Source organism: Paenibacillus xinjiangensis (assembly GCF_059686975.1).
Map to the genome: position 1 here is coordinate 1 of NZ_JCAALS010000024.1, position 57,671 is coordinate 57,671.

Consider the following 57,671-nt stretch of genomic DNA (forward strand, 5'->3'; position numbering starts at 1 on the left):
TGCGTAAGAGGTGATTTTCCGGAACAAGTGTATATAACTCCGCATGAAATGATGCGGTTAATTGTCTACCTACATGCAACAAAGTCGTTCAACTCGCTTTTCCTTTTTTTTTATTATACAACAAACCCAATGCCTACGCGGCATTGGGCTGTATTTTACAGAAACTGTATTCGTTTTGCAGGGCTCTCAATCTCATGCCTTTTTTTATCTGAAACCTCAATCATATTTCTCAAATCATCTTCGGTTGCTGACTCCCATTGTTTAGCAAGGTGTAACGCCATTAATAGTTGTTCTATGCTTACCCAGCCCTCATTATCCAGCTCTAGCTCATATTCCCAAGGGGCATGTCTTAAAGCACAAGAAACCTCTTTACTTAATTTTGATAGATCCAGTTCCAACGCCTCCTCCATACAAAGCAATAAAATACCAATTAATTAATGATTAATTCAGAGTTTTCATTATCCAGCTTCTTATGTATAAATTTTAGACATTAGGTTTATCCTGATCGAATAGGAGATGCGCTCATGGATTTAATCAAGGACCTGCTAATCAAAAAAGCCTTTGCGAGCCCTAGCCTAAGGCAAAATATCGTGAATAAAGGAACGATGTTCCTTTACTGCGATTATGCCGGCTTCACTTCGCGCCATGCTTACGGAGCTGCTTGTTGCACGATATATAATCGGACGGTAAACGTAACAGCCAAGAAGCTGCCACTCGAACGGGATCAAGGCTCGAACTACGGCGAAATGATGGCAATCATACTTAGTCTGGAAACTCTTACAGCAGCATTATTGGAGAATCAACCGAAAATCGCCGTCGTATATACTGATTGCAGCCGTATTTCGCGTATAATGGCTCAAGAACGCTTTCCGTATCCGCATAGTGAGCAAGGAAGAAATGAACTATTAGCGGCTCTAGTTAATCTCAATCGTCAGTTTCCCGATGTTGACGTTCAAATCAAGTATATTAGCAAACATAAGAACAACAACTACTTGCATAGACTGGCTCACAATGCAGCTAGGGAAGCTGCCTTTACATAAGGCGGTGACAATGCGGGACATGGGATGACTTCGTTCCAAGGCGAAATAATTCTGTATACAATAACCTCGTATTGAATTACATTGAAGGTAAATATTTTTGACAATTGAATGTTAAACCGGAGGCAAAGCTGCTTCCGGTCTTTTTTCGCGGTTTCTGGAATTAAGGACCGGGCTGACCGATTTATTCTATACTTTTTAACGATTCAATCCTATTGATTCGGGACACCTTGGCACGGACAAGGAAGACAACGAAATTACGCTTATCGATATTCTCGTACAGAGGTTCTTCAAAGTTAGGCTCTCTGATCATGCTAGACAAACAATGGGACACATGATCAACACTGCTCGTTCGCATGCTTTTTCCAATTGTTGAATACATATGTAAGTATTCGATGTACAGGAGGAAACAAGCTATGGCACAATACGGGCAATCGTTCATGAGAGGTACGCTAGTTTTGTCTGTCGCTGCCTTCATTAACCGCATTCTCGGATTTATCAGCGGCATGTATATTGCTCGCGTACTGGGTGCGGAGGGAATCGGCCTCTTGATGATGGCGCATCCGCTCGTCCCGCTCGTCATTACGATTACAGAGCTTGGATTGCCAGTGGCCATTTCAAAGCTCGTCGCAGAGGCTCACGCGCGCGGCGAACGAGTGAAAATAAGACGTATCCTGCACGTATCCCTAGCCGTCACCAGCGTCTTGAGCGTGGCGCTTACGACCATTTCACTCGTAGGTTCCGAATGGATCGCATCTATCTTGCTGAGCGATCAACGAGCCTATTATGCGATGCTCGCGATTACGCCAATCGCGCCGATTGTCGCCGTCTCCGCGGTGCTCAAAGGATACTTCCGCGGCATGCAGCAGATGAGGACTATCGCCGCCTCCGATGTACTCGAGCATACGGTGCAAATCGCCTGTGTCCTTGCGTTGGTACACCTATTGCTGCCTTACGGCCTCGCGTATGCGGCTGCAGGCGCAATGGCTGCATCAGTCGTCAGCGAAGCGATCAGCCTCTTATTTCTGATGGCAAGCTACAAGCTGTACGGCGAATCGAAGATACAGGGCGAGACATGGGCGAGTAACGTGAAGCAAGGAAGAAGCACGCTTGGAGAGCTGCTGCAGATTGGTCTGCCGACAACCGGGCACGGCGTTATTCATTCGTTATACAGTACCTTCCAACCGCTTCTCATTACATCCAGCCTAGCACTGGCCGGCATCGGCACGGTGTTAGCCACGAAGCAATTCGGCATGCTGGCCGGCTATGTGTTTCCACTGTTGTTCATGCCAAGCTTTATTACGCAGTCCTTATCCACCGCTCTCATTCCTGCGATTGGCGAGGCAGCGGCGAACAAGAACAGTCTGCTTATGCATGAGAGGATGAATCAGGCGCTGAGCTTGGGACTTCTGATCGGCGCGCCGGCGACCGTCATCCTGTTCGAGTGGGCAACTCCACTTACGACGCTTGTCTACAACGCACCGGAAGCAGGATTATTGCTGAAAATATTGGCGCCGATGTTTTTCTTGCATTATTTCGACGCACCGCTGCATGCAATCCTGCTCGGGCTCGGCCGTGCGAAGGCTACACTGTGGAACTACGTGGCGGCAACGATTTTCAAAGCTGTCTCTATCTTCGTGTTCGGCAGCCAATTCGGCATTATCGGCATCGCGTACGGCATCGGCATCGGAATTGTCGTACAAACACTGTTAAACTTCTTTTCAATCTCAGGCTCGATCGGGTTTTATTGGGGGATTCGTCCTTATATCAAGGTTGTGATCTGTATGATGCTGATGGCGATATGCGGGCGCTGGACCTATGACTATCTGATCGTCCAAGGCATACCGCTGATATGGAGCGTAATAACCTCAATCGTTTGTTCCTTGCTCCTCTATCTGGTTACAATCGTATTAACGGGTACGTTGAATTGGAAAGGTACGCTCCAGAGGTTTTCGATTCCATGGTAAATAACTTCCTGCAAAGCAATGAATTAGAGGACAACTCCGTTAGCCTGTCCCCTTTCAAGTACATTTTGTCGCCGTCTAATATGATTTTTCAATTGTTACTGTAAAATCAGCACTCAAACTTTCCAGTTTTTCCGCGAGTTTATCCACGTCGGATTCGATTTTACCTAATTGAATCAGTCCAGGGGAATATCTCCATTCTTCATAGAAAATAGTAATATCTTTCCAAGGTGCATAGTAAGCAAAATCCCCGGTGGCAGGAGTGCTGCCGTCCGGCGCATTTTCTACAGATAGCCCTTCTTCTAAAATGCTCATTTTTTCAAATCCGCCAAAATCTTTGAATGATATCGTCAGCGGAAGTCTTCCCAAAAAATCCCTGCTTGTCGGATTATCATACATCGCCACAGTGAATACTTCGTTGTCGATCGTCAACTGAATCTTCGCACCTTCTGCACTCTCGCTCTCAACTGCCGGATTGTTGTCCAGCATTTCTCTATTGGTTGCGGTTTTCTCTTTGTTGCCACCACAAGCACTGAGGGTGCAGGAAATCGCTACAGCAAGAGCTACTGATAACAATTTTTTCAATGGTTTCTCCTCTCCGCCGGAAATTAATCCATTATTTCGATCGTCATTTTAAAGTCTGGGTTTATACTTGGAGTTCCTCAGAAATATTGACATAACACTAAGTATCAGAAATAAAAATCCCCCAAACACAACGTATTTCATTCCAATTCCTGATATAAATAATCCACATATTATGGCGCCAATTGTTGTTCCTAAGTTTGCGGCAGTTAAAAATAAACCATTAGCAAACTCTGGAGCCTCGGAAGCTGCTGTCGTAATCAAATATTGATTTATGTTGGCTCCTATACCGGCTAATACTCCCCAAAGCAATATAATGATGGCCGTTGGTACGCTCAAATGTCCGATGAAAAACAACATGATGTACACTGCGCCCAGCGCGAAAGGAAAAGCTGCTACAGACTTAAGAGCATTTTTAGTAAGAAGCCTCCCTGCGAGAATATTCCCTATAATATTAGCACCACCATAAATCAGTAAAATTAGACTAATTGTGTTCCAAGTTATCTTCGTAATGGATTCAAGATACTCAGAAAGGTAACTATAAACACCGAATACAGCTCCGTTCATGAAAATGACAGCAGCTATAGAATGCCAGGTAATTGACTTTTTCAGTACACTTAATTGCGCTCCGTATGAGAATTTTTCCTGAACAGGCATTGACGGTACTAAGAGTAGTGTCGCAATGAATACTGCAGTATTCACAAGAGCAAAAAATAGCATTGCCGTTCCTAGAGAAGTTGAAGTAGCAATTACGCTAGTGACCGGCACACCAAGTACCATCCCCGCGGATACTCCAATAAATATTTTTGTGACAGCTTTAGGTGCTTCTTCCTTACTAACAGATGAAGCAGCTAATGTAAAAGCCAAGGACACATAAACCGGATGGAAAATAGCTGGGATGACACGCGCAATTAATAGTACTGTAAAGTTTGATGTGAATGCGGAGATAATGTTGCCCAGAATAAAAACACCCAGTACAAGTAACATTATCGTTTTACGATTTACACTCGACAACAATAAAGGCATAGTTGGACCGGATATTGCAACAGCAAGTGCAAAGAGGCTGACGACCAACCCAGCGCTGGATATGCTGACATTAAACTTATCAGCAATTAACGGCAATACCCCAATAACGCCCATTTCAGTATTTAATAACCCAAAAACGCCTATTGTCAAAATAAATGTCAGCCATTTATTTGGATTCGTTCTCATGTTACCAATCCACTCGTCGCTAACCAAAGAATTGACTCTGCCGCTTGCTTAGGTGTTCTTGGCGCAGACGGTCCGCCCATATCTGAACTTACCCATCCCGGATCGACCGCATTGCTGTTAATATCTCCTTTGATTTCTGCAGCTAGTTTAGACAACTTATATGCACCTGCGCCTTGATTTTCACTTGTCAAAATGACCTTAAAACCATTCAAAGCCAACTGTTTGACTAGCTCATATCCAATACCTCGATTCCTTCCGGTAACAAGCGCGACTTTCATATTCTTTGACATCTAAATCCTCCATTTCTCTGTTATTCATCTCAGATTAGGTATTATCTATAAATAATGAGGCACGCCGGAGTAGGCGTGCCCCTCATTAAAATAAATGTTATTCATTCACCATTGTGTCAATGTCGATCACAAAACGATACCGGACATCTGAAGCAAGTACGCGCTCCCAAGCTTTATCGATCTGATTGGCGGAAATAACCTCGATCTCAGGAGTAATGTTGTGCTCCGCGCAAAAATCAAGCATTTCCTGCGTTTCGCGAATTCCACCGATCATCGATCCAGCAAACGACCGACGATGAGGGATCAGAGAAAATACCTGAACTGGCAACGGTTCAGCTGGCGCACCGACGTTGACCAATGTACCGTCTAGCGCCAACAAGGAAAGGTAGGCGTTAATATCGATTTTTGCGCTCACGGTATTCACGATGAGATCGAACGAGCCAGCCAGCTTATTAAACGTCTCCGGATCACAAGTGGCATAATAATGATCCGCGCCAAGCCGCAAACCGTCTTCTTTCTTCTTCAATGATTGCGATAAAACCGTAACCTCGGCCCCCATTGCATTCGCGATCTTCACGGCCATGTGTCCAAGCCCGCCAAGCCCTACCACAGCTACCTTCTTGCCGGGCGCTGCCCCCCAATGACGCAGCGGCGAGTACGTTGTGATGCCAGCACACAAGAGCGGTGCGGCGGCGTCAAGCTCCATGCCATCAGGAATTCTAACCACGAAGTCTTCGGTTACGACGATGTGCGTGGAATAGCCACCCTGCGTATATTGCCCGTAACGGTCAATGGCTCCATAGGTGCCCGTATTTCCACTAAGGCAATATTGTTCCTCCCCCTTATGGCAGTTAACGCACTCCCCGCAGGAGTCAACCATGCAGCCTACCCCTACTCGGTCGCCGATGGCATACTTCGTGACTTCGGAACCAACCTTGGTGACAATTCCAGCGATTTCGTGACCTGGAACGAGAGGATAGTTTACCGGTCCCCAATCACCGCGAGCCGTATGGATGTCAGAGTGGCAAATACCAGCGTATTTAATCTCAATGAGGACATCATGCGGCTTTAGATCCCTGCGCTCTATGGTGGTCAGTTTGAACGGACCTTCTGGATTGAATACAGCACGTGCACTAGTAGTAATCATATACATCCTCCTGTATGAAGTGAATAGGTTGAAGTCATTAAACAAAACATATTGTTTAATCAACTTATGTCTATTATTATATTTTAAGATGCGTAGATTCAATGGTTAAAAAAACGTTAAACGTTGATAAATCAACATCGTTCTCAAAAATGTTAATTAACCGAGAGGCTAGGTGAATATTTTCAAATGCCAAGGATGGATCGGAGAATTCTCAAAACACAAGAATCCTTGAAAAAAGCTGTTATTGATCTGATGTCTGAAAAAAACTTCGACGACATTACCATTCAGGATATCGCAGACAGGGCAAACGTAAACCGCGGAACTATATATCTTCATTATCAGGACAAATACGATTTATTAGACAAACTCATAGAAACACACTTCGATGAATTAGAGAAAATGGATAAGTGGGCATGCGAGATGGATTGGATCGATGCTCTTGTACCTTATTTTGAATACTTTGAGGAAAATTATTTATTTTTTTCAACCATGTTAGCAAGCAAAGATGCTAAAGGGGCCCCCTCATCTTTTAGAACTCGGCTTCTTACTTCTTTTATGGAAGGATTCAAAGGTGAGATTGACAAAGAAAGCGGCAGAAATATGGATTTAAGTGAGGATATTATGCTGCAATATGCTGGCACGGCATACGTAGGGGTAATTGAGTGGTGGATCAGGAATGGGATTCCGTATCCGCCGCAAGTTATGGCCAAACAAGTCGGGACTCTGTTAGAGAGAAGCCTATAAGTCTATGTAATATTAAAATCTCAACTCGTTTTCAATAAAGTTAAACAACCGACATCAAATTCGCAGCCTTTCGTTAACAAAATAAACCAACCATTTAGAGAAATGGCTGGTTTATTCATTAATTGCCTGACGAATTTGCGGTTGAAGTTGCAGCAAGCAAATTAACGTGAATAGGAGATCGTATAGCAAGCATTGCCTAGCCATGACTTGGCTGCAAAGTCCCGCCCGCGAACAGTGACATGGTCAGCATATACTTCAACATAATAGCCTTGACTGCCTTCTTTATACTCATCCTCATCCGTCCACAAATAAGCTACTGATGCTGCATTGAACATCGCAGGCTGATGCCCGTGATACGTATGAGGCGAGCCAAGCTCCCAGTGTGTATGACCTGTAAATAGAATGACCTGCGGGTATTTCATCAATATCGCTTTGAGCTCTTCATCCTCAGTCACACCGAACCAATCCTGATGTAATAGCGAGCCAGCAACGGTGTCCTGTAAGGGCTGATGAAGAAAGACAAATATAGGATGGCTAGCGTCAGCATTTTCCTGCAGCTTGTGCTCGAGCCATTGCAGTTGATTGCTAGAAAGCGTGCAAAACTTGGCTAATCCATCCTCCGTACCCAAAAATATAAAATGAACGTTTTCGATCCAATGATCGTGATAAGGACCCTTCGTATTCGTCTGAGTTAAAAAGCGAGAAATTCTATCCTCCCAATTGCCAAGCCCAACATCGTGATTACCTGATGTCATATAAAGCGGAGGAAGCTTCTCTTTATGCTTTTCCCATATTAACTGGAATTGTTCATATTCCCCAGAAAAACCATGATCCGTCAAATCCCCAATATGCATAATCCCTTTACTCGCTGGTGCTTGTTCTGCAATATCAAGCAGCGCCTCTTCAAAATGAATATTATACAAGTGCACAGGATCATCCGTAATATGTGTGTCCGTTATAATGTGAAAGGTAAACAGCGGTTCTGTTGGTTGATTCATAGTGATATGCTCCTTTCAGTCCACTCGAGCTTCAAGCATTAATGCCCTTGATTGCTAATATTAAGACCAATTACTCCAACAATGATTACACCAATCCACAGCATGGAGGAGATGTTTAATTGATCTTTGAATACGATATAGCCGATCATTGTTATAAGAACAATGCCAACACCAGACCATATCGCATATACGGTACTGACATTCATATAATGAAGTGCAAAATTAAGACATGTAAAGCTCACTCCATAGAATAGAAACATGAAGATCGACGGTACAATAGATTGAAACCCATTCGAATATTTCATTGAGATCGTGCCCGATACTTCTAAAAGAATGGCAAGACTAAGCCATATCCAGCCCATGTTGTACAAACCTTTCATAGCTAACTTAGCGAAACAGAAAGCCCTTCATATTGATAAATAACGTGAGTAGCATTCGGAAAATGGGCAGCCGTTAGAGCTTCATCAGCAGCAATTGCAATCGAACAGGCTGTTCCAGCTGCTGCTGCCATCATCATATCTCCATCCGTATCTCCGATCACTACAACCTCTGATGGCTGCAGCTGTAATCGAGAGCAAGCTAATTCAATCATATCGGGGTGCGGTTTACCATTTGGAACACAATCATTCCCGATAATACTCTCAAAATATGGATCTAATTCGAGCCAGCTTAGCTGCTGCTGAGCAGCTGATCTTTCATCAGCGGTTACAACAGCCATTTTGATCTGATGCTTCCGACATTGCTCTAGAAAAGGGATAAGCTGCGGCATCGCCTTCACGCGCTTCTGCTGCTGAAGCTGCTCATTAGCAGCTTGCAAGCTTTGCTTGGAGAGCAGCAATGCCCTGCTCCATGAGAGACCTTGCTTATAGCCATGAAAGGCTATTATCGTCAACAAATCATGGATACTGCCTGCTGCAAGCGGTCCATGACGATCATAGCTCGTAATCCCTTCACCAGCTGCATGCGTCACACCAAGAGAGGAATAGATATCGCAATCTAACGGCTCCAATCTTTCTCGCTGCAAGCCCTTAGAGAAATGGTCGAGCAATAGCTCGACCCAATATCCCCAAGTGTACAGGAAATCAACTAGTGTGCCATCCTTGTCAAACAATATTCCTTTTACCGCGATTCGTGTTTCATTAACATGCAGAACTGCCATTTGCGGTCACCTATTTAGTGTTTATTTTATCAAGCTCACGTTGCGCTGTTTCTTTTGCTTCTTTGAGCGCTTCTGCAGCTGGAACATTAGAAATTTGCACTTTATCTGCAGCGATCTTAAGCGCATCTATAATTTTCCCACCCGTTGGATCAAGGAATGGTGCAGATGCATGTGAAGCCTGCTGCAATGGAACTGTACTTTGTGGGTTATTTTCTGCGTATGCCTTGAAGTCATCTGTTTCCAGCGCAGATTCTCTTACCGCGATGTAACCCGTGTTCATCGACCAAAATGCTGTATTGTCAGCGTTCATAAAATAGGAGAACCATTGGAAAGCTGCTTGCTGCTGCTCTTCACTTGCAGCTGCTGGAATACCTGCCATAATCGCTTCTGCAACCGGTGCACCAACACCAATACCTTCCCAGCCTGGCTGCTCCATTGCTGCTAGCTGTGTGAAGTCAAGGTCCCCTTGGTCACCGCTTGAACCTGTGTAGCCCGCTGCTTTGCCTTGCATGACATCATCAATTGTTTTATACCAATATTCCCAGCCTTGACCGCCAGAATGAATTCGCATAATGCCATCCTCATGGATCCAATTGCGGAACATATCCCATGTGCTAACCCATTCATCCGTATCAATCGTTACGGTTTGGCCATCTTCGCTTAAAATTGTTCCGCCTTTACTGAACACAGCATCCATCATATTATCATTGCCCCACATCGGCTCCCAGCCATAGAACACGGTGTTTGAACCATCCTTCTCTGTCATTGCTGCAGCAGCTTCACCAAGTGCTTCCCAGGTTGTAATCGTCGCAGGATCAATATTATGTTCTTTGAATGCATCCATTCGGTAGTACATAACTTGTGTTGTACCGTACATCGGCAAGAAATATTGTGAACCGTCTACTTGCCCTTGCTGTAGAAAGGTTCCAATAACATCCTCTTTATTGAATGAAGCATCCGCTGCGATTAATTCGTCCAGAGGCTCAAAATAACCTTTACGTGCCCAGTCTACATTTGAAGTCAATACAGCAGCGGGTACTTTTTTAGTCGCAATAGCAGCCTGCAGCTTGGTGCTTGTTTCAGAGTAATCTGCTTGTACAACAGGTTTTACAATAACTTCGTCTTGAGACTCATTAAATTTCGTAATTAAGGTTTGCATATTTTCTCCCAGCTTGCCGCCGAGACCATACCAGAATTCAATTTCTACTGGAGCTGTCGTCTGCTCATTCGCAGCCTGGTTAGCGTTACTGGTTTCATTAACGGCTTCATTCGTCGTAGATCCACATGCTGCCAAGAATACAATCGATAGTAGTAACAGGCTAGATGTTGTGTTTTTCCAATTAAACATATTTTCTCCTCCGATATACATTCATTTATGGTTTATTGTTATTAACCTTTTGTTGCTCCTGCTGATAAATTAACACTATGAATAATCGTTTTCTGTGTGCAAATAAATAGAACGAATAGAGGAGCAATCGTCATCGCACTTGCTGCCATAATTAACGGCCATTTTAGTCCGTAAGCACCTCCTTCCACAAAGAAGCTCCGTAGACCAGCTGATACTAATTGCAGATTTGGATTACTTGTAATCAACATGGGCCAAAAATAGTTGTTGTATTGTTCTATGAATGTAATGAGTGCTAGCACAGCAAATGATGAACGCGTAATCGGAACGATAATCGTCCATAAAATACGCAAATGAGACGCTCCATCAACTTGCCCTGCTTCAACTAGCTCATGTGATACCTGTAAAAATGCTTGCCTGATCAAAAAGATCGAAAAGACGCTGACACAATTGGAGAAAATAAGTCCGCCATAGCTATTAAGTAAATGAAGCTCATTAAGAATGAGATAGCTCGGCAAATACGTTGCTGTAGCAGGGATCATATAGCCGATCAAGATAGCTGTTGTAAATATGTTTTGTAATCGAAACTGCATGTGAGTGATTGCATATGCCATCATGCCTGAATTAATAATTTGGATAATCACAATGGCTAATGCGACAACAATGCTGTTGAATATGTACTGTGTAAAAGGCGCAGCAGCCCAGGCATCATAGAAGTTATGCCACAGTGGATCGCTGGGCCAAAGCGTTGGTGGAAACTTCCATATTTCGTCATTTGTTTTGAGTGCACTGCTGACCATCCAAAAGAACGGGAAAGCCGTAGCAATAGAGAGCAAAGCTAGCAGCAAGGTACGCGTAAACTGCGTTGCTTTTCGTGTAATGAGCATGGTGACAACCCCTTCCTTAGTTATAATGAACCATTTTGCGAGAAGTATAGAATGATAATCCAGAGAGCAGTATACAACCTACAATTAACGTAATAGCAACAGAGGATGCCTCTCCAATCTGATAGGAAGTAAAGGCAGATTGATAGTACATGTAAAGTAATGTTCGAGTCGATCCGGCAGGGCCACCCTGCGTAAGAACATTAATTTGATCATAAGCTTGCAAAGCTTGAATTAATTGAACCATAATAAGGAAGAAGGACGTTGGTGAAATAAGCGGCAAGGTAACATGCTTGAGCTTATTCCAATAGTTGGCTCCATCTAGTTCGGCTGCCTCTAAAAAATCAGAAGGCACATTTCGAATAGCAACCATGTAGAAAATCATGCTCCAACCAGCTGCTTTCCAAATCGTTACAATTAATACCGCTACGAGCGCCCAGTTCGGGTCCTCCAGCCAGCGAATGGAATCAATGCCAAGCCCATTCAAGACTAAGTTAGCTAGTCCAATATCCGGCTCATAGATCCAAGACCATACGATTGACACAGCCACCGTCGGGGTAACCCATGGCGAGAACATTAACGTTTGAAACAGCGATGCTCCTCTCTTCTGTCTTTGGAACAATAAAGCAAGTGCTAGTCCAATGACGACGATCGGGATAACGGATCCCAGACAGAAAATGATGGTCACTCGCAATGCCTCATAAAATTGTGGGTTTTGAAATAGATTTCGATAGTTATCGAATCCTACAAAGGTTTTGACAGGATTCATAAAGTCCCATTCGACAAAGCTCAAGTAGATAATATATCCAAGAGGTATGAACCAAAATAGCAATAAAGGGATGAGTGCGGGAAGCGTGAATAGAAAAGCTTTCCCGTTTTTTATTAAAGAAGTTCTTGTCATATTTCCTCCTATTTTTGTTCAATTATTTTTGTATGTTTGTTATAATCAACCTATAAAACGGTTAATTAAGGCGTCCGTTCAAAAATTATTGTACGTTATAATGAATGAATAAAGGTTATGAGACTGTAAAATTGTAATGAATTATTTGTAAATATCAGATAACCATACTCATGCATGCACATAAACGACAAGGTATATGGAGGAAGAAAAAGATGAGAAAAGCGACACTTGATAAGCTTGCAGAGCATCATTCGAAACGGGATCAATTACGTGCTACTGTAATCGATGCGATTGCCCAAACGATGGATTTGTACGGTGTAAATTATACGTTCGGCCAATTATATGGCGTAATGTTTTTTGAGGATCGTCCGATGACATTGGAAGAAATGCAGAGCAGCATGGGGATGAGTAAAAGTAATATGAGCTATGCTATTCGATCCCTGCAAGAATCGCGGATGGTGACGAAGCTGAAGGAGAAGGAAGAAAGAAAAGATTTATATGCAGCTGAAACAGACTTCTATCAAGTGTTTCAAACCTTTTTTGCGGATAAGCTGCAGCGTGAGATTGATGTTATGAAAGAAGCGATTGAACCCGTCATAACGCCGTATAAAGATATCATTGTCGATAAGGCAACAGAGGAAGAAGAACGAACGCAATGTATTGAAGATTTGCACAAAATGAAGCATGCCAGTCAATATTATGAGTGGCTGCAACAATTCGTCGATAATCTTCGGTCTGGTGAATATTTTCCAGAAGGTCAGCCCCGTCTGAAATAGCTTCGCAAGATATAAGACACCGAATTATTTCGCACAAAAAATCGCTTCCTTATAAGCAGGCCACTAGTGCCGCTTTAGGAAGCGATTTTTTATTATATTTCAATTGTCTATGAGATGAAATCAGACTAAATATATAAACTCCACTTCCCTACCGCTTTGCCTTTCATTCTCGATACAGCGAGCCGCGAATGTTGCGAACTCCGTGCCTTTGCTGGTTTGGAAGCTATCAATTGCCTTAATTAAGCCCGATTGTCCCTAAATCGCTATCGATTCTTCGCGCCAAGGCATCCGGGTCAATATTTATACTTACACCAAGTCGATCGATGATAAGATTACGGATTGTACTTTTTCCGCTGCCATTATTACCGGCGAAAACAAACATCGTTGCAATTGGGTCATTCATGTTTAGAGCCTTGTTCATGCATTCGCTCTATTTCACCATTACTGTACTCCTTCAAAAATTCGCCCTTACGTGTTTTGTATACAATGTAGGTACCATTTGCTTTGGCGTCCAATTTAGCTCTGTCTCCAGTTAATTTAATGAATTTACTTAGATCTTGTATTCGATTCATTCCGAATCACCTTCCATCCCTATCTTATATCGGAAGTATATCATATCTTGATTGTTAAAACAGAGCCGTATTCCTAAACATTCAAACAGGACGCACCTAAAATACAATACGCCTGTTTGCTCTCGAAGATCACATCAAAACAAAGTGATCTGTTTTCAATTCTAGCATCAATTCTATCTAGCGTTTCAGGTGCATTGCAGGAGAAGCCGCCTTCCATTATTGGAGGACGGCTTCTTGAACAGTTTTATATTAACCATTCTAGGCTGCTCTTGTCCTGACCTTGAATGAGAGCCTTCACAATACGCTTCACAGCATCATTGGCCGCTTCCTCGATCGAAGAGCTGTTCACAGCAACCTCGATTGGCAAAAAGGCTTGGCCGATTATTTCTTGCGCAATGGCTTGGTCGTTGTCGTTCGTAGATCCGGCTGGTACCAATGCAATAAGTCCCGCATCGTTTAGCAATGTCGCATAACCCGCGATTTGCCGCACAGATTCTCCTAAGCTGTTATCGATTAGCATCGTATGATAGCCTCTTGCTACCAACCGTTTCTCGATTTCCTTCGCAAGAGCCGAGTTATCCGAAACTGAGCCAGTAAGCCAAAGCGTTAATGGCTGCTGTCCTTTTTGCTGGGCACGAACATCTCTAGTGATTTCCGTATCGATCCGGTCGGCACTGTCAGAGCTTTGAAGAGCTTCGTCAATGACGCCGCAAGCGGATGTCATATTCGTTACACGATCGATGAGAATAAATCCACCGATGCTTTTATTTTTTTCAAACGAATCAAAAACAATACCATCCGACAATGAAAATTCACATTTAGCCACTTCATTCTTAACCACATGATCGGCTGTAACCGTATTGCCTGTATTAATATCAATTTTGTGATTAATTGCCGTCACAGTACCAGGAAGAACCTTCGTACCTACCTTCACCAGAACATTTTTGCCCGGCGTCAGGACTGAATCATCCATCCAAAGGATCGTGGCACTAAAGCTGTCGGCCTCTTGGAGCTGATTGTCCTTCGTAAACACACAACCTCGTGAAACGTCGACTTCCCGATCCAATTGAATAGTGACAGGTTGTCCGGCATGAGCCGAATTCCTGTCTTGGTCTGTTACTAAGATTCGTTTAACCTTCGCCTTCTCACGGCTAGGCAGAGTTGTCAGTTCATCGCCAACTGCGATGCTGCCGGCTTCAATCTGGCCTTGGAATCCGCGGAATGTGTGGTCCGGTCGGCATACCCGCTGAATGGGCATCATAAACGGCTTCACGTCGTCGCTTGCATGAACATCAACACTCTCCAAATACGGCAGCAAAGCAAGACCCTCGTACCAAGGCGTATTGGGCGATTTCTTCGTAATGTTATCCCCTTCTGTTGCAGAAACAGGGATCACCTGAATGCTTTCAAACCGGAATTCAGTGGTGGTGCGAGCGAATTCTTCTTTGATTTCATCAAATTTCTTCGTATCAAAATCCACCAAATCCATTTTATTTACCGCCAAGACCAGATGCTTAATCCCCATGAGGGCGCAAATCCGGGTATGGCGCTTCGTTTGAGTAATAATCCCTTTGGTTGCGTCCACCAGAATAACGGCAAGATCCGCAAAGGATGCACCTACGGCCATGTTGCGTGTATATTCTTCGTGCCCCGGCGTGTCCGCTACAATGAACGAACGGTGATCCGTCGTAAAATACCGATAAGCCACATCAATCGTAATCCCCTGCTCACGTTCGGCTATCAGCCCGTCAAGAAGCAAGGAGTAGTCAATTTTGCCGCCGCGGCTGCCCAGCCTGCTGTCCAGCTCGAGCGCTCTCTCCTGGTCAGCGAACAAAAGCTTAGCCTCATAAAGCATATGTCCAATTAAGGTGGATTTACCGTCATCCACACTTCCACAAGTAATAAATTTAAGCAGACTCTTCATCTTAGAAATAGCCCTCCCGTTTACGTCTTTCCATGCTTCCAGCCTCTTCCTGATCGATAACCCTTGTTGTCCGTTCGGATGATACCGCACCAAGTGTTTCTTCGATAATAGCATCCAGCGTGTCCGCCTCTGACAGGGCGCCGCCAGTCAGCGGATAGCAGCCTAATGTGCGGAACCTCATCTTCAGCATTTCAATCTTCTCACCCGGCTCGAGCTTCATCCGCTCATCATCCGCCATGATGATCTGTCCATCGCGATTGACGACAGGCCTTTCTTTCGCAAAATAGAGGGGCACAATATCAATGTTCTCTCTGCGAATGTATTGCCAGATATCTTTTTCCGTCCAGTTGGAAATCGGGAATACGCGGATGCTTTCACCTTTATTAATTCTTGTGTTGAAAAGCTTCCACATTTCTGGCCGCTGATTTTTCGGATCCCAGGCATGATTCTTATTACGGAATGAGAAAATCCGCTCCTTCGCACGTGACTTTTCCTCATCACGTCTTCCGCCGCCAAAAGCAGCTGTAAATCCGTACATGTCCAAGCCTTGCTTCAGGGCTTGGGTTTTCATAATATCCGTATATGCGGAACCATGATCGAATGGGTTGATCCCTTGCTCAATCCCTTCCTGATTGGAGTGAACAAGCATGTTGATTCCGAATTCTTTCGCTTTGCGGTCGCGGAATTCAATCATCTCTTTGAACTTCCAAGTTGTATCAATATGCATGAAAGGAAACGGCGGCTTCTCCGGATAAAATGCTTTCAGCGCCAAATGCAGCATCACGGAGCTATCCTTACCGATCGAGTACAGCATCACGGGATTTTCACATTCCGCCGCTACTTCTCTAATAATATAAATCGCTTCAGCCTCGAGTTGATCCAGATGTGTCGTTGCATCTATGGAATCAAGCATCAATTTGTCCATGAAAAAAGTGCCTCCCTTTAATCCTTACTAAATCTATAGACTATAACTTATATCCTATCAGATTTTCACTTTAATGCAAAGTGGAATAAAGTGATTTCTTTTATTTTTTTGCGGCGTTGGTTTTCATTAAAATGGATGACAAAACCGTATACAATTAGATTAGATAAGTCCATTTCAGGAAAAATGTTGGGATGACGTATATCAAGCTAAGATTCGCTGCGATCTATTTATAAGCCACAATTCACCAGCTAGAAGTTCGTGCCTCTGGCATGCTACGAAAAAAAGCAGTTCTCCGTTTCAGAAGAACTGCTCTCTCCTAGCCTTAATACTGCCCCGCTTAGGATTCGTCTTGCTGCTCGGAAGCAAATTGCTGAATGCTCGCCTCGCGGCGCTCGTTTTTCGCTTCAATGGATTGCTTCTCCGCTGGGCTGATTTCATCAGCATGCTCATCGAGATACTGGTGTGCCTCTTGCAAATTTTGCTCCGTATTCTCGATATGCGATTGCAAGTGAGCTACGTTATCCGCCCGGTTATCCGGTTTAACCATCGTTCATCCCTCCCGTCTTTTTTCATTCAAGCTTTAGAATGAACGAAATCAGCGGAAGTTATGTAATGAAAGGGCGTTTCGAGCCATTCTCTCGCCTTACTTCGCTGTCAGCTTAGGGCTTAAACGACAATGAGAAAACCCTTGATTCATCAGCATTTTTAACTTTACCAACTCTATTACTTAATTAACAATTTTACTTGATTGAATTATTAGTAGATCGTATGAGGCAGCAACTCCTCCCTCAATACTGAATTTTTCCTCGTATTCCTTATACATGTTGGTGAAGAGGCGTCGTAAGCTTTGCCCCTTCATGGTTACGGCTTCTGAAGTACTAGCTCCCATTGCTTTAACCGAATGAAGAAGATCCCTTGCGGAAGCATATTTTTCCATATGAATAGAACGTTTATAATTGAAATTTGAATATCCTGAATCCTCAAGCATGTACCGCCATTGGTGTGGCGAATGAAAAGACAATCCGTGACGTTGCGTCTCCATTCCGAATGCGCGATAAACTTCATGAAATGACCTATGCATCTCATTGAAGGTATCCGGACCGAATGTGGAAAATAGCAGTAATCCTCCAGGTCGCAGCATTTGCTGAAGATGTCCGAGTGTATCCTCCGGATTGCTCAGCCATTGAAAACAGGCGTTCGAGACGATGATATTGTAAGAGGAAGCTGGAGCATCAGCCGCCCAACTTTCTATATCTGCATTGATAAAACATATACGATCCGATGTACTATTTCTGGTGCCAAGATGATCATCTGCTGATAGGACACGTTCCACAGCTACTTTAATCATCTTGGGTGCAACATCTAGTGCAGTAATTTTCGCGCTAGGCCATTCCTTCACTATCATTTGGGTTAGAGACCCGGTGCCACAACCGATCTCAAGAATGTTAGGCTCAACTATGTTTTTCCATCCTATGAGAGATTTTACAAGCTGATCAGCCATTGTTCGTTGAACATGAGCATGAGTATCGTATGAATTGGAACTACGATTAAACTGACGTTGAATATCACTAATTCTGTTGTTGGTCATGCCACCATCCCCTCAATTCTTCAGCTATGTGTACTTCCCTTCCCAAAAAGGGCATATGCCCGCAAGCGTGTATTGTAACTAACTTTGCTTGAGGCAGCTGATCCTTTAGCTCCAAAACAGCATTATAAGAACAAATTTTATCCTCAGTCCCGTGGACAAGAAGCACAGGACTGGTAATACTCGGCAATCTAGACATGCATTCCAAGTTTCGTAAAATCTGAAGGCCTGAAATTAGTGCTGGGGCTGTCCAACTACCGATTGGGGGAAGGCTTGTAGCAAGACCGCTCTCCCATTCTATATCCGTAAACATGAACCGTCTGAATTTCGTTTCAACAGCAGGCTGATCCTTTGAGATTCCTCTGATCATCTGCCGAACGTAGGCATCTGATAAGCCGAGGAGACCTTCTTCTTTGGAACGAGTGAAACGAGCTGTTGCACCAAATAACACAAGACCATCAACGTAACTATTAGCCGCTAGTCTCAGCGCCAACAAACTCCCCAGTGACCAGCCTGCGATCAGTATCGGTCCTTTAAACCGTATAATGCTGCCACCTGCCTCATCTGCAAATCGGATCTTCTTAACTGCGATTTCCGTAATATGAAGCATATTCTCTGGATATTCCGCGTCCTTATATTCCGCGGAAACATGAGCGTATTCCGGCAGTAACTCGCGAAGCCGATCAAAAACAGTATCCGGCATGCTCCATCCAGTCAGCCACAAAATAACACCACTCGATGATGCACTCTCCATGTCCACTGGAATGTTTTCCATTGCATTCATGAACGAATCACTCCTAATTGATGTCCAATTGTACAGATTATCTCGAGCGCATTGACCAGTTCCTTATCATTATGAGCAGCTGTTAAAGAGAAGCGAATTCGTGCTGTACCATCAGGAACCGTAGGTGGCCGGATGGCTACCGCTTCTATCCCTTTCCATTCAAGTGCTTGACTGAAACGAAGGGCCTCTTCATTATCACTAACAATCACCGGTACAATAGGAGACTCGCCCCTACCGACATTAAAACCAGCATTAAGCAGCGAGGATCGAAACATTCTGCTTAACGAGAAGAGTCGTTCGCGGCGCCAATGATCAGCTTGGACTAAGGCGAGTGATGTTGATATCCCCGTTATCAAGGAAGGTGGTAACGCCGTCGAATACATGAGCGGTCTAGCCTTGTTAATTAGCCAGCGAATTAATGTACGACTACCGCACACATATGCACCATATACACCAAACGATTTACTGAATGTTCCCATATGTACATCCACCTCATGCTGCAGACCGAGTTCAAAGCACAGTCCCTGACCTTGTTTTCCGTAAATCCCCCCGCTGTGCGCTTCGTCCACCATCAGCATCGTTCCGTATTTACGTTTGAGCGTAGCCAGCTTAACTAAGGGAGCTACATCGCCATCCATTGAGAAGACGGCATCCGTAACAATCAGCTTGCGCCTTTTATCACGATGCTTATTGAGCAAAGCCTCCAAATGCTCCATATCATTATGTCGGTACCGAGCATGCTCTGCGCGGCTCAATACAATACCGTCAACAATACTCGCATGATTTAACTGGTCGCTGAAAACCACATCATTACGACCTACAAGCGCGCTAATAACACCAGAGTTAGCCATATATCCATTTGCAAAAACAAGAGCCGCTTCACTCGTCTGCCAATGTGACAGCTCTTCTTCAAGACCTCTATAAGGCAAGCGATTGCCTGTTACAAGACGTGACGCACCTGCTCCGCTTCCTTCTGTAAGAAGCGTTTCGCACATTGATTCAATAATAGCAGGATGTTGAGCTAGTCCAAGGTAGTCATTTGAGGCCAGATTGAGCAGCAAGCGTCCTCCTCTCACCGTATAACCAGGACATTGCGGAGCTGGGGCGCTATCACGTAAAAAGCGCTCTAGCGAAGCGTCATGTAATATCTCAAGTTCTTTTTCCATCCAGTTCATCATCCGTACCACCTTAAAGGGCGTTCATATACATTTTAAAGAGCATTTAACTCAATCTCGAAACCCAAATCCTCAATAATTTGATGATCAGATGATATATCTTGACCTGTAGTCGTTAAATAATCCCCTACAAAGAGTGAGTTGGCAGCATATAGCGACAATGGCTGTAATGTACGGAGACTAACTTCGCGCCCTCCTGCAACACGAATCTCTTTTGACGGACAGATAAACCTAAACAATGCCAGTACCTTAAGGCCTTTCAGAGCGGGGGTGCGTCCTGCTTTCTCCAAAGGGGTTCCAGGAATAGCATTCAAAAAATTAATCGGAATCGAATCCGCATCGAGCTCACGGAGCGCATAAGCCATCTCAACTATTTCCTGATTACTTTCACCCATACCGATAATTACACCAGAGCAGGGGGACATACCAAATGCTTTTACCTTTTTCACGGTTTCAACACGCTGTTCATAGGTATGCGTAGTCGTAATAGACGAGTAATTATCTTTACTTGTATTCAAGTTGTGGTTGTAACGGTGTACACCTGCTGCTGCTAAACGTTCGGCTTGACCGTCCTTTAAAATTCCGAGACATGCGCATATTTTCAGCGGCATCGTTGCACGTATTTCTTCAACCGCATTTATCACTTGTTCCAGCTCATTTTCTGTTGGGCCTTTCCCCGAGGCTACAATACAGTAGGTCCCTGCTTCGCGTGCCATAGCCTCACGTGCTCCTGCAAGAAGTGTTTCTTTGTCGAGCAGGGTGTATTTTTTAACGGACGCCGTTGATATGATGGACTGTGAGCAGTAACCACAATCTTCGGGGCAATGTCCACTTTTTGCATTAATGATCATGTTCAGTTTCACTTTTTTGCCGTAAAAGTGTTGTCTGACTTGAAAAGCAGCGTGCATCAAGGACAATATGTCATCGTTATCTGATTCAAGAACAGCTAACCCTTCTTCAACCGTTAAACATTGACCCATTAGCGCTTTCTCAGCAAGTAACGACCACTCTATTTTCGATTTAATTATTGTCATTTCGCTCATCCCTCAATTTGTTTGAATGGTTAGTGCGCACGCGATCGTTTCCAATTCAATCTGTTCTCGAACCACATGGATCAGTGATGCTGTATTTATTTCGTCCTTCAAGTAGGGGAAATGCCCGAGGAACTTGATGCCGCTATAACGTTCAATTAACGCAGCATTGGTTGCCACACTCGGGTCGTCAGACCTGTCAATTGATTGTCCATCGTTTAAAATAAAACCTTGAATCGGAACCCCATTTTCCCGTAAAAAGGACATCGTAAGTAGCGTGTGATTAATCGTTCCGAGACCCGAACGAGCTACAATCAAAGCCGGAATCCGAAGCTCTTTTATCAAATCCACCATTAGAAAATCATCGGTTAGTGGCACTGCTACGCCCCCAGCCCCTTCGATAAGCAGCGATTCGTAACGATGTAATAAGTCTTCGCCAGCAGCTGCTAGCCCCAATAATGTTAAGGTCACACCCGCTTGTTTGGCTGCGAGCATTGGCGTAAGCGGGGCTTCGAATGTGAATGTCGCTACCGCCTCCGGCTGCTCATTTAGTCCGCTGTATCGTAGTAGACGCTCAGCGTCGGTAGCTCCGCTACCTAGTAGCTCACCAGACTGCACAGGCTTCCAAATACCGACATTCCTATTATCGGCGCGAAGAGCCGCGGTAAGCGCCGCAGTTACAATGGTTTTGCCAACGCCAGTGTCTGTCCCGACCACAAATAATCCACGCATCGACCTCATAGGATGGATTCTCCTTCAGTGACGCTGAGAATGGCCTCCATCAAAATATCCGTCATAGTATCAAGCTCGGCCTCTGTACTAGCTAGTGGAGGGATGAATACGACAACATTGCCTAGCGGTCTCGTAAGCATTCCAAGCTCTCTGGCCTTTTGGGTTACCCGAACACCGATTCGTTCGGACCAATCATACGGTTCACGAGTAACCTTATCGCGTACAAGCTCAATTCCAATCATCAGTCCCTTTTGCCTTATGTCACCGACATGTAGGAAATTATGTAAAACTGCAAGCTTTTGTTCTACGAATGATGCCTTTGATCGTACTTCTTCAATGATGTTACGCTCTTCGAACAGCTTCAAGCTAGCCAAAGCAACGGCACAGCCAAGCGGATTACCTGTGAAGGAGTGACCATGGAAAAATGTTTTTTGCTCTTCGTAATCTGCATAAAATGCGTTGTACACCTCGTCTGTCGCAAGCGTCGCTGCCACGGGCAAATATCCGCCTGTAAGGCCTTTTCCGATAACAAGCAAATCAGGTGATACCTCTTCAAGATCGCAAGCAAACATAGCACCTGTCCGCCCAAAACCTGTTGCCACCTCATCCGCAATGAACAGTACACCATACTTACGGCAAAGTGCTGCCATCTCTTGTAAAAAGCCTTCTGGCATAATAATGATGCCACTAGCCCCTTGAACAATCGGCTCTACAATGAGAGCTGCTATTTCATCCGCGCTTGTCTCTAGCAATTGACGCAATGCCATTAGCGTAGCTTCCTTTGCTTCCTCTTCAACGCCATCATAGCGGTAGGCATAAGGATATGGAATGACATACGAAGGAAAGAGCATGGGGCGAAACGCGTTATGATACAGTGGAATCGCACCTACGCTAACCGCTCCAATTGTATCTCCATGATACGCTTGATTCATCGTAATAAACTTCGTTTTACTCTCCTGTCCTTGGTTTTTCCAGTATTGAAACGCCATTTTGATCGCAATTTCAACACCCGTTGCTCCAGAATCAGAGTAAAACACTTTATTTAACCCTTCGGGAGAAATCTCTACCAATTTCTCTGCAAGTTCAATGGCAGGCACATTAGCCATACCAAGAAGAGTAGAATGTGCAATTCGTCCTAATTGATCTATGATCGCTTGATTTAGCTCAGGGACGTTGTGACCATGGACGTTAAGCCACACCGAGGAAAAGCCATCATAATAATCACGCCCATTAACGTCATATAATTTGATACCTTCACCGCGTTCAATAATTAGAGGATCGGAGTTATTGTAGTCTTTCATTTGAGTAAAAGGATGCCATAAATATTGCTTATTGATGGCAGATAGCCGTTCATAAGTCAGCATTGTCACAAGATATTACCACCTTTAGTTTGATACGCTTAATTGTTAACCTTTTATATTTATTTTTGGTTAACAATAGGTGTGGTCAGTTTATCAGACATAAATCTTCCTGTAAAGATATCCTTCCAACGCGAAAGTGAATTTGCGTTCTTCGAGCGGTAGAATTAGAGGCAAAGTCTATAATAGGACTCTGCCAAAACAATAAAAAAACCACTCCCTAATGTGGTTTGAGTTCTATCAGTTAAATCTGAGAAAAATAGAAAAAGCTCAAGCACTATCTCTGCTTAAGCTTAATAATAAATCAGGTAAATGAGCTACTTATTTAAAGCATCCTCACAAGTGACACACAGCACTCCACATGTATGCTAAAAATTTGAACCCCACTCTTCCCTACCGCTTCGCCTTATAAAACTCATGATACAGCTTCATAAGCGCCCGCTTCTCGATCCGCGACACATAGCTCCGCGAGATCCCAAGCTCCTTCGCAATCTCCCGCTGCGTCCGCTCATCCCCGCCATGCTCCAGGCCGAACCTTCCAATAACAACTTCCTTCTCACTGTCATCCAATATATCAAGATTTTTATAAATCTAGCTCTTCTCGATTTTCAATTAAACTTGGGATCGATACGTTATACTCCCCACTTCCAACCTCGAACACAATTCGCCCATTTACATATCTTGCATCCGTAAATTCCTTACCTAGATGATCTAAATCTTCCTGTTTGCCAGGCAAAATGATCGTGGCTGTCGTGTTTGCCGGTACGATGAAATGGTAGTTGGTCCCTTCATCAATTAGTTCCCAACTGGATTCAATCGGACCGTATAGTGATTCATATTTGGCCGATGCATGAGTCAAAGTCCCGCCTTGTAGAGGCTTCAGCAGAAAATGCTTGTAACCCGGTTGCTCCATCACCGGACGGATACCTGCTACACCTGCGAATAAAAAGTCACATACCGCACCATAAGAATAGTGATTCAATGAAGCTGATAAATCACCATCAGGCGTGACACCATCCCAGCTTTCCCATATGGTCGTTGCCCCTTTGGTAACCGCATAGAGCCAAGATGGACATGAATCCTGTTCTAATAACCGGAAAGCAACATCCTTATGCCCGTAATCTGCTAGAACATGCAATATGAAAGGGGTAGAAAGGAATCCCGTATTTAAGTGGTAATCCTTTTCTTTTACCAGCTCGGCCAGCCGATCTGCTACAGCCTGCTTTTTATCCTCATGAGCTAGATCAAATGCCAAGATCCGGACATTCGGAGCTTGCCTGTCACTTAGAATAGAACCGTTGTCTGGAATAAAGTATTGGTTGTACACTCTATTAATTTTCTCGTAGAGTTTCCCGTATTTCTCCTCTTCCTCTTTCCTTCCTAAAATGGCTGCCATCTCCGTAAGTAGACGAGTGGAATAGGCATAATAAGCGGTAGCAACCACAGGATCGGATAATGTCATTTGTTTACCGATATACTCCTCAACTAAATCCGCAAATTTAAAATCTGCCTCCAACCATTCTCCCCAGTGAAACTTGGTATCCCAGATATAATTGGCATCCAGTTCGCCATCCGTATAGTTTTGATAAGCTGGTGTGTCCTTGTAATGTTCATTTGCATTTTTCGCACAGGCGTCCATATAATCAACCCATGCTTTTGCTGAATCGAATTGCTGCTCAAGGATGTTTTTATCCCCATAGCATAAATACATCGTCCATGGAATGATGACAGCCGAATCCCCCCATCCAGCAGATCCCTCCATTATTCCAGCTTCTCCAGGCTTTGCTGCAAACATGGCCATAGCCGGGTCGGTACTCATTTTTGAAAATCTTTCCTGTTCAGCAGCGTTATGATGTCGCATAACATTCGGAACTATATTCCCGACACATCCGGTTGCATATTGCTCGGCTGCCACATCCGCCATCCATTTTTCAAAGAAAGTATACACATTCATAAAATTAGATGCTGTTCTACTGTAAAGCTGGGCATCCCCTGTCCAACCTGCTCTCTCTCTGGTCGGACAATCTGTGGGAATCTCCATGAAATTACTTTTCTGGCTCCACTTTGAGTTTGAAACCAATTGATTGATTAATGGATTGGAGCAAGTGAATTGTCCCGTCTCCTCCATATCAGAGTAAATCGCAACCGCTGTAAAGTTTTCAGGTTTGACTTCACCTGGATAGTTTTTGAGCAGGACATATCGGAAACCGAAGATGGCAAACAATGGACTGTGTTTCTCCACTCCTTCTCCACTCAAAATGTAATAGACCTCCTGAAAATCCTTGAGTGTCACATGCATTGCAAGATTCTGCAAGGTGAAGTTTCCGTTTTTATCAAGCGCTTCGCCATGAGCAAGAGTGATTTCAGTCCCCGCTTCACCCTGAACCTTCATATCTACCCAACCGAATATATTTTGCCCAAAGTCAAGTACCGTTTCGCCGTTTGGAGTTTTCAAGATTTCAGGTGTAAATGTTTCCTTACGCCTCACAGGCACGCTTCGAGTTCCAATTAAGTTATCAAATCCATCATCCGTTACTGATACAGCTCTCCATGAAGAATCATCAAAACCTGGCTGGTTCCATCCCTCTAGCTTTACCCTGGCGTCATAGATTTCTCCTGACTTCAAGTCTGATTTTAAGATCGGACCAGTAGAAGTTTTGAAGGAATTATCACTTCCGATGATTTCCTCGCTGCCATCTTGATAACGTAAAACGAGTTGTCCTAAGAAAGCTAGTTTATAGCCAAAATTATTTTTTAGGCTCATAGCTCCAGTGGAACCTCTCCACCAGCCATCTCCTAGGATAACCCCAAATGCATTGTTTCCTTCCTGCAAGAACTTAGTAATATCGTAAGCTTGGTATTGCAAGCGCTTATAATAAGAGGTAAAACCAGGATTGAAAAGAGTGTCGGTCCCCTCCAACCCATTGATATAAAAATGACAGAGACCTTTAGATGTCATATAGGCATGAGCAGAAATTAATCCCTTTTTGACGGAGAACTCTTTTCTGATGTACGGAGCGGGCTTATAGGCATCCCAATCAATGTCTCCTTCAGGCTCAATCCACTTCGCCTTCCAATCTGAAGCCTCCAACAATCCGGTTTCAAAATAAGCTGGCTGGCTAAATTCAGATTCCTCATCATTACTCCAAACCTTTACTCTCCAATAGATCCTCTCCATCGATTTGAGAGTAGGACCATTATATATAATTCTTTGGGATTGATCGGATTGTACCTTTCCGCTGTCCCAACTAATCCCATTAAAACTTTCATTAGCTGAAGCCTGCACTTGGTATGCTATTTGCATGACTTTTCTTCTATCACTTTTAAGCTTCCAGCCCAGACGAGGCGCTTTCGTGTCCAAACCCAAAGGATTAGTGAGATACTCTGTTTGTAAGTCCATTACTTTTAACATACTTCAACACTCCCATCTTTTTAGTTTAATGTCATAAACGAACCTCAAAGTACACTAGTTTTTGCAGTATAGAGATAGATGAAATAGCAACCTACTCTTTATTCTACGCTTTCAAAATAATTGTATAATTTATCTGAAAATATTATAATGATGAAAGCGAACTCAGTTTATATCATAAACGAACTTATGAATTTATAGAATTGTAGTTGAGGTGTAATATGGATGTGATAAGTTTATATGAAGAGTTAAATAGGCTGGATGAAATTGAGCTTGCTGCGATTACCACGAATAATTTCAATTTTAAAAAATATGCAGAAGAACAAGGCGGTGTTGGTATAAGTCTTAGTTTTGTTCAAGCTGTTTTTTTTATGAAATCACACGAGAAAATTACTTTTAATAAACATCCTCGTTTTATTGAAGTAGATGATCATAAGCATGATTTTCTGGAGCTTACTTATGCATATAAAGGGGACTTTACACAAGTAATAAATGGGAAGCGTATCCTTATGCAGGAGGGGGATATTACTGTCCTTGACAGAAATATTATTCATAGAATTGAACCGGTTTCTAAAGACTCACTTGTCATTAACATTATTATGAAGGAAGACTATTTCAATGAACAATTGTTAATGCGCTTGTCCGAGAATAATCTTTTTTCGGAATTTATCATATCTGCTCTCTATAAAACAAGCTTGAAGGGGAACTATCTTTATTTTTCACCGGGTATGAATATAAGAATTAAAAATTATATTGAATCTATTATTTGGGAAATTAAGTATCCACAGTTAGGCTCTCAAGAGTTCATTAACTGCAACACAATCATGCTTTTTACTGAATTGATGAGAACAATGAAGGACGAATCCTCTCTGACTTTTGAAGAGAAGAATCCACATGGGAAGACCTCTGTATCTGTATTTGCACTTCTTCAGTTTATTAACGAACATTTTATGGAAATAAGTCTTGAGCAGACGGCTGAAAAGTTTCATATTCATCCAAGATACTTATCGAGACTCTTGAAAAAATATACCGGTAAAGGATATATGGAAATTATACTAGACCTTCGATTGGAAAAAGCGGCCTTTCTTCTTCAAAATACGCAGCTAACTATAATTGAAATTGGTGAAAAGTGCGGGTTTTCTAATATGAATCACTTTTATAATCATTTTAAGAAAACCTATAATAAAACACCAAAAGAATTTCGAAAAGCCTAAAAATCCTATTGTATTTATTTTCAGGCAGGTCACTTGGGACCAATCAAAATATCATAAGCGCACAAATAAGAAAAATATTAAGAAATTTTTTTTTAGAAATCCATAGTTAAATGTGATATAACATTCAAACGGAGATTGGGTCTTTCCAAGCCCTTTTTTTATCTGAACTTTATTCAACTAAACTGCCACGTTCGTAACGGATCGTTACCAGTCTAAGTCTAAAACTTTATTTCCCGAGTCTAACATGGAATAAAACGAAGCCCGCAGACCGTAGTTAGCGGGCTTAAATTCAGTTAAATTATGTATCAATTTGAAGTATGTTCAGGATGAGCGATGAATTGTATTTACTCTGTTCTAACTCACTAAGAGTTCCTTGTGACACGCCAATGCACTGTGAAAATTTTATTTGGTTCAACTGATTAGACTTTTTAATATTCCTAATTCGCTCACCTAACATGGGTAACAGCCCCTTCTTCACAAAAAAATCCCGTTGATTATACAGCATCATCGGGATTTTTCTAGGAGTTCCACAGTTTTATACTGGTTCCAGACTTTCTTTACTGGTTCCACACATTTTTATCACCAGACAGATTAAAGCCACTTCCGTGCCTGCGTCTTCTCGCACTTTCATATCGACCCAGCCGGCGATATTTTACCCGAAGTCCAGTACCGTTTCCCCACTCGGGGTCCACAACACTTCCGGAATAAATCTTTCTTTCTGTCTTACCGGCAAACTTCGGGTACCGATCAAGTTGTCGATTCCCCCATCTGTGACCTGAACGGGTTCCCAAGAAAAATCGTCATAACCGGGTTGATCCCATCCATCAATGGCCATTCTGGCGTCGTAAAGATCCCCCTACTTAATGTCCGATTTCTGCAGAGGACCCTGGGACGTCTTAAAAGAGTCGTCGCTTCCGATAATCTCGCGGATTCCGTCATCGTAATCCAGCATTAGCTGCCCCAGAAAGGCAACCTTATATCCAAAATTGTTTTTCAGACTTACGCCTCCGGTAGATCCTCTCCACCAGCCGTCCCCAAGAATAACGCCAAGCGCATTGGATCCTTCTTGCAGAACCAAATACTCAGTCCTCAAAAAAATGGCTTCCAACATGTAAGATCCCTCCCGAAACTAAGCTTTATATACCCCCTTCTTATTACCCTGAACTCTAATAATGCTTTGACTTGTCTGGAAGTCCGCGAAATTCCAGACCTGCTCGCCGATGAAATGCTCGAATTCGTCGAAAACCTCGTGATTCGCACGATAAAACTCCGCTTGGTACTCTTCCGTGAACATGACGGGATCGATGTCGTGAAGTCCTGCGATGGTATCCGTACCGTACTCCGTCATCCTGATTGGTTTCCCTGGGCAGCGCTTGCCCCAACCGTTTAATTTGGCCCGAAGCGCCATCTTTGCGGAGTCGAAATCGCCGGCGAACGCGTACCAGCCGTAGTAGCGGTTAATGCAAATGACATCGATCAACTCCGCTACTTTGTCGCGGTCGGGAGTAGCCGCAATATGTGTGATGATCGTGACGGGTCTTTTTTGCGGATCGATTGCTTTCGCCAGTTCCACGAGCGGCTGGAAGTACTCCGTCGCTCCTTCTTCTTCGGAAGCCGGCTCATTCGCGATACACCACATGACGACGCTGGGATGGTTCTTGTCGCGGGCGATGAGCTCTCGCACCGCTTCTTGATGAACCACTTGCGTCTTTAGAATTTCCCAAGTATTTCGCTTCGGTCCGCTATGCGCCACCACGATAAAATTGAGATGCAGGGCCTACGGCAGGCGTTTCGTCAATGACGACGATTCCCTCTTGATCTGCCAGTCGCATCACTTCCTCGGAATACGGGTAATGCGCCGTTCGGAAAGAGTTGGCTCCTATCCACTTCATCAATTGGATATCCAACACATTGGCAGCTTCGTTCAGGCCTCTGCCATTGGTAGGCGTATCTTCGTGCTTGCCGAAGCCTTTAAAGTAGAAAGGCTTGCTATTAATCAGGGATTTACCGTCCTTCACTTACACCGTTCGGATGCCGAATGGCTGTTCATACACGTCAACAACTTGTCCATCTTGAATGAGCTGTAGTTTCAGATGATACAGATAGTCTTTGAGCGGCTCCCACAGCCTCGCGTTCTCGATCTGGAACGTGCCGGACAATCCTTGGCAGACGCCAACCGCAACTCCAGTATGATCGACGATTTCAGCCTTTACTTCCGCTTCGCCTTCGATCAACGCATCGAAACGAACAATCCCCGTTGACCCGCTGAGATCCGTTACAATCGTTACATCCTTGATATAGCTTCGAGGCGTCGTGTAAATTTCGACCGGTCGATGGAGGCCGGCATAGTTAAAGAAGTCAAAGTAAGGACTGTTTTTGACGACTTTGCCTACCCCGAGAACCTCCGTCTCACTATAACTGCCCATCGGAAGCGTCGTCTCGTCGACGATATTGTTCACGGCAACAGTCAGACGGTTTTTTCCTGTAATCAAGAAATCGTTGATTTCAGCCTCGAACGGCGTAAACCCGCCTGTATGTTCAGTGACAAGCTTCCCGTTCACATAAACCTTTGCGAGATGCGTGGCGGAACAAAAGCGCAGCATGATACATTCCGAAAGGAGCAAATTCGGTATCATAAAGTCTCGTTCGTACCAAACCCATCCTACATGATTGCGAATATCGGCCGTAACCCCAACGTCGTTGAAAGAACCGGGTACGGACATCGCAATCGGATCGGTAAGTGCCGTCTTATACCACTCTTCTTGAAACACGTCTCCCGAGTCTAGTTTAAAATTCCAGATGCCGCTTAAGCCGATGAGGCTCCGGGTTTCCGTTACGATTGGATATAACATTATTCTTTCGGCCCCTTTTTTACGAGATAATAATTCCTATTATCATCGTAATCGAACATCACCGGTGGTACTAACGCTTTGTCGACTTTCGGAGAGTAATACTTTGACGACTTCTTCAACGAAAAAAAACAAAGAGGCGGCTTCCCTCTTTGTTTTTAGCTTACTCCGTATTTACATAACGCTCGCGATAAGCTCTACGACTGAAGTCCGATAGGCAAACTCGTTAAAGACTGACCTGCAATCGACTCGGTTAAATGCTCGCCTACGTCGAACGCCTCCACCCGATGAATGCCGGCGAACCTTTTAACAAACGACGTTATAGCCATGTTCGCTTCCATCCGGGCGAGCGGTGCTCCCAAACAGAAATGAGGACCGGCTCCGAATGCCAGATGACGTTGATTGCCCGAGCGATGGATATCGAAGATATCGGCGTTCGCAAATTGGGATTCGTCCCGGTTCGCCGCACCGATCCATACCACGATAGCTTGCCCCTCCTTCATCTGGGGACCGAAGACATTCGTATCTTGTGCCACCCTCCGATCCATCGAAGCGGGGAAGCGGAAACGAAGCACTTCCTCGACTACATTGGGAACCAAGGACAAATCGGCTTTAAGTTCTTGATAGACGTTCGGCCCGTCGTAAAGCATGGAATAGAAAATATTGGAGAGCAGCGTGGTCGTCGTTTCGTTGCCCGCGCCAAGCAGGCCGATGGCCGACATCACCACTTCTTCATCCGTTAATCGTTCGCCTTCGAGTTCGGCCTTGGTTAAGTCGGATATGATGTCATCTTCCGGGTGCTGCCGTTTCTTCAGAACAATGGGATACAAGTATTCCATGAACTCCTTCATGGCGATTCCCTTTCGCCTGTCGATATCGGCATAATCCTCTGTGTTATACGGAAGGAAGAGAATATCGGACCAACCTTTGATCAGATGGCGATCCTGGGAAGGAACTCCTAGCAGATCCGCAATGACGGTAACGGGCAATGGAATTGCCAGCTTCTCCACAATATCGATAGTCGGGACGCCTTCCATGTCCGCAATCAACTCGTCGACGATATCCTGGATCCGCGGCTCCCACTCTCTGAGACTGCGGGGAGTGAAGGCTTGAGAAAGAAGGGCGCGCCGTTTCCGATGCTCCGGCGGATCCACCAAATTGACGTTGCTGCGGCTTTCAAGCCGATCGGGAATCGGAATCAAGCTTCTCTTCTTTTTGTTAGAGAACAGCTCGTGGTCGAATAGCACGCGTTTAACATGGTCGTATAAGAACACGTTCCAAACATCTTGCTCGGCATCGTAATAGACGGGATTATTGTCCCTCATCTCCTTATACCAAGCATACGGTTCCCACCCAGCTTCCTTGGTGTTAAGCTTCGTGATTTCGTTCAGCAGGATCATCTGACGCTTCCCATTCATAATCGTTCCCTCCAAACCGGATTAATTTGCATGAATTACGCGTTTTAATTTTACAATCGGCCTTCCTCTCATGATGATGTTCCTAAATAAATCATTAGAGCTCGAAAAACCTCCTTCCAGACGCAGCCATTATTGGCTTTGCTATTATTATATGTTAATCTTACATAGGTTAGTTTAACATATAATTCGAATTTCCGGTATTTGCATAACGCCGTTCACAAAAAATTCACTGAAGGAGGACCCTATGTACGCGGACATCTTGATACTGGGACAGTTATTATCCGGTCCGAAGCACGGCTACGAAATCAAAAAAAACGTTCAGGAGGCGCTCGGGGATTCGTTCGAAATCAACAATAATTTATTGTATCCTGCATTGCGGCGATTTTTGGAAATGGGTGCGATAAGCAAGAAGATCGAGAAAACGGAGGGTAAACCTGACCGGCATATCTATCTGTTGACGAACGCGGGGGGAGAAATCTTTAATGAGCTCATTCGCGATTTTCCGAGAAAATCGGCTGCCAATTCATTGGATTTTATGGTGCGCGTCGCGCTGTTCGACCGATTGGACCCCAATGTGCAGCTCGAGATATTGCGTAAACGGCTGGCGGTGTTGGAGGAAGAGATAGGGCGATACCGCAAATTCGACGAAATCCATTCGGAAAACCGTTTTGCCGCGGAAGTCATTCATTTCAGCAGGACGCAAACCGAGCAGGAATGGACATGGGTGAAGAAGTTGATATTGATCGTCCATTCAGCGGCCTCGGCTTCAGAACACGAAGAGACATCCTTCTAACCAATCAATCCCCTCTATGCAAACCATGCAGGAAGCACGCTATCGTTTACATGGAGGGGATATTAATACTGAACGATGTCTCTACCTTACTTCTTTTTCAGAACCGCTTAAAGTGCTTCAGCCTTCGTTTCAGGACTACACTTTATTTATGATGGTGAGTTCTTTATTAATGGCGAATATGAGCTTGTCAGGGAAATTTTCCGGCGCCATACCTGCCAACATGTCAATCGTAAATCCTTGCATCATGGGGTATTGCGGCATGTCCCTGAAACTTTCTCCGAAATACTTATTCAGGACGATTTCCGCATCTTTATTTTCAAACAGCTCTTTAAACGTGCAACGGGTGGAATACACATCGTCTGTAATCTGTAATTCCGCTAACTCTTCCGTGCTCGTATCGGGCAGTTCGAACCAGTTGTTAACTTCTTCGCGTTTATCCGCAACCGGCGGTGCCTCATAACTTGCATTCGATTCTTCTGCCTTATTAAACCATGCAAGATCTTGATAGGTTACAAGATTTTCACTTGCCACTGCACGGATTTCATTCATGCCCTCTGCCAGGACAACTTTCTCGAAGACAAAAACTTTCTCTTCACTGGATATAGATTGCAGCTCTTCGCCATTCAAATAAAGCGTAACCTTATTGCAATTCGAATAGACTTTAACTTGAATGCTGTCCTCGGCCCGATCCACAAAGCGCTTGCTAGTAATATGGACAAATTTTTCTTTGGACCAATGCGCTTTGTACATATAGAAAGCATCCTTCTTAATCTTTCTATCGTAGGTGACGAGCCCTTTATTGTTTCTTCCTTTGACTCCGCCTTCGTCTCTGATATTGGCTCCAAAATCGAACATATTCCATACATACGTTGCCCAAAGGAACGGCTTTTTCTCAAAAATTTTCCAAGCGACTTCATGATACAGCGCGTGATATTCTTCGGTGTAGTCTTTCACCTTCGGCTCAGCGCTGTGGTATTGCACAATCCCTTCTACGCCGTATTCGGAAATACATAGCGGTCTGTCGGGATTGATCTCATGGAACTTGTCAATCCAAGGATCGAAATCTTCTGTCTTGCCGTGATACCAGCCGTAATACTTATTGTATCCAACCACGTCCGTCATGCGGTTGAATTCGTCTTTCTCGTCGACGAATAGAACGTTGGCCATCGTCGTCAGTCTGGTAGGATCTTCTTTTTTGGTCAATTCGTTTAACTCTTTAACGAGTTTTCTAACCTCCGGACGTTCTCCGCCGATTTGAATTTCATTCTGCAGCCCCCAGAATATGATCGAAGGGTGATTGAAATTCTGTTTGATCAATTCCAGCATCTGCTGCTTGGCATTGATCCCTTCCACTTCGTTCTTCGACATGATCGAAATGAAAGGAATCTCCGCCCATACCACCATGCCTTCTTTGTCGCACAAATCGTAAAAAGTTTGGCTGTGCTGGTAATGGGCGAGTCGAAGCGAAGTCGCTCCAATTTCTTTGATCAATGCCATATCTTCGACTTGCTCTTGTTCCGTTATGGCCCAGCCCATATCTTTTCTGTCCTGGTGTCTCGATACGCCGCATAACGGCAAATGCTCGCCGTTCAAGAAGAAACCTTTCTCAGAGTCGACATGAAAGTACCTAACGCCGAACGGAATCGCAATTTCATCCACCGTGTCGTTAAAGCTAGTCATGGATACGGTAGCTTGATACATATAAGGATTATTTCTTCCGTTCCAGAGAATCGGATTATCGATGACGCATGCCAGCGTTTCCGTTCTTGACTCGCCTGCGGCCAAGACGACTTCCTTGGCGGCATAAGTTACGGAACCGCCATCGGCATCCGCAATATCTGCCCAAAGCCTGACTTTTTTCTCCTCGTCGCTGCCATTTACCAATCTGGATTCGATTTTGAGATTGGCCTTTTCTTTCGACACCTGTTCCTGTACGATATAAACGCCGCTCGAACCGTAATCCATTGCGTCGAAATGAACCGGATTCGTTACAAGGATGTTCACATCGCGGTATATACCGCCATAGAAAGTAAAATCCGCTTTCTGAGGATAGACGTCGTCCACGACCGTATTATCCACCTTAACGGCGATCACGTTCTTCGATCCGAAGGCAACGTCAGCTGTAATGTCAAACCTGAAGGTGGAGTAACCGCCTTTGTGCTGACCCGCATGCCGACCGTTCACATAGACATCGGTAATGCTATTAGAACCGTTGAATTCGATAAACACTTTCCTTCCCTCATCGGAAGAATCAAAGGCGAGCTCTTTTCTGTACCAGCAAGCGCCTTGGTAATATTCATACCCGTTCGCCCCATCCAACGCATTCCAGGTGTGTGGGAGACGAACCTCGCTCCAATGGTCGTCTTGGTAAGTTACAGCTTCGGCCAGCTCTTCGTTTTTACGTATAAAACGCCATGCATCGTTCATTCGGATGATCTTTCTCATTCTATTCGCTCCTTCAGAGACTCTGTCTCAATAATAGGTGTTCCTCTAAAAAATCCCCTTAACGAAGACAGGAGCGAATTCCGCGCCTGCCTTCGTTAAGGGGAACGATGTTCTTCGTTTAATATGCCGTCCAGCCCGCATCCGCGGTAACCGTCGTGCCGTTGACAAAGCTGGAATCGTCGGAGGCAAGGAACAACGCAACCTTCGCGATGTCTTCCGGTTGGCCTATGCCGGGGTTAATGCCCATGCCGATCTGCGCGCGTTCCGCGCCGAACGGATTCGGTGCTGTTATGGTCATCGCGATATTCGTTGCGACCCCGCCCGGTGCGATCGCATTGCAGCGTATGCCTTGCGTCGCATATTGGAAGCCTACATTCTTCGTGAATCCGACAACGGCGTGCTTCGAAGCGGTATAGGCAGCCCCCGCCCTGGAACCGAACAAGCCGCCGGCCGAAGCGATATTCACGATGACGCCTTTCTTCTGCCCGATGAAGATAGGAAGGACCTTCCGCGTCGTCCGCATCGGACCGGTCGTGTTCACGGCGAACACCTTGTTCCATAACTCGTCCGTCAAGTCCCCCGCAGGAACGAAATTGTCCATGATGCCGGCATTGTTGACGAGAATGTCCACAGTACCGTACGTTTGAAGCGCGGTGTCGATCAAGCGTTGAACGTCTTCTTCTTCTGCGACATTGGTTGCCGCTGCGATAGCCGTTCCCCCTCTTGCCTCGATTCCCTCGGCCACCTTGTCAGCGTTATCGGCATTCAGATCGGAAACGACCACTTTCGCACCTTCTTCGGCGAAGAGCTCCGCGATTGCTTTGCCCATCCCCGATGCTGCTCCCGTGACGATTGCTACTTTACCCTTAAGTTTCATCTATTCAACCTCCTTAGTTCCGACTCTTCGTAATATCCGGCTCTTCTATTTATTCTTCGATAGCAGCTAAATCGGAAACGATGGATGCCAGTACTTCCGAAGAGACATTCGCTTGCGGAAATGCTGCCAATTGACTGAGCGCAAACCCGCCAGCCATTCCGGTCATTGGGTTGGTCGAAAATCCCGGGAGATGTTTGTCCAGCACGGCTTTCGCTGCAGCGTTCCCCAGCAAGTCTCCCACTTTGGAATTTTGATCGAATTTCATTGTCGTATTCACCTCCTTAAGTCCTGCGGTAGTATGCTTGCTAAGTATAATCATATCCATTTGCCCCAAGCTGGACTAACGGTTAGACGACATCTCGAATAACACTTTCACGACTTCATTCGTCTTTATTGGTACCCGAACAATTTGATTTTCAGCAACGTAGGCTTCTCATACCGCATGATCGCGACCTCGTCCCCATTCAGCCTCCGGATCATTTTCCAAGTTCCTTGTTCAAAACGTCCTTCTTCCAAAGATAAGATATCCACATTGGGCTTTGTCGGGTTTGCGGAGAACGGTATGACGAGACAGCCGTTTGCAATGATATAGAACTTGTCCGACGCCTCTTTCAGTACAAGGCATACCCCGTCTTTACGAGTCAAAATAGGCAGATTCATGAGTGCTTTGAATCCATATTCCCCGAACACCATCATGTCCTGTTCTGGACGCTCGATGATTGCTGCCTGCAAATCCGGCGTGCCGTATTTTTCCGTCAATAACGGCATCATACTGTTAAGTGTTTTGTTATACCATGCGTATTCCTCTACATTTTGCGGCGTTTTCAACATGGGGTCGGTGGTATCCATGCCGAAGAGATAGCTGTCGATGGCCGTAAACGGCTCTCCCAAGTCCTCAAATGCAAACGGAGCAAATCCCAACGCATGATAATGCCCCACCACATAAACCAGCCTCGGGCCTGCGTAGCTATGGGTCGCCGTCTCCGGAATAAAGAGAGGATTGTCCATCTTGACGTACTCGTCGCACACGTCGCAGAAATTTTGAACATAAATATCCGGTGCGATCACATCCACATTTGGTGCGCAGTATTTCCACACTTCCATCACCCGGGCTACCGGCCCGCCGCTCGGATACTTCCCGGCCTTCTCGCCTTTGTCCAACCAGCAGTTGGCCATCATAGGCAGGGGATAAACCTCCTTGCCGGCGGCTGCAACTTTTTCTATATAGCTTGAAACGTGATACGCACTGAATACTTCTTCCGCCGCATCTCCGAATACCGCCTTCCAATTGCCGCCCTTCGAGCCATTCTCGACGGCCTGGCGAACATCCGCGGCCATGGTCCCGATTTGCTTATTCATATAATCGACGAACGGCTGCGGAACATTCGCTTCAAACAGGGCATCGGCCGCATCGGAATGTTCTCTCGCCGCCCCTTGCAGCCCCGGTTCGTTCTCCACCTGAATCAAAATAACCGTTTGCTCTTTTTCGTCCACTTGTTTGATATGCAGCATCAATTCCCGAAACGCTTTGGCATCAGCCGCATTAGTTGCTTCGCAAAGATAGGACAGTGTCGTATAGGACATACCATGGAAATCTTTTAAGTTGGTCTTCTTCTTGCCTTTCTCGACTTCTGCTCTTTGGAAGCGTTCCAAATCCGTCTTGACCCACGAAGGCGCATAATAGCACTGCGCGTTTTTCCAGGCGCCAAACCACAAGAAGCCAATCCTCATATCACGCCTTCTCGCCTGCCCAATCAGCTCATCCACCAGTCTAAAATCGAATACGTCTTCTTCGGGTTCGACCATTTCCCAAGTCACGGGCAGCAATAAACTGTTCATGCCGAGCTTGACAGCCTTGTCCCAGATGGGTTCCATGTATTCGACGGAAGACGAGTTGGAATTATGGACCTCTCCCGCAAGCATAATAAATGGTCTTCCTTTATCGACTAGCAGGTGTTCTTTTCTTCGCAGCACTTGATTCAACATGTAAATCCCCCTCATAATGTATGTTAATAGTGTTTATGACTCCGCCATCCCGCGAAGAATCGCCAACAACTGTTGTTGCACTGCGGTATCTCTTGCAACACGAGGAAGAACGGCAGGTCGTCCGAACTCGAAGTACAATCCGCTCCGGCCGTCATCGGCCGGCGAGGTTGCCGCTTCGAATATGCGCTCGGCGCCTTTCTCAGGCGGGACGAAGTACCAGCGAATCAATCGGAACCATAGCGGCATCGCTCCGCTGAGAGACATCGGCGTTCGGGTTGGCCCCGGATCGGCAATCCGAAGCGTAATGCCATCCTTCGCATAATCGCCGGCCATCGCATGGAATGCCGCGGCTGTTGCCAGCTTCGTATGGGAGTAAGGCTGGAACCTCCTGAATTTATCGGGCTTGCGCAGTCCTTGAGGGTCGAAATTACGCGCCATCCTCATCCCGCTTGAACCAACGGCGACGACGATGGCATTGTTCGCGGAAGCTAATTGCGGCCTGAGCAGCTCGGTCAACAAATACGGGGCGAAAGTATTCACCTCGTAATGGAGATCGTTGCCTTGAACGGATAGCTCTAGTCGCTCCGTTACGACACCTGCATTATGGATGAGGAGATCGATAAAATCATGAGTTCTCGCTACCTGCTCGGCGGCCCGCCGTATGTCCTGATGATTCGATAAATCGGCTTGAATCGATTGCACGGTTACGGAGGGAGCGAAGGCTTGAAGATCACGCAGCTGCTGGCTCGTTCGATCGAAGCTCCTGTTAATGACAACCAGGTCATAGCCGTCGCCGGCGAGCCGCTTGCTCAGTTCGGTTCCGATGCCTGAATAAGAAGCCGTTAGAACAGCGACCGGGCGTCTTGCGCTTAGATTGTCATTCATGTTTTTATCCATCCCCTTTCGCACTTTGTTTCATCATATCTTCTTGGCCTTGGTTGGACTAACGGTTAGACGACATGCTGAATAACACTTTCACGACTAAAAAAAGAAGCTGCCGCATTGTGCGACAACCTCTTCCTCCGTTTAACCAGACTGGTTACGAAATTCCGTCGGCCCTGTTCCCACATACTTTTTGAATATTTTTGCAAAGTGGGAGAAGTTCGTGTATCCGACAGAAGAAGCAACGGCGCTGATGGACACGCTCGTTTGGAGCAGCAGTTCCTTCGCTTTGCTTATTCTTTCCAATAGGACATAATCCGAGATCGAGTATCCTGTTTCCTTTTTGAAAATTCTGGATAAATAATCGGGATTCAAAAAAACCTGTTCAGCGATCGTTTCTCTTGACAAGTCTTGATCCATGTTGAGCACAATGTACCGTTTAACGGTTAGAACGACCGTATCGTTTTCCTTGACCGCTTCCGCTTGATACATGGCTTTGTTGACGGCATGATGAACCCAGGCAATCATATCGGTAACGGAACGCCCCGCCAGTTCCGATAAGTGTCTTGATGGTTCATCCCCGAATAACTGGTGAGCCTGTATGCCATTCGTGTTCAGAAACGTATACAAAACCTGGATAAAGTTCTGACTGAATTGATGCAGCGTATCCGCATTTATCTCATGGTTGCTAACGAGTCTGTCGAGGTATTTCTCCACTTCGTGTTTGACGGCTTCCTTCGTTCCGGTTTTCAGCAATGAAGACACAGCGCCGAGTTCAGGCAGCTGTGCCGGGTAATCTGCTTGCTCCGTACGGTCGAGAGCCAATACTCGATTGATGTACGCAACGTTGTTCCGGTCGCGATCCCGCAGCGCCGCAACCATTCCGGCCATCTCATGCGCTTCCGCTGAACGTCCCAAATAACAGGATAAGTTGCAGTAGAAATAGCGATGGCAAGACTCCACATAGAGACCGGCGGCTTCCCTTAGCCTTTCCTCATTCCACGGGATATCCCTCTCCGACATCAAGATCACGAGCAGCAACCCTCTGTCGAGCTGAAAACAGATTCCGTTATCATGGCTTCCGATAATTATCTCTTGCGCGGAATTTTTAAGCGCGTATTCCAGAATTTTCTCGTCTCTGCTCTTCATCTCCTTGTTCCAGCGTTGGATGGAAATCAAGATCGGAAAGAAAACCGAATCTTCCGTAATCGGGATGTGATGCTGCTCGACCTGCTCCCGAATCGCGGCTTGTTGGCTGGGGATCGAATGGTGAATCAGATCGAACCAGAATCGTTCGATGATGAACGATTGATGCTTCTGCCACAATTGATGGAATTTAACGTTACGATTATTTTCGCTGTTCTTGTCAATTACGGCCTGGGCCTTTCGAATAGCGTTCTCCAGTTCCTCCGAGAGCACCGGTTTAAGCAAATAGTCAAGACTGCCGAGCGTTAGCGCTTCTTTCGCGTATTTGAAGTCGGCATGGCTCGTTAAAAAAATCGTGACTGTGTGCGGATAATGTTCCTTTACCCAGGTCAGCAATTCCAAGCCGTTCCCTTGCGGCATCTCGATATCGCATAACAGAATATCGATTCTAGTGCTTTCGAACCATTCTTTCGCCTGCCTAATATTATTGGCGGTATACAACTCCGAGATCCCGAGTTTTTGCAAATCGAGATCCGCTTTTACGCCTTCGATGGCATGAATTTCGTCGTCGACTATGAGTAAGTGGTCGTTCATTGTTTTTCCTCCATCAGGGGATTGATCGGGAGAATAATGAATACAGACGCGCCGCCAGTTTCCTGATCATTAGCGTAACGAATGGATACCGAATCTCCATACAACAGCTTCAGCCGTCGCTGAACGTTCCATATTCCGGTATGCTCTCCACGTTCGTTTTCGACGCTTCTGCCCGCCTGCAGTACGCGAAGCACCTCTTCACCGAACCCGCAGCCCGTATCTAGAATGCTGATTTTCACCCAGGACCCGCTGTCTTCGTCCACAAAGTCAATCCGTACGGAAATATGGACGGGTCTGTCCATCGTAACCGCGTGTTTAATCGAATTTTCGACGAACGACTGAATGATGAGGGGAGGAGTCGGCGTATCCGTCAAGTAGTCCGGGACTTCAAGTGTCCACGTCAGTTTCTCCGGAAAACGCAAGACTTGAATTCCCAAGTAGTTCCGGGTGTGCTCCAGCTCGTCTTTCAAGGGGACGAATGTCGTATTGCTTCTAAACATGTAACGGAAATAGTGTACCAATGACCGTGTCAATTTCATCGTTAATTCATAATTTTTAACCTTAGCCAAATTATAAACGATATTTAGAGAATTCAGGAAAAAGTGAGGGTTAACCTGCAGCTGCAGCCGCTGCAGCTCTTCTTTCTGTTTGTTCAACTGTTCTTCAAAAACGTTGACACGAAGCGTTTCGATTTCCGTCATCATAGAGTTGAATGACTCTCCGAGTATTCTGAATTCCTCTGAACCGCCTTTGTGCATGTCAACCCGAATGCTCCAATCCCCGCCTCGGACCTTCTTCATCGAGATAAGGACCCGGTATAAAGGCACGAGGATAGCCTGCCTGATGAAATACAACCCGATCGGGATAAAGAGCAGGGAAGAAGCGGTAATAAACCATATGATCCCTTGCAGGTAAGGAAGCCTATCCAAGATTTGGTGATCCGGTATGACGGCGACCAGCTTGAAATTGCCTCTATCGGAAGCCGAATCGACGATTAAATATTTCCGGTCGGAACCGGTCAAATAATAGTCGCCTTCGCTTTGGTGCAACTGGATTCCGTTCTCGTCGACAAGCTCCGTGTCCGTAATCGGTTCTCCCAGGTCATTCGCGAGCAATACACTCCCCCCTTCTCCGATCTGAAGAGATTGGAGGGGCGCCAGCAATTGGTCGGTTCTCACTAAGCCGCCCAAATACACGCTGCCTGATCGGACGATGTCGATAAGATAATCGTTTTGCCCAATCCGGGCGTAAAGCCATCTTTGCGTCGAGTTACTCGGAACAATGCTGGGGGATCGGATAAGATCGGAGACATATTGTTGGATGAGATCCTTTTCCTCAAACGTTAAATTCTGCGTCTTATTCACATCCATAAAGTCTAGCCGTTTTTCCGCATAAACAAAAAAAGAACTTAAGGAATCGTACAAAGCAATATCCTTATTCAATTTGTTAAACAAATACACCTTCGAACTGTAATAATCCCCATCCGACTCGGCCCGATCAAGAGAAACCAAATCAATACCCGATAACATGGAGTTCAAATAGGCATCAACATCATTTAATCCGGAATCGATCTGGTTCATGTATAGAGTCAGCATGTTTTTATACGAATCCGCGACCTGTTCTCGAACGACATCAATGGCATAAAAGTTGTTATATAACAGCATACTCAACAGCGGTCCCGTCATGATCAGTACGCTTATGATCAATTTGAACTTCAGGGAACCTCGTTGCCGCAACAATCCGGGTATCTTCATGCTCCTAGCTCCTTAATCGGTTTCCTCCATCATATACGAAATGAAAGTCCAAGCGCCACAACCCTCTTGTGCCGGGTTGCGGCGTATGGACTTCATTTGCGATCAGCTTACCCTTTTACGGCACCGACCATGATTCCTTTAATGAAATACTTCTGAAAGAACGGATAGGCAACCAGGATCGGCAACACTCCGATTACCGCAATGGCCATCTTAACCGAGTCGGTCGGCATCTGCTGCATGGCCTCGCCCGCGTTAGAGCTTAAATTGGTGGTAATAAACTGAATATCTTGCATAATTCGATTAAGCAGATTTTGGACGCTGAACAGCTCAGGGTTAGTGATGTAAATCATCCCGTTCTGCCAGTCATTCCAGTACATGATGCACGTAAACAAGCCGATTGTCGCGATGACGGGCGTTGACAGCGGCAGCACGACGGACCAAAGCGTCCGGTACTCGTTTGCTCCATCCAGCTGCGCCGATTCGATTAACGCCGGCGGCACGGTCGTCTGGAAGAACGTTCGCATCATCATAATATAGAAACCATTCGTGAGCAGTCCCGGTACGATAAGCGCCCAAATCGAGTTCTTAAAATCGAGCAATTGTGCGTACACTAGGTACGAGGGGACGAGCCCCCCATGGAACAGCATGGTAAAGAAGATAATGAACATAAGCAGATTTCGGTGCGGCGTTTCTCTTCTGGATAGCGGATAAGCCAGCAATATCGTAATGGCCAACCCGGCCGCAGTACCGACGACCGTAACAAATACCGTTACCCCGTAAGCTCTGGCGATGTCTGAGCCTCTGTTCAACAAATATTCGTAAGCCGACGTACTGAACACTTGAGGAATGAAAGAATAACCGTGAGCTGTAATCGCATTCTGATCCGTCAAGGATGCCGAAATGAGCAGCAAGAACGGAATGAGACAAAGCGCAGCGAATAGAAACATCGAAATATGGCTAAACCAGGTTAGAAATCTGTCTTCGTTTTTCATATCAGGACCTCCTTAGAACAGTGCATTATCTTTGTTTGAACGCCTTACTACAAGATTTGCCACGATGACGAGGATAAAGCCGACGATAGATTGATAGACGCCTGCCGCTGTGGACATACCGATGTCGCCTGAGCCCATCAGTCCTCTGAAGACATAAGTGTCGATCGTGGAAGTTGTTTCGAACAGTGCCCCGGAGTTCATCGGAACCTGATAGAACAACCCGAAGTCAGAGTAGAAAATTCTTCCGATATTTAGCAGCGTCAACATGGTGATGACCGGTACAATAATCGGCAGCGTGATGTGACGAATTTGCTGCCAACGGGTAGCGCCGTCAAGTCTAGCCGCCTCGTAATATTCTTCTTCAATGCCAAGCAGTGCTGCGAAGTATACGATACTGGAATACCCGACACTCTTCCAGAAATGGACCAAAGTCAGAATCCAAGGCCAATACTTCGTTTCCGTATACCACGAAATCCCCTCCTCGATGCCGAGCCATGGCAGCACCGTCTTGTTAAGGAACCCCGTGTCCGGGCTTAAGAAAGCGAATCCGAGATAACCGACGATAACCATGGAGATCAGATGCGGCAGCGTGATGATGCTTTGGTACGCCTTCACCAGCACCTTGCTTTTGATTTCGTTCAGCAGAATCGCAGCGGCCAACGAAAGCACAGTTCCTAGAATAATGAACACAAGGTTGTAGAGAATCGTATTGCGCGTGATGATATACGCATCGGTAGTCTTGAATAAGTACTCGAAGTTGGCGAATCCAACCCAATCACTCTGCAGAATACCTTTGGCAAAGTTCACGTCCTTAAATGCGATGACGATCCCTAGCATTGGGAGATAGTTGTTGATCAAAATGTAAAGAAGACCTGGAATCATCATAATCAGAAGCGGCGCATATTTCCGATATTGGGTTTTCCTTTTCAATGGTTTCTTTGCGGCTTGCCTAGCATTTACCGAGGAGGCTTGTGCCATAGTCGTTCCCCTTCCTGTTCATCTGTTTTCTATTTCTGACTATCCTTATCATAAGGGATGACCGCATGGCCAACTAACGGAATGACGACTTTTTCGATAACGGTTTGACGACTTCTCCCCGCTTAATTTTGAAGCCGGATCCTCTCTAAGGATCCGGCTTCAACCGCTCTTATATTGAATTATCCCTTGCGATGCTTCCGAGATGATACGCACTCGGTTTCGGCTTACGTTCTTGCGTTGAACGGTCCACTTCGATCAATCCGAACGTCTTCGAGTAACCGAGCTGCCATTCGAAGTTATCGAGCAGAGACCAGTGCATATAACCAATGACTCGAATTCCGTCCGAGATACAAGCTTGTACGCCTTTCAACGCTTGATCGATAAATGCAATGCGGCGCTCGTCGTTGTCCGTCCCGATCCCGTTTTCTGTGATCATAATCGGCTGTTTCAGATGCTTGGAGACGAAACGAACGGCTCCCCCAAGCGCTTCCGGATAATACTCGTTCCCCATCTGGGTCTTCTCGGCATCTGCGGGAACCGGCAGAAGACCATCCGGCCCGTATACCATACGGGTATAATTTTGCAAACCGAAGAAATCGTCGTCTTCTAGATACGGAAGAAACTGCAGGAATTCTTCATGATAAGCTTCAGCAGCCAGCTCTTCTCCGCCTGCGATCGATTGAATGTCATACAGCGACAAAGACAGTCCAATCCGAGTATTCGGACTCACCTGACGAATCGCGCTTCTCGCCTCCGTATGCGACTTGAAGATAACTTCCAGCCCTTTATCCGTACGAGCACCGAGGAAAGAGTGCACCTCTTGCGGATGGACGCCGAATGCTTGCCCCAGTGCCATGAAATACTTCTGCATCTGGCTCATATTATCCGTATTAATTCCGACCTGCGCTTGGCCTCCTCCGGCTTGATGCCGCTTTATGATTTTCGTAATTCCAATGGAGATATTCGCTTCATTGATCGTGCAAACAAAAGGAATCAATTCGCCTAATTCCTTCATGACATGGGCACTATAACGGGCAAAACGGGCAGGCGTCTCCGCCGATTCCCATCCGCCCGCGCGAATGAGCCATTGCGGCGTTGTGAAATGGTGCAAGGTGACAATCGGCGTTACATTCGAGCTTTTGCAAGCCAACAATACGCCCCGATAATGCTCAATGGCTGCCGGATCGAAACGCCCTTCTTCCGGCTCAATCCTCGCCCATTCGATGGAGAACCTGTACGAATTCAATCCGAACGAGGAGAGCAGCGCAATGTCTTCCTTGAACAGCCGATAGTGGTCTACGGCGCTGCCCGAACGCTCCTTAAAAATCGATCCCTCCAAATTTTCCATGAGCCAGAAATCGGAGTGGGTATTATTTCCTTCCACCTGGTGGGCGGCCGTCGAGGCCCCCCAATAGAAATCGTCGGGAAAACGACTTATCATATTGAATTGCTCCTCTCAAGTTTTGTCTATACTCTCTCATTCATTCTATTCAATTCCCGTAGGGCCAACTAACGTCATCGCGACTAATCCGCTAACGTTTTCACGACTTCTTAAGCCGAGACGTCATTCCGGCAAAAAAATTCCCGCTCCGTGAAGAGAGGGAATCGACGTTACTCGCTAAGATAATGCCATGATCGTGAAAAAGTCCATCGGTTTATCTTCCAAAGGGACATAATCGAAATAGTCGAAATGAGCCGGTTCATGAGCGCTTGTCCCATTCCCGGTCGCATACATCGCGAAGAACACCCCTGTAAATCCGCCCGCGACTTCCTTGGAGAGGAAAGCCGTCTCGCCCTTGCCTATTACAACGGGTTCCTTACCGGGAGCAGCGTACGTAAACGTATACAACACTTCGTTCGCTTGTATGCCGAGAATGACCGTCGGTTCGGAGTAATCCACTTCCGCTTCGAGCAGCGACATGCTTCCGACACGGCGCCTTAGGATAAGCTTAGGCTTACCGCCCTTGATCGTTTTGGCAACTTCGTAATGGAATTTTTCGTTCATGAATACGGTTAGTCCGGCCTCTTCGCCTTCCTCCGACGGTTGAAACTCTATCAGGGTCTTGATCTCGCAATTTTTATGCTGCTGTCTGCGGCCGACGAACGTCGGCGACTCTTTGTCGTTCAAGGTGCAAGCCTGCCCCCTGAGCGTCAACCATCCTGCCCGGTCTGTCAGAGACCACGAATCCGGGACGGGGTTCCGGTAGAAATTCCAAGCCGGCTGTAGCTTGTCCGAATCAAAATCATCCCGGCTTACCCACTCAATCGGCTCTCCTAGCGACAAGCTTCCGGCATCGTGCTCAAGCTCGGCTCTGCCATGATTGCCGACAACCGGCCAACCTTCTTCGTTCCAAGTGACGGGCGCCAGATTCGTCTCACGACCCAGGATATGGCGTTTCGCGTTAGCGACCGGCCGGATGCCTAGAAACACGCACCACCAGCTGCCGTCTGCAGCTTGAACGAGATCGGCATGTCCAGTTGCCTGAATCGGCTTCGGCGTACTTCGATTGGAGAGGATCGGGTTCGCCGGATTGCTCTCGAACGGACCGTACGGGCAGCGGCTCCGCGCGATCGTTTCCATGTGTCCGTATTCCGTTCCGCCCTCAGCTACCATGAGATAATACCACCCGTTGATCCGATATAGATGCGGACCTTCGGGATGGCTTCCGCCCGTACCTTCCCATATCAACCGCCGCTCACTTAATAATGTCCCGCTTGCGATATCGATCTCCGCTTGATAAATACCTACGCTTTCCCCATAAAAGTTAGCCGTGCCCGTCAAATACACTTTGCCATCTTCATCGAAGAACAATGACGGATCTACGCCACCCCAGCCTTCAAGGTAGATCGGCTCAGACCAAGGCCCTTCCGGATGTTCTGCCCACACATAGAAGCTTTTCTGGATGGAAATGTTCGTCGTAATGACGTAGAAGCGCCCGTCGTGATAACGAATCGTTGGCGCATAAATCCCTTGAGAATATCCCGGCGGAAGCATACCCTTAAGCGGCAACTGGCTTTCTCGCGTCAACACATGCCCCAACTGACGCCAGTTCACCAAGTCCTTGCTATGGAAAATCGGAATGCCCGGAAAATAATCGAAGGAGCTCGTAACCAGATAGTAATCTTCTCCGACTCTGCAAACGCTGGGATCGGGATGGAAGCCCGGGATAACAGGATTTTTGAATGTTGCCATAGCTTATTCCCCCTATTTATTTCTTAATTATGTTCAGTTCCTTGTTAATAATGGAAAGCAGCTCAATTGGAATCCTTAATGACGATATTTTGGATATCTTTTCAATGGACATGACCGCCTTCATAGGAGCAAATTTGGGATTTTCGGCCATATCCCCGAAATATTTCACAAATACCGCATTAGCCTCCTCATTGCGGCAAAGCTCTTCTATCGTATCGAAAGTAGAATAATAACCGTCACGGAGATTGACCTCTTGAACATTGGAGAGATCAAATTTCTCGAACCAATTCACGACATGATTATTTTGTTCCTGTGCGACATACGTATAACTTTTGTCTATTTCCGTCACATAGTTAAGGATCATTTCATTGGTATAGACATTCCCGTTTCCGTCGGTACCTTCAACCCTTATTCGATTTTCTCCAATAGACAAGGAGACGGCTTGTAACACCTTGACGGGCTCACTCGTCTTGATTTCGTCAAGCAGAACATCGTTATTGTAAACCTTCAGGCTGGACAGATTGGATAAAATAACGATGTCATTTCGCGCTTCATGACGATTGACGAATCGACGACCGGCTAAGTGAACGAATGGAGCTTTGGACCAGTAAGCTTTATAAAGATAGTAAGCATCCTTCTTTAATTTTCGGTCAATCGTTACGAGCCCCTTCATGTTTTTCCCTCGATTGCCGCCTTCGTTTCTGCTCGCGCTGCCGAAATCGAACATATTCCACACATATCCGCCCATAACAAATGATCGATCCTGGATGGTTTTAATGGCATTATGATGGAATACAACCTGATATTCTTCCGAATAATCTTTCACTTTCGGAGAATAAGAATGGAATCTCGGATTCGCATCCACGCCATACTCCGATACGAGAACTGGCACATGAGGTTTAATGCGGTGAAATTCATCCAGACGTTTGCCTAAACCATTCAATTCACCGTAATACCAGCCGTAATATAAGTTATAACCGACCATATTGGTTAAATCATGAATCAAATTATCGTTTTCAACCGAATAGATGTTGGCTTGAGCGGATAAACGATTGGGATCCAGTTGCTTCACCATGGCATGGAGCTGCCTGATCGTTTCATAGGTTTTCTCGTTTTCAACGGCAATCGTGATCTCGTTTTGCACGCCCCAACAATAGATCGAACAATGATTATAGGCTTGCTTAATGAGCCTTTCCAATTGTTCCTTTGCATTTCGGTTTTCCGGGTCTTCAGAAGAAGGCGTGCTGATAAACGGAATTTCAGCCCATACTAACATCCCGCTTTTATCGCACAACTTGTAAAAATAATCATCATGCTGATAATGAGCAAGACGAATGCTGTTGGCCCCCATTTCCCGGATGATGGCCATATCCTCTTCCATCTGCTCTCGTGTAACGGCGTTGCCTACGCCGGCATAATCTTGATGGCGACTGACCCCTTTAAGCTTGAGCGGCTTTCCGTTTAGAAGCACCCCTCGATCCGATGTAACTTCAACGGTCCTAAACCCGACCTCAAGGTGGCGTAAATCGTAGATTTGTCCTTCGATTGTGACGGAAATGGAGGCGGTATACAGATACGGATTGTCAACGCCATCCCACAGAACGGGATTTCCAATCGTATCCACGATGGTAAATGGTTGTGTATCCTCGACCTCAATCTCTGTGCGGGTTTCAAGTGCTAAATTTCCATCCTGATCCAGAAGTTGCACCTGAATCGTCCCTTGGACCCTTGTTGAGGACTCATTGACCATTGTCCCGCGAATCTCGAGTTCGAATGAATCATTGCTTATCTTCTTGGGAGTCAAATAGACGCCATCTCGACTAAGATCCTCTACGTCAAAGTGTACATCCTCCATCACGAGAAGCTTAACTTCTCGGTATAAACCGCCGTAAAACGTGAAGTCCGCCATTAATGGGAATACATCGGGTGAATGTCGATTATCCACGGCAACGGAAATCAGATTTTGTCCAACCTTCAAGTATGGATGCAAGGGTACTCGGAACATGGCATAACCACATCGGCTTTCCCCGGCTAGTTGGCCATTGATATAGACCTTTCCCATATTCCCCGCTGCACCAATCTCGAGGTATAATCGTTTGGCCAGCAATTCCGAAGAGATGTCCAGCTTATGTTGGTACCAGCATTGCCCCCGAAAGTATTCTTCTCGCTCCCCTTGCCCATCCGTATCATTCCAAGTATGAGGCAAAGCAACACATTCTCCCTCATGAATGGGCTCCAGTTCATAAGAGGAGTGATTGTTTGGAGTAAATATCCAATTTTCATTCAAATTGATGATCTGCAACATATTTAAATCCCTCACTTCGTTAGAGATTCGGTATCGTAATAGCATGCAGGGCCTAATGAATGACGCTTCGAGCGACGCATCGATCCGATTAATTTGCTTCAGATCGATGCGCCCAAGCGTTCCATTAAGCCCTGCGATGCCTTAGTGGTAGAACTTATTATTTGTTCGATGCCGCCCACTCGTCCAGCTGCTTTTGCTTTTCTGCGATGACTTTATCAATCCCTGACGACTTAAGCTTCTCTCTGAGCTCTGGAAGTTTGTCTGCCGGATCGAAGGTTCCCGACTCCAGGGCCTTTCTATATTGTTCTACTACATTATTGAGAGCTGTAATTTCGTTCTTGACCGGCTCCGAGTTAAATGCGAAGCCAAGCGCTTTCGATTTTATAGCTTTTTGATTCGCTTCCGCCGTTAGTTCCCATACATTCGGCAAGTCAGTCGTCCGAATATAGCCGATGGATTGGTTAGGGACCATCCATGTTTGAAGGGAATACCCTACCGTCGTCGCTTCGACGCCTTCCGGATAATCAATCGTGGTATCCGACGCCTTCACATAGTGTTTACCTTCAATACCCCATAAGAACAAATTGGATAGATCCTTATCCGAATACATGAGGTCCAGGAACATCATCGTTCTTTCAGGATTTTTGGAATTGTTGGAGATTGCCCACAATCCCGCCGTTGCATCGGATGTTGTCGCATAAGTGTTCGACGATATCGGTACAGCGATGAGTTCTTTGCCTACTGCTGCGCTTTGTACTTCCGCTCCTCCGACCTTAAGGCCGTCGAAGTAAGCAAAGGCTTTGCCCGCCTTCACCATTTCCGTACCGTTGATTTGGCTTGTAGCCGCGTCTTTGTTGATATATCCAGCCTTAAACCAGCTGTGCATTTTATTCAAATAGTCTTCGTACTCTTTGGACTCAAATACGTTTTCAACCTTAAGCCCATTGTCGAATCCAGGCAAAACGCCAAATCGATTGCCCAGTCTGTCATAATCACCATACTTATCCGAAGGAACGGATAACCCTACCGCAAACGGTACAATACCGGGCTCGTTTTCCTTAATCGTCTTAAATACCTGATCCAGGTCATCGAGTCCTTTGATGGAGGCTACATCGATCTTATGTTTGTCCACCAGTGCTTTATCCATGAGGATCGAATTTGTTCCGGTTGTATAGTCTTTGTACACAGGTACTCCGTAAGTTTCACCTTTAAGCTTGGCGCTTGCCAAATATTCCGGACCAATCGCCTGTTTGATGCCCGCGCCGTATTGATCCAAGAGACCGTCCAGCGGAATAATTTTTCCTGCTGCCATATCGGCGCTGTAGCCCTGTCCAAATTCGAACAACAGGTCCAGCTTCTCGCCGCTGGATGACATCAAATTCATTTGTTGTGTCCATGTGCCTATGCTGATAGGCAAAATTTTGACGGTTGCGTTAATTTTCACTTTCGTGATTTTACTCATTTCTTCTTGAACCAACGCAAGATCTGCCGGCGTTGCTCCAATGATCGGCAACGCAAGCGTGATTTCGAAAGGATCTTTCGTTGCTTCGTCCAAACTAGCGCCGGGCTCCTGCGTACTCGACGGGGCGTTTGTTGCAGCGTTCTCTCCGTTGTTAGACGACGAGCACGCGCTGATCAACCCCATCAACATGACCGCTGCAAGTGTCAAAACGACAAATCTCAATTTCTTTCTCATTGCAATCCCCCTCATTTAACTTTAACTTACACCTTCATCGTATCGTTATGCCCCTAGTGCCAACTAACACTTTGACGACTTTTCTGATAACGCTTTCGCGACTTGTTTGGTCACTCTATGTGTTCATTCATGAATTTTGCGCTAAGCTGCAACGATTGGATCGGAGAATCATCTACCCAGTTCGTATGGGATTCCAAGATAACAGCCTGCACGCCGTAATTTATCGCCGTATTCATAAGCGCTTCTAGATTCATATTGCCGTAGCCCAATTCCATGCTGCCCGACTCTATAATTGAAGCGGTTGGGCCATTGACGCGGAAGCCCCGGTCATTGATATGATAAAGTTTCATTCTGCTGCCAAGACTATTCATAAGAGCCAAAGCATCGTATCCGGCTTCAGTTGGCCAATAGGAATCGAACTCGAAATTCACATAACTTGGATCCGTTTGTTCGATGAGCACTTGAAACGCGGTCTTCTCCGCATCGACTTTACGCAGCTCGCAATTGTGATTATGATACAGCAGGCGGAGACCTTCCTTCTCAAGCATTCTACCCGCATGATTCAGTCTTTCCGCAAGGTTAACCACGGCTTGTTTGTCTGAATAATCGAAGCTCCTCAATCCCGTAACGATAATCGTATCCGTTCCGTATTCTTGGGCATCAGCGACGATGCTCGCCGTTAACATAAGGATCATATCCAGATCTTCATGAAGGCCCACGACCTCCAGCCCGGATTGTTTAATCAATGTTTTCCAGTCGAGTTCAGCGCTGCTTTCCAGTTCAATGCCTGCGGCTTTCGCCATCTCAATCGCGGCCTTCGGCAAAGGTCTAACGAGAAAACCGCATAGCTCGATGCCATCGTATCCTGCATCCTTTATTGCCTTAAGCGTATCTTGGGCCTGTTGTTCCGTTCCAACTACCGATCTAATTTGAAACTGCTGTACAGCCTTAAGGACCATTACAACCCCTCTCCCTTCATCTCAAGTAACGAAATGGTAAAGCGATATTCGCCGCTTCCAGCCGTGAACAGGATTCTGCCATCTTCGTAACGCGCATCTGGGAAATCCTCGAATCCGCTCTTCAGGTCGTCTTGATTGCCCGGAAGCATGATCGTCGCCGTCGTATTGGCCGGCACTTCAAAATGATAGGCGATCCCTTGTCCCGTCTTTTCCCAGCTCGATTGAATAGTCCCGTAGAGGGATTCGAACGTAGCGGACGCTTGCGTAAGCGTTCCCCCATGCAATGGTTTCAAAACAAAGTGCTTATAGCCCGGCGCGTCCCAAACCGGACGGATTCCGGCTATGCCCGCGAAGAGAAAATCGCATACAGCTCCGTACGAATAATGGTTAAGCGATCCCGAGAACTCACCGTCAGACTTCATTCCTCGCCAGCTTTCCCAGATCGTCGTCGCTCCCTTGCTGACGGCATATAGCCACGACGGACACGATTCTTGCTCCAACAACCGGAATGCGATATCCGCATGTCCGGAATCCGCCAACACATGGAGAATGAACGGCGTCGACAGGAAACCCGTGTTCAGGTGAAAGTCTTGCTCCGTGACCAGCTGCGCAAGTCTGTCGGCAACAGCTTGTTTGTTATCGTCATCCGCTAAGCCGAATGCAAGCGTACGGACATTCGGCGCTTGCCTGCCGTCTAGAATTTGACCTTCTTCCTTAATAAAATACCGATTGTACACGCGCTTGATTTTGCCGTAGAGCTCCCGGTACTTCGCTTCCTCTTCAGCTTTTCCAAGCACTTGCGCCATTTCCGCCAGCAGCCTGGTGGAATAAGCAAAATAAGCCGTCGAAACATCAGGGAAGCATCCGCCTGTTTTCGTCAATACCGCAGCCAGATCCGTGAATTCCGTGTCGGTTTCCAGCCACTCTCCCCAATGGAACTTCGTATCCCACACATAATTCGCGTCAAGCTCCCCATCCGTATAATTTTGATAAACTGGGGTATCTTTAAATCGTTGATTCGATTCTTTCGCGTTTGAGGCCATATAATCCACCCACGCCTTCGCGGAATCGAACTGTTTCTCCAGAATCGTCTTGTCGCCATAGCATAGGTACATGGTCCACGGGATAATGACGGCCGCATCTCCCCAACCCGAAGAACCGTCAAGCATGCTGGCTACTCCAGGCTTGCGAAACGCCATCATCGGATTTGTGCTTGTCTTGGAAAGCCGCTCCCATTCGGCTAAGTTGTGGTAGCCGATTACAGTGGGTACCGTGCTTGCGACCGATCCGTCGGGGAACTGCTCGACTGCCAGATCGGCCATCCACTTTTCGAAGAAAGGATACACATTCAAGAAATCGGACGACGTTCTGGAATAGACCTGCGCATCCCCCGTCCATCCAGCCCTCTCCCGTGTCGGGCAGTCGGTAGGAACCTCCATAAAGTTGCCCTTCTGGCTCCATATGGAGTTGGATACGAGCTGATTGATCAACGGATGCGAGCAGTTGAACCCGCCCGTTTCTTCCATATCGGAATAGACAGCGACCGCCGTAAAGTTCTGCGGATCGATTGTACCCGGGTAATTTTTCAGCAGGACATAACGGAAGCCGAAGATGGCAAACCGAGGACGATAGCTTTCCACTCCGTTGCCCGCTAAAATGTAATGAACCTCTTGGAAATCCTCCAATTCTCCATGCCCCGTAAGATTTTGCAACGTGAAGTTTCCGTCCTTATCCAACGCTTCTCCATGGATGAGAACGACCTCCGTCCCCGTGTCTCCTTGAACCTGCATATCGACCCAGCCGGCGATATTTTGCCCGAAGTCCAGTACCGTTTCTCCGTTCGGCGTCTGCAGCACTTTAGGCGTGAAACGTTCTTTCGTTCTTACCGGCACGCTGTTCGTACCGATTAAGTTGTCGTATCCATCCTCCGTGACGGCAACCTGCTCCCATGCGGAATCATCATACCCGGTCTTGTTCCATCCTTCGATATCGATCGTGGCGTCGTAGACCTCTCCCGCCTTCATATCCGTCTTCAGCAACGGTCCGCGGGACGTCTTGAAGGAGTCGTCACTGGCGATGATTTCGCGACTCCCGTCCTCGTAGGTCAACACCAGTTGTCCTAAAAAGGCTACCTTATAACCGAAGTTGTTTTTCAGGCTTGCCCCGCCGGTGGTGCCTCTCCACCAACCGTCCCCGAGAATAAACCCTAGCGCATTCGTACCTTCGCGCAGAAGGCGAGTTACATCGTACGTTTGGACCTGCAGCCTCTTGTGATAGGAGGTGAATCCCGGCGTAAACAAGTGGTCCGTACCCTCGATCCCGTTCAAATAAAAGCTGTACAATCCTTTCGCCGTCAGATAGGCTCTAGCCGAGACAAGACCCTTCTTCACGTCAAACTCTTTGCGGATATACGGCGCCGGTTTATAGGCGTCGATGTCTACCGCTTTCTCTGGTTCGATCCAACGAGCCTTCCAATCCGAAGGGTGAAAAAGTCCGGTTTCAAAATACACCGGCTCGCTGAACGGCGATTCCTCTCCATTATTGTTCCATACCTTGACCCGCCAATATATGCGCTGCATCGATTTCAATTCGGGACCGGCGTACAAGACATGCTGCGATTGGCTCGTCTCCATTTTCCCGCTGTCCCACGTCACGTCAGCGAAACTTTTGGTTGCGGATGCTTGCAGCTGATATGCGCATTGTAGCACATTTTTTCCTTTGCTTTTAAGCTTCCAACCCAGACGCGGCTTGACCGAATCCAACCCCAAGGGATTATCCAGATATTCCGTTCGCAAAGACACGGCTTCCAACATATTTAGTAACCTCCTATATCATTTCCGTTGTAGTTTCTTCCCCTTTTCACGATAACATTTCGGGAAAAATCAGACTAACACTTAGCCGACTTTTTAGATGTTGTTATCACGACCAAAAAAGTCGTGAAAATTCCATCCGTAAAGTCGTAAAAACGTTAGAGAAACAACCCGGATTGTTTTATGGTGAAGGTGACAGGTAATCGTTCAAATAGGAGGATAATAGATGACAGATTTTTCTAGTGTAAAAGGCAAAGTTGCTATTATAACGGGTGCTGCCGACGGCATCGGCAAAGCGATCGCATTGTGTTATGCAGAGAATGGCATGAAGGTCGTTGTATCCGATATCAATGCCGACAAGGGATCGAAGTTCGCTGAGGAGATTCGAGCTGCTGGCGGAGAGGCAGTTTTCTTCAAAGCGGATGTAAGCAAAGAAGATGAAGTAAAATGGCTCGTCGATTTCGCTGTCGCGACGTACGGTCGATTAGATGGCCTCGTGAATAATGCCGGAATTGCAGCCGAGAGTAGACCTACGCATGAATTCTCGGTGGCTGAGTTCGATAAATTAATGGCGATCGACTTACGCGGCGTCTTCCTGGGAATAAAGTTTGCTGTCGAAGCTATTCTGAAAACCAAGTCGACCAGCGGGTTCATTATTAACGTTGCTTCCCAAGCAGGAATATTGGGAAACAGCTCCATGGCTACTTATGCTTCCGCTAAGCATGGCGTGGTCGGTCTAACGAAGAGCGCCGCCCTCGACTATGCGGCGTACAACATCTCAATCAATGCGATATGTCCGGGGACGTTCCGAACCTCCATCTGGGGACAAGCACCTGAGGAAGTCGTCTCTCAATACGCGAAGATCCTGTCCCCGAACGGAAGGCTTGGCGACCCTAAAGAAATCGGTCATTTGGCCTTGTTCTTAGCCTCTGACTTGGCGCGTTACATCAGCGGTTCCGCTATTGTGATCGATGCCGGCTCTCACGCGGGCAAGGTGACCCCCGTCAAATGGGCTCATCCGGAAATTTTGGAGTAACTCTATTTTTTCCCAAAAGAAATAACTTCCTTTGAAAGTCTGAAAGGAAGTTATTTCTTTTACGCTCATACGAGAACAAGGCGCGTAACGCCCTGTTCTCGCTGCTGAATTACTCAACCGCCTTGTATACTTCGCCTTCGGTTATCCCTACTTCATTGAAGCTATCCACTCTTACATAAACCGGTTCGCCTTTGATCAACGCTTTAATGGTAAGCTGGTTGACACCGAATACCATATGACTGTGATACAGCTTATCCGGCGCATACCCCCAAAGCACGTTGTATCCGACGGCATCGTCAAGTTGATTCCACGTTACGGATAGATCCAGTTCGCTTAAGAGTTCTGTTTCGACAGCGATTGCTTGTTTCGGCTGCTCTCCTTGTCCGATCCCAAACACTCTAAGACCGGAAATGCATGCTGACTGGTTATAAGGAAGTTCCTTAACCGTCAATCTAATAAACCTGGCCTTGAATCCCTCTTCCTTGACGATCAGATCATGCGCCAAATCGGTTGCAGCTTCCGATTTATCTTCGATCACGAAATAGGTGTTGCCGCCCGTCGAGCCCTCTAGAAGCCACCTTGTAACATGCTTCCGCTCGTCAATGTATCTTCTTATTTCTCCGACTTGCTTTAGAGATGCTCCCTCAGGAAGCGGAAGGTCCATCTGATCATCCGCAAAATTAATTTGTACAGCGTGTACGTTGCATACATGCTTCAGATCGACTTCAAGCCATTCACCGGAACCATTAGACTTCGCTTTCCACCACGTTTGAACATTCTCGTCCGTAGCCTTCGAAGCATCTTTTCCATCTTCACATGAAGACGTCTTGGCCGGCTTGTCATAGGAGAGAAGCATCCACTCCGGATTGTTCCACGGATTCATGGCAGCTTGGTCGATCCGAATCGGCCAGTCGCCATAGCGTTGATTGCAAAATAATTCCCCGTCTTGATCGAAACCCGCCGGCCATAACCCAATCCGTCTTTCAAAAATATGGTTGACGCTGACTCTCATCGTCGAAGCATGCCATACGTTTCCGTGCTCATCTTCCATGGTCGATCCATGTCCTGCTCCTGGAAGAAAACCTCCGGGCTTATACGAGTACGGATTATTTTTCGCTTGAGTAAACGGCCCGAGCGGATTGTCCGAAATGTAGACCCCGTCCGCATAAACGTTATATTGCGTCCCGGGTGCGGAATACTGGAGATAATA

Annotated in this window: 44 protein-coding genes and 6 pseudogenes (1 of these 50 running past the window's edge); 7 read left to right on the forward strand and 43 right to left on the reverse strand. The window is 46.0% G+C overall.

Annotated elements, in window-relative coordinates; translation table 11 throughout:
- Positions 1-185 precede the first annotated feature (185 nt).
- Positions 186-410 (reverse strand): annotated as a pseudogene (locus tag AC6ESP_RS21465) (RNA 2'-phosphotransferase); the annotation flags it as partial.
- Positions 411-524: 114 nt separating this feature from the next.
- On the opposite strand from AC6ESP_RS21465, the gene AC6ESP_RS21470 reads away from it, so the two are divergent.
- Positions 525-1,040 carry an RNase H family protein gene (locus AC6ESP_RS21470; protein ID WP_497098791.1) on the forward strand — a complete coding sequence of 172 codons (516 nt, stop codon included), beginning with the start codon at positions 525-527 and terminating at the stop codon, positions 1,038-1,040.
- Positions 1,041-1,453: 413 nt separating this feature from the next.
- Positions 1,454-3,004 carry a stage V sporulation protein B gene (gene spoVB / locus AC6ESP_RS21475; protein ID WP_497098792.1) on the forward strand — a complete coding sequence of 517 codons (1,551 nt, stop codon included), beginning with the start codon at positions 1,454-1,456 and terminating at the stop codon, positions 3,002-3,004.
- A gap of 75 nt (positions 3,005-3,079) precedes the next feature.
- Here spoVB and AC6ESP_RS21480 read toward each other — a convergent pair whose 3' ends face one another.
- The 4 genes from AC6ESP_RS21480 to AC6ESP_RS21495 all read right to left on the reverse strand — a co-directional run bounded on the left by AC6ESP_RS21480 (position 3,080) and on the right by AC6ESP_RS21495 (position 6,232).
- A complete protein-coding gene (locus tag AC6ESP_RS21480; protein ID WP_497098793.1) occupies positions 3,080-3,586 on the reverse strand; it encodes a cyclophilin-like fold protein in 507 nt (168 codons plus the stop codon).
- Positions 3,587-3,634: 48 nt separating this feature from the next.
- Positions 3,635-4,795 carry an MFS transporter gene (locus AC6ESP_RS21485; RefSeq protein WP_497098794.1) on the reverse strand — a complete coding sequence of 387 codons (1,161 nt, stop codon included), beginning with the start codon at positions 4,793-4,795 and terminating at the stop codon, positions 3,635-3,637.
- Complete coding sequence (locus AC6ESP_RS21490; protein ID WP_497098795.1) at positions 4,792-5,085, reverse strand: SDR family NAD(P)-dependent oxidoreductase; 294 nt, start codon at positions 5,083-5,085, stop codon at positions 4,792-4,794. The genes AC6ESP_RS21485 and AC6ESP_RS21490 overlap by 4 nt, the downstream gene beginning before the upstream one ends.
- A 97-nt stretch (positions 5,086-5,182) precedes the next feature.
- Complete coding sequence (locus tag AC6ESP_RS21495; RefSeq protein WP_497098796.1) at positions 5,183-6,232, reverse strand: NAD(P)-dependent alcohol dehydrogenase; 1,050 nt, start codon at positions 6,230-6,232, stop codon at positions 5,183-5,185.
- Between the two features lie 186 nt (positions 6,233-6,418).
- Here AC6ESP_RS21495 and AC6ESP_RS21500 point away from each other — a divergent pair, with 186 nt between their 5' ends.
- Positions 6,419-6,976, forward strand: coding sequence for a TetR/AcrR family transcriptional regulator (locus AC6ESP_RS21500; protein ID WP_497098797.1), 558 nt, complete (start codon positions 6,419-6,421; stop codon positions 6,974-6,976).
- A gap of 161 nt (positions 6,977-7,137) precedes the next feature.
- Here AC6ESP_RS21500 and AC6ESP_RS21505 read toward each other — a convergent pair whose 3' ends face one another.
- From AC6ESP_RS21505 to AC6ESP_RS21530, 6 genes are read right to left on the reverse strand one after another with little or no spacing between them, the layout of a single operon-like run.
- Positions 7,138-7,974 (reverse strand): metallophosphoesterase family protein, encoded by an 837-nt coding sequence (locus tag AC6ESP_RS21505; RefSeq protein ID WP_497098798.1) that lies wholly within the window; start codon positions 7,972-7,974, stop codon positions 7,138-7,140.
- Positions 7,975-8,012: 38 nt separating this feature from the next.
- Complete coding sequence (locus AC6ESP_RS21510) at positions 8,013-8,354, reverse strand: DMT family transporter (protein ID WP_497098799.1); 342 nt, start codon at positions 8,352-8,354, stop codon at positions 8,013-8,015.
- Positions 8,355-8,356: 2 nt separating this feature from the next.
- A complete protein-coding gene (locus tag AC6ESP_RS21515; RefSeq protein WP_497098800.1) occupies positions 8,357-9,133 on the reverse strand; it encodes an HAD family hydrolase in 777 nt (258 codons plus the stop codon).
- A 10-nt stretch (positions 9,134-9,143) separates the two neighbouring features.
- Entirely contained in the window at positions 9,144-10,481 is a 1,338-nt protein-coding gene (locus AC6ESP_RS21520; RefSeq protein WP_497098801.1) for an extracellular solute-binding protein, read from the reverse strand.
- Positions 10,482-10,522: 41 nt separating this feature from the next.
- The gene (locus AC6ESP_RS21525; protein WP_497098802.1) at positions 10,523-11,365 is read right to left on the reverse strand and encodes a carbohydrate ABC transporter permease; all 843 of its coding nucleotides are present in this window, start codon (positions 11,363-11,365) and stop codon (positions 10,523-10,525) included.
- A 16-nt stretch (positions 11,366-11,381) separates the two neighbouring features.
- Positions 11,382-12,263 (reverse strand): carbohydrate ABC transporter permease, encoded by an 882-nt coding sequence (locus AC6ESP_RS21530; protein WP_497098803.1) that lies wholly within the window; start codon positions 12,261-12,263, stop codon positions 11,382-11,384.
- A 212-nt stretch (positions 12,264-12,475) separates the two neighbouring features.
- Between AC6ESP_RS21530 and AC6ESP_RS21535 the strand changes: the two genes are divergently transcribed.
- Entirely contained in the window at positions 12,476-13,039 is a 564-nt protein-coding gene (locus tag AC6ESP_RS21535) for a GbsR/MarR family transcriptional regulator (protein ID WP_497098804.1), read from the forward strand.
- Positions 13,040-13,201: 162 nt separating this feature from the next.
- On the opposite strand, the pseudogene AC6ESP_RS21540 reads toward AC6ESP_RS21535, so the two are convergent.
- The 13 genes and pseudogenes from AC6ESP_RS21540 to AC6ESP_RS21600 form a co-directional block, all read right to left on the reverse strand.
- Positions 13,202-13,294 (reverse strand): annotated as a pseudogene (locus AC6ESP_RS21540) (sigma factor); the annotation flags it as partial.
- Complete coding sequence (locus AC6ESP_RS21545; RefSeq protein WP_497098871.1) at positions 13,275-13,460, reverse strand: hypothetical protein; 186 nt, start codon at positions 13,458-13,460, stop codon at positions 13,275-13,277. The pseudogene AC6ESP_RS21540 and the gene AC6ESP_RS21545, both read right to left, overlap by 20 nt.
- 395 nt (positions 13,461-13,855) lie before the next feature.
- A complete protein-coding gene (locus tag AC6ESP_RS21550; RefSeq protein WP_497098805.1) occupies positions 13,856-15,535 on the reverse strand; it encodes a GTP-binding protein in 1,680 nt (559 codons plus the stop codon).
- Position 15,536: 1 nt separating this feature from the next.
- Positions 15,537-16,460, reverse strand: coding sequence for a sulfate adenylyltransferase subunit CysD (gene cysD, locus AC6ESP_RS21555; RefSeq protein WP_497098806.1), 924 nt, complete (start codon positions 16,458-16,460; stop codon positions 15,537-15,539).
- A 337-nt stretch (positions 16,461-16,797) separates the two neighbouring features.
- Positions 16,798-17,007 carry a small acid-soluble spore protein Tlp gene (gene tlp / locus AC6ESP_RS21560; protein ID WP_497098807.1) on the reverse strand — a complete coding sequence of 70 codons (210 nt, stop codon included), beginning with the start codon at positions 17,005-17,007 and terminating at the stop codon, positions 16,798-16,800.
- A gap of 180 nt (positions 17,008-17,187) precedes the next feature.
- Positions 17,188-18,048 carry a malonyl-ACP O-methyltransferase BioC gene (gene bioC, locus AC6ESP_RS21565; protein WP_497098808.1) on the reverse strand — a complete coding sequence of 287 codons (861 nt, stop codon included), beginning with the start codon at positions 18,046-18,048 and terminating at the stop codon, positions 17,188-17,190.
- Positions 18,029-18,829 carry an alpha/beta fold hydrolase gene (locus AC6ESP_RS21570; protein WP_497098809.1) on the reverse strand — a complete coding sequence of 267 codons (801 nt, stop codon included), beginning with the start codon at positions 18,827-18,829 and terminating at the stop codon, positions 18,029-18,031. The genes bioC and AC6ESP_RS21570 overlap by 20 nt, the downstream gene beginning before the upstream one ends.
- Positions 18,826-20,004 carry an 8-amino-7-oxononanoate synthase gene (gene bioF / locus AC6ESP_RS21575; protein WP_497098810.1) on the reverse strand — a complete coding sequence of 393 codons (1,179 nt, stop codon included), beginning with the start codon at positions 20,002-20,004 and terminating at the stop codon, positions 18,826-18,828. The genes AC6ESP_RS21570 and bioF overlap by 4 nt, the downstream gene beginning before the upstream one ends.
- Positions 20,005-20,039: 35 nt before the next feature.
- Positions 20,040-21,038, reverse strand: a complete 999-nt coding sequence (gene bioB / locus AC6ESP_RS21580) for a biotin synthase BioB (RefSeq protein WP_497098811.1) — start codon at positions 21,036-21,038, stop codon at positions 20,040-20,042.
- 12 nt (positions 21,039-21,050) lie between these two features.
- Positions 21,051-21,767 (reverse strand): dethiobiotin synthase, encoded by a 717-nt coding sequence (gene bioD / locus AC6ESP_RS21585; protein WP_497098812.1) that lies wholly within the window; start codon positions 21,765-21,767, stop codon positions 21,051-21,053.
- A 5-nt stretch (positions 21,768-21,772) separates the two neighbouring features.
- A complete protein-coding gene (gene bioA, locus AC6ESP_RS21590; protein WP_497098867.1) occupies positions 21,773-23,131 on the reverse strand; it encodes an adenosylmethionine--8-amino-7-oxononanoate transaminase in 1,359 nt (452 codons plus the stop codon).
- A gap of 387 nt (positions 23,132-23,518) precedes the next feature.
- Positions 23,519-23,737: pseudogene (locus AC6ESP_RS21595) on the reverse strand (sigma-70 family RNA polymerase sigma factor); the annotation flags it as partial.
- Between the two features lie 109 nt (positions 23,738-23,846).
- Positions 23,847-26,537: pseudogene (locus AC6ESP_RS21600) on the reverse strand (family 78 glycoside hydrolase catalytic domain); the annotation flags it as partial.
- Between the two features lie 218 nt (positions 26,538-26,755).
- On the opposite strand from AC6ESP_RS21600, the gene AC6ESP_RS21605 reads away from it, so the two are divergent.
- Positions 26,756-27,748: an AraC family transcriptional regulator gene (locus AC6ESP_RS21605; RefSeq protein ID WP_497098813.1), complete on the forward strand. Its 993-nt coding sequence runs from the start codon at positions 26,756-26,758 to the stop codon at positions 27,746-27,748.
- A gap of 652 nt (positions 27,749-28,400) precedes the next feature.
- Here the strand turns inward: AC6ESP_RS21605 and AC6ESP_RS21610 are convergent.
- From AC6ESP_RS21610 to AC6ESP_RS21620, 3 genes and pseudogenes are all read right to left on the reverse strand, one after another.
- A pseudogene (locus tag AC6ESP_RS21610) lies at positions 28,401-28,859 on the reverse strand (alpha-L-rhamnosidase N-terminal domain-containing protein).
- 27 nt (positions 28,860-28,886) lie between these two features.
- Positions 28,887-30,600 (reverse strand): annotated as a pseudogene (uidA, locus tag AC6ESP_RS21615) (beta-glucuronidase); the annotation flags it as partial.
- A 194-nt stretch (positions 30,601-30,794) separates the two neighbouring features.
- The gene (locus tag AC6ESP_RS21620) at positions 30,795-32,015 is read right to left on the reverse strand and encodes a cytochrome P450 (protein ID WP_497098814.1); all 1,221 of its coding nucleotides are present in this window, start codon (positions 32,013-32,015) and stop codon (positions 30,795-30,797) included.
- A 244-nt stretch (positions 32,016-32,259) separates the two neighbouring features.
- Between AC6ESP_RS21620 and AC6ESP_RS21625 the strand changes: the two genes are divergently transcribed.
- Entirely contained in the window at positions 32,260-32,808 is a 549-nt protein-coding gene (locus AC6ESP_RS21625) for a PadR family transcriptional regulator (protein WP_497098815.1), read from the forward strand.
- Positions 32,809-32,943: 135 nt separating this feature from the next.
- Here AC6ESP_RS21625 and AC6ESP_RS21630 read toward each other — a convergent pair whose 3' ends face one another.
- From AC6ESP_RS21630 to AC6ESP_RS21700, 15 genes are all read right to left on the reverse strand, one after another.
- Positions 32,944-35,253: a glycoside hydrolase family 2 protein gene (locus tag AC6ESP_RS21630; RefSeq protein WP_497098816.1), complete on the reverse strand. Its 2,310-nt coding sequence runs from the start codon at positions 35,251-35,253 to the stop codon at positions 32,944-32,946.
- A gap of 118 nt (positions 35,254-35,371) precedes the next feature.
- A complete protein-coding gene (locus tag AC6ESP_RS21635) occupies positions 35,372-36,130 on the reverse strand; it encodes an SDR family oxidoreductase (RefSeq protein WP_497098817.1) in 759 nt (252 codons plus the stop codon).
- 49 nt (positions 36,131-36,179) lie between these two features.
- Entirely contained in the window at positions 36,180-36,395 is a 216-nt protein-coding gene (locus tag AC6ESP_RS21640) for a hypothetical protein (protein WP_497098818.1), read from the reverse strand.
- 125 nt (positions 36,396-36,520) lie between these two features.
- On the reverse strand, positions 36,521-38,116 hold the full coding sequence (locus tag AC6ESP_RS21645; RefSeq protein WP_497098819.1) for a GH35 family beta-galactosidase: 1,596 nt from the start codon (positions 38,114-38,116) through the stop codon (positions 36,521-36,523).
- Positions 38,117-38,149: 33 nt separating this feature from the next.
- Positions 38,150-39,001 carry an SDR family NAD(P)-dependent oxidoreductase gene (locus AC6ESP_RS21650; RefSeq protein ID WP_497098820.1) on the reverse strand — a complete coding sequence of 284 codons (852 nt, stop codon included), beginning with the start codon at positions 38,999-39,001 and terminating at the stop codon, positions 38,150-38,152.
- Positions 39,002-39,142: 141 nt separating this feature from the next.
- Positions 39,143-40,738, reverse strand: coding sequence for a response regulator transcription factor (locus AC6ESP_RS21655; RefSeq protein WP_497098821.1), 1,596 nt, complete (start codon positions 40,736-40,738; stop codon positions 39,143-39,145).
- Positions 40,735-42,492: a sensor histidine kinase gene (locus tag AC6ESP_RS21660; RefSeq protein WP_497098822.1), complete on the reverse strand. Its 1,758-nt coding sequence runs from the start codon at positions 42,490-42,492 to the stop codon at positions 40,735-40,737. The genes AC6ESP_RS21655 and AC6ESP_RS21660 overlap by 4 nt, the downstream gene beginning before the upstream one ends.
- Positions 42,493-42,599: 107 nt before the next feature.
- Positions 42,600-43,484, reverse strand: a complete 885-nt coding sequence (locus AC6ESP_RS21665; RefSeq protein ID WP_497098823.1) for a carbohydrate ABC transporter permease — start codon at positions 43,482-43,484, stop codon at positions 42,600-42,602.
- Between the two features lie 12 nt (positions 43,485-43,496).
- On the reverse strand, positions 43,497-44,462 hold the full coding sequence (locus tag AC6ESP_RS21670; protein WP_497098824.1) for an ABC transporter permease: 966 nt from the start codon (positions 44,460-44,462) through the stop codon (positions 43,497-43,499).
- Between the two features lie 169 nt (positions 44,463-44,631).
- Positions 44,632-45,903: a glycoside hydrolase family 1 protein gene (locus tag AC6ESP_RS21675; protein WP_497098825.1), complete on the reverse strand. Its 1,272-nt coding sequence runs from the start codon at positions 45,901-45,903 to the stop codon at positions 44,632-44,634.
- A gap of 177 nt (positions 45,904-46,080) precedes the next feature.
- A complete protein-coding gene (locus tag AC6ESP_RS21680; RefSeq protein WP_497098826.1) occupies positions 46,081-47,655 on the reverse strand; it encodes a glycoside hydrolase family 43 protein in 1,575 nt (524 codons plus the stop codon).
- Positions 47,656-47,671: 16 nt separating this feature from the next.
- On the reverse strand, positions 47,672-49,960 hold the full coding sequence (locus AC6ESP_RS21685) for a glycoside hydrolase family 2 protein (protein ID WP_497098827.1): 2,289 nt from the start codon (positions 49,958-49,960) through the stop codon (positions 47,672-47,674).
- Between the two features lie 157 nt (positions 49,961-50,117).
- The gene (locus AC6ESP_RS21690; RefSeq protein ID WP_497098828.1) at positions 50,118-51,656 is read right to left on the reverse strand and encodes an ABC transporter substrate-binding protein; all 1,539 of its coding nucleotides are present in this window, start codon (positions 51,654-51,656) and stop codon (positions 50,118-50,120) included.
- A gap of 110 nt (positions 51,657-51,766) precedes the next feature.
- Positions 51,767-52,615 (reverse strand): sugar phosphate isomerase/epimerase family protein, encoded by an 849-nt coding sequence (locus AC6ESP_RS21695; RefSeq protein ID WP_497098829.1) that lies wholly within the window; start codon positions 52,613-52,615, stop codon positions 51,767-51,769.
- Positions 52,615-55,428, reverse strand: coding sequence for a family 78 glycoside hydrolase catalytic domain (locus AC6ESP_RS21700; RefSeq protein ID WP_497098830.1), 2,814 nt, complete (start codon positions 55,426-55,428; stop codon positions 52,615-52,617). The genes AC6ESP_RS21695 and AC6ESP_RS21700 overlap by 1 nt, the downstream gene beginning before the upstream one ends.
- Positions 55,429-55,651: 223 nt before the next feature.
- Here AC6ESP_RS21700 and AC6ESP_RS21705 point away from each other — a divergent pair, with 223 nt between their 5' ends.
- Entirely contained in the window at positions 55,652-56,461 is an 810-nt protein-coding gene (locus AC6ESP_RS21705; RefSeq protein WP_497098831.1) for an SDR family NAD(P)-dependent oxidoreductase, read from the forward strand.
- Between the two features lie 109 nt (positions 56,462-56,570).
- On the opposite strand, the gene AC6ESP_RS21710 is transcribed toward AC6ESP_RS21705, so the two are convergent.
- On the reverse strand, positions 56,571-57,671 hold the 3' portion of the coding sequence (locus AC6ESP_RS21710) for a family 43 glycosylhydrolase (RefSeq protein WP_497098832.1). 690 nt of this gene lie beyond the right edge of the window; only the last 1,101 of its 1,791 coding nucleotides appear in the window; its start codon lies off the right edge, out of view; it ends in the stop codon at positions 56,571-56,573.

Excerpts from the sequence above, each read along its gene's own strand:
- AC6ESP_RS21625 (WP_497098815.1), top strand. The coding sequence starts at position 32,260 with ATGTACGCGGACATCTTGATACTGGGACAGTTATTATCCGGTCCGAAG.
- AC6ESP_RS21485 (WP_497098794.1), bottom strand. The coding sequence starts at position 4,795 with ATGAGAACGAATCCAAATAAATGGCTGACATTTATTTTGACAATAGGC.
- AC6ESP_RS21655 (WP_497098821.1), bottom strand. The coding sequence starts at position 40,738 with ATGAACGACCACTTACTCATAGTCGACGACGAAATTCATGCCATCGAA.
- AC6ESP_RS21550 (WP_497098805.1), bottom strand. The coding sequence starts at position 15,535 with ATGAAGAGTCTGCTTAAATTTATTACTTGTGGAAGTGTGGATGACGGT.
- AC6ESP_RS21675 (WP_497098825.1), bottom strand. The coding sequence starts at position 45,903 with ATGATAAGTCGTTTTCCCGACGATTTCTATTGGGGGGCCTCGACGGCC.
- bioA (WP_497098867.1), bottom strand. The coding sequence starts at position 23,131 with ATGCTGACTTATGAACGGCTATCTGCCATCAATAAGCAATATTTATGG.
- AC6ESP_RS21545 (WP_497098871.1), bottom strand. The coding sequence starts at position 13,460 with ATGAACAAGGCTCTAAACATGAATGACCCAATTGCAACGATGTTTGTT.
- AC6ESP_RS21660 (WP_497098822.1), bottom strand. The coding sequence starts at position 42,492 with ATGAAGATACCCGGATTGTTGCGGCAACGAGGTTCCCTGAAGTTCAAA.
- bioB (WP_497098811.1), bottom strand. The coding sequence starts at position 21,038 with ATGACAATAATTAAATCGAAAATAGAGTGGTCGTTACTTGCTGAGAAA.
- AC6ESP_RS21680 (WP_497098826.1), bottom strand. The coding sequence starts at position 47,655 with ATGGCAACATTCAAAAATCCTGTTATCCCGGGCTTCCATCCCGATCCC.
- AC6ESP_RS21530 (WP_497098803.1), bottom strand. The coding sequence starts at position 12,263 with ATGACAAGAACTTCTTTAATAAAAAACGGGAAAGCTTTTCTATTCACG.
- cysD (WP_497098806.1), bottom strand. The coding sequence starts at position 16,460 with ATGGACAAATTGATGCTTGATTCCATAGATGCAACGACACATCTGGAT.
- AC6ESP_RS21525 (WP_497098802.1), bottom strand. The coding sequence starts at position 11,365 with ATGCTCATTACACGAAAAGCAACGCAGTTTACGCGTACCTTGCTGCTA.
- AC6ESP_RS21500 (WP_497098797.1), top strand. The coding sequence starts at position 6,419 with ATGCCAAGGATGGATCGGAGAATTCTCAAAACACAAGAATCCTTGAAA.
- AC6ESP_RS21645 (WP_497098819.1), bottom strand. The coding sequence starts at position 38,116 with ATGTTGAATCAAGTGCTGCGAAGAAAAGAACACCTGCTAGTCGATAAA.
- AC6ESP_RS21640 (WP_497098818.1), bottom strand. The coding sequence starts at position 36,395 with ATGAAATTCGATCAAAATTCCAAAGTGGGAGACTTGCTGGGGAACGCT.
- AC6ESP_RS21695 (WP_497098829.1), bottom strand. The coding sequence starts at position 52,615 with ATGGTCCTTAAGGCTGTACAGCAGTTTCAAATTAGATCGGTAGTTGGA.
- AC6ESP_RS21650 (WP_497098820.1), bottom strand. The coding sequence starts at position 39,001 with ATGAATGACAATCTAAGCGCAAGACGCCCGGTCGCTGTTCTAACGGCT.
- AC6ESP_RS21490 (WP_497098795.1), bottom strand. The coding sequence starts at position 5,085 with ATGTCAAAGAATATGAAAGTCGCGCTTGTTACCGGAAGGAATCGAGGT.
- AC6ESP_RS21495 (WP_497098796.1), bottom strand. The coding sequence starts at position 6,232 with ATGATTACTACTAGTGCACGTGCTGTATTCAATCCAGAAGGTCCGTTC.
- AC6ESP_RS21605 (WP_497098813.1), top strand. The coding sequence starts at position 26,756 with ATGGATGTGATAAGTTTATATGAAGAGTTAAATAGGCTGGATGAAATT.
- AC6ESP_RS21510 (WP_497098799.1), bottom strand. The coding sequence starts at position 8,354 with ATGAAAGGTTTGTACAACATGGGCTGGATATGGCTTAGTCTTGCCATT.
- AC6ESP_RS21700 (WP_497098830.1), bottom strand. The coding sequence starts at position 55,428 with ATGTTGGAAGCCGTGTCTTTGCGAACGGAATATCTGGATAATCCCTTG.
- AC6ESP_RS21665 (WP_497098823.1), bottom strand. The coding sequence starts at position 43,484 with ATGAAAAACGAAGACAGATTTCTAACCTGGTTTAGCCATATTTCGATG.
- AC6ESP_RS21635 (WP_497098817.1), bottom strand. The coding sequence starts at position 36,130 with ATGAAACTTAAGGGTAAAGTAGCAATCGTCACGGGAGCAGCATCGGGG.
- AC6ESP_RS21630 (WP_497098816.1), bottom strand. The coding sequence starts at position 35,253 with ATGAGAAAGATCATCCGAATGAACGATGCATGGCGTTTTATACGTAAA.
- AC6ESP_RS21520 (WP_497098801.1), bottom strand. The coding sequence starts at position 10,481 with ATGTTTAATTGGAAAAACACAACATCTAGCCTGTTACTACTATCGATT.
- bioF (WP_497098810.1), bottom strand. The coding sequence starts at position 20,004 with ATGAACTGGATGGAAAAAGAACTTGAGATATTACATGACGCTTCGCTA.
- AC6ESP_RS21505 (WP_497098798.1), bottom strand. The coding sequence starts at position 7,974 with ATGAATCAACCAACAGAACCGCTGTTTACCTTTCACATTATAACGGAC.
- bioC (WP_497098808.1), bottom strand. The coding sequence starts at position 18,048 with ATGACCAACAACAGAATTAGTGATATTCAACGTCAGTTTAATCGTAGT.
- AC6ESP_RS21685 (WP_497098827.1), bottom strand. The coding sequence starts at position 49,960 with ATGTTGCAGATCATCAATTTGAATGAAAATTGGATATTTACTCCAAAC.
- AC6ESP_RS21620 (WP_497098814.1), bottom strand. The coding sequence starts at position 32,015 with ATGAATGGGAAGCGTCAGATGATCCTGCTGAACGAAATCACGAAGCTT.
- tlp (WP_497098807.1), bottom strand. The coding sequence starts at position 17,007 with ATGGTTAAACCGGATAACCGGGCGGATAACGTAGCTCACTTGCAATCG.
- AC6ESP_RS21705 (WP_497098831.1), top strand. The coding sequence starts at position 55,652 with ATGACAGATTTTTCTAGTGTAAAAGGCAAAGTTGCTATTATAACGGGT.
- bioD (WP_497098812.1), bottom strand. The coding sequence starts at position 21,767 with ATGCGTGGATTATTTGTGGTCGGGACAGACACTGGCGTTGGCAAAACC.
- spoVB (WP_497098792.1), top strand. The coding sequence starts at position 1,454 with ATGGCACAATACGGGCAATCGTTCATGAGAGGTACGCTAGTTTTGTCT.
- AC6ESP_RS21570 (WP_497098809.1), bottom strand. The coding sequence starts at position 18,829 with ATGAATGCAATGGAAAACATTCCAGTGGACATGGAGAGTGCATCATCG.
- AC6ESP_RS21690 (WP_497098828.1), bottom strand. The coding sequence starts at position 51,656 with ATGAGAAAGAAATTGAGATTTGTCGTTTTGACACTTGCAGCGGTCATG.
- AC6ESP_RS21470 (WP_497098791.1), top strand. The coding sequence starts at position 525 with ATGGATTTAATCAAGGACCTGCTAATCAAAAAAGCCTTTGCGAGCCCT.
- AC6ESP_RS21535 (WP_497098804.1), top strand. The coding sequence starts at position 12,476 with ATGAGAAAAGCGACACTTGATAAGCTTGCAGAGCATCATTCGAAACGG.
- AC6ESP_RS21670 (WP_497098824.1), bottom strand. The coding sequence starts at position 44,462 with ATGGCACAAGCCTCCTCGGTAAATGCTAGGCAAGCCGCAAAGAAACCA.
- AC6ESP_RS21515 (WP_497098800.1), bottom strand. The coding sequence starts at position 9,133 with ATGGCAGTTCTGCATGTTAATGAAACACGAATCGCGGTAAAAGGAATA.